The sequence below is a fragment of the Streptomyces sp. NPDC049040 genome, assembly GCF_043197715.1.
Taxonomy (GTDB): Bacteria; Actinomycetota; Actinomycetes; order Streptomycetales; family Streptomycetaceae; genus Actinacidiphila.
In genome coordinates this window covers 795,909-853,352 of sequence record NZ_JBICTO010000001.1, presented here as the reverse complement: position 1 = coordinate 853,352, position 57,444 = coordinate 795,909, and the positions used below count along the sequence as shown (strand labels likewise).

General features: G+C 73.2%; 45 protein-coding genes (2 of these 45 running past the window's edge). 26 read left to right on the top strand and 19 right to left on the bottom strand.

What is annotated here, in order from left to right:
• Positions 1-114 carry the final stretch of a TetR/AcrR family transcriptional regulator gene (locus tag ACGFMP_RS03880; protein WP_393670061.1) on the top strand. The gene continues 498 nt to the left of window position 1, outside the view, so only the last 114 of its 612 coding nucleotides appear in the window; the start codon falls outside the window, past its left edge; it ends in the stop codon at positions 112-114.
• Here ACGFMP_RS03880 and ACGFMP_RS03875 read toward each other — a convergent pair.
• Positions 83-1,201, bottom strand: coding sequence for an ABC transporter permease (locus ACGFMP_RS03875; protein WP_393670060.1), 1,119 nt, complete (start codon positions 1,199-1,201; stop codon positions 83-85). The two genes, ACGFMP_RS03880 and ACGFMP_RS03875, sit on opposite strands and share 32 nt — an antisense overlap.
• 237 nt (positions 1,202-1,438) lie before the next feature.
• On the opposite strand from ACGFMP_RS03875, the gene ACGFMP_RS03870 reads away from it, so the two are divergent.
• From ACGFMP_RS03870 to gap, 5 genes are all read left to right on the top strand, one after another.
• Positions 1,439-2,026 (top strand): DUF998 domain-containing protein, encoded by a 588-nt coding sequence (locus tag ACGFMP_RS03870; protein ID WP_393670059.1) that lies wholly within the window; start codon positions 1,439-1,441, stop codon positions 2,024-2,026.
• Positions 2,027-2,078: 52 nt separating this feature from the next.
• A complete protein-coding gene (locus tag ACGFMP_RS03865; protein ID WP_393670058.1) occupies positions 2,079-2,693 on the top strand; it encodes a glyoxalase in 615 nt (204 codons plus the stop codon).
• A 100-nt stretch (positions 2,694-2,793) separates the two neighbouring features.
• On the top strand, positions 2,794-3,390 hold the full coding sequence (locus ACGFMP_RS03860; RefSeq protein WP_393670057.1) for a hypothetical protein: 597 nt from the start codon (positions 2,794-2,796) through the stop codon (positions 3,388-3,390).
• A gap of 154 nt (positions 3,391-3,544) precedes the next feature.
• On the top strand, positions 3,545-4,501 hold the full coding sequence (locus tag ACGFMP_RS03855) for a GlxA family transcriptional regulator (protein ID WP_393670055.1): 957 nt from the start codon (positions 3,545-3,547) through the stop codon (positions 4,499-4,501).
• A gap of 129 nt (positions 4,502-4,630) precedes the next feature.
• The gene (gap, locus tag ACGFMP_RS03850; RefSeq protein WP_393670054.1) at positions 4,631-5,626 is read left to right on the top strand and encodes a type I glyceraldehyde-3-phosphate dehydrogenase; all 996 of its coding nucleotides are present in this window, start codon (positions 4,631-4,633) and stop codon (positions 5,624-5,626) included.
• Positions 5,627-5,692: 66 nt separating this feature from the next.
• Here the strand turns inward: gap and ACGFMP_RS03845 are convergent, their stop codons facing one another.
• The 4 genes from ACGFMP_RS03845 to ACGFMP_RS03830 form a co-directional block, all read right to left on the bottom strand.
• Positions 5,693-6,106, bottom strand: coding sequence for an Imm50 family immunity protein (locus ACGFMP_RS03845; protein ID WP_393670053.1), 414 nt, complete (start codon positions 6,104-6,106; stop codon positions 5,693-5,695).
• Positions 6,093-6,590 (bottom strand): Imm50 family immunity protein, encoded by a 498-nt coding sequence (locus ACGFMP_RS03840; protein WP_393670052.1) that lies wholly within the window; start codon positions 6,588-6,590, stop codon positions 6,093-6,095. The genes ACGFMP_RS03845 and ACGFMP_RS03840 overlap by 14 nt, the downstream gene beginning before the upstream one ends.
• A gap of 126 nt (positions 6,591-6,716) precedes the next feature.
• Positions 6,717-8,183 (bottom strand): hypothetical protein, encoded by a 1,467-nt coding sequence (locus ACGFMP_RS03835; protein ID WP_393670051.1) that lies wholly within the window; start codon positions 8,181-8,183, stop codon positions 6,717-6,719.
• A gap of 145 nt (positions 8,184-8,328) precedes the next feature.
• Positions 8,329-8,799: a carboxymuconolactone decarboxylase family protein gene (locus tag ACGFMP_RS03830; protein ID WP_393670049.1), complete on the bottom strand. Its 471-nt coding sequence runs from the start codon at positions 8,797-8,799 to the stop codon at positions 8,329-8,331.
• A 134-nt stretch (positions 8,800-8,933) separates the two neighbouring features.
• Between ACGFMP_RS03830 and ACGFMP_RS03825 the strand changes: the two genes are divergently transcribed.
• Positions 8,934-9,899, top strand: a complete 966-nt coding sequence (locus ACGFMP_RS03825) for a DUF1152 domain-containing protein (protein ID WP_393670048.1) — start codon at positions 8,934-8,936, stop codon at positions 9,897-9,899.
• A 331-nt stretch (positions 9,900-10,230) separates the two neighbouring features.
• Here the strand turns inward: ACGFMP_RS03825 and ACGFMP_RS03820 are convergent, their stop codons facing one another.
• Positions 10,231-11,310 carry a polysaccharide deacetylase family protein gene (locus ACGFMP_RS03820; RefSeq protein WP_393670047.1) on the bottom strand — a complete coding sequence of 360 codons (1,080 nt, stop codon included), beginning with the start codon at positions 11,308-11,310 and terminating at the stop codon, positions 10,231-10,233.
• Between the two features lie 331 nt (positions 11,311-11,641).
• On the bottom strand, positions 11,642-13,357 hold the full coding sequence (locus tag ACGFMP_RS03815) for a cellulose binding domain-containing protein (protein ID WP_393670045.1): 1,716 nt from the start codon (positions 13,355-13,357) through the stop codon (positions 11,642-11,644).
• Positions 13,358-13,782: 425 nt separating this feature from the next.
• Between ACGFMP_RS03815 and ACGFMP_RS03810 the strand changes: the two genes are divergently transcribed.
• Positions 13,783-14,301, top strand: coding sequence for a DUF4396 domain-containing protein (locus ACGFMP_RS03810; RefSeq protein WP_393670044.1), 519 nt, complete (start codon positions 13,783-13,785; stop codon positions 14,299-14,301).
• 15 nt (positions 14,302-14,316) lie between these two features.
• Here the strand turns inward: ACGFMP_RS03810 and ACGFMP_RS03805 are convergent, their stop codons facing one another.
• Positions 14,317-15,222 (bottom strand): DUF4232 domain-containing protein, encoded by a 906-nt coding sequence (locus ACGFMP_RS03805; RefSeq protein ID WP_393670043.1) that lies wholly within the window; start codon positions 15,220-15,222, stop codon positions 14,317-14,319.
• Between the two features lie 112 nt (positions 15,223-15,334).
• A complete protein-coding gene (locus ACGFMP_RS03800) occupies positions 15,335-18,478 on the bottom strand; it encodes a glycoside hydrolase family 2 TIM barrel-domain containing protein (protein ID WP_393670042.1) in 3,144 nt (1,047 codons plus the stop codon).
• Between the two features lie 337 nt (positions 18,479-18,815).
• Between ACGFMP_RS03800 and ACGFMP_RS03795 the strand changes: the two genes are divergently transcribed.
• The gene (locus ACGFMP_RS03795; RefSeq protein ID WP_393670041.1) at positions 18,816-20,927 is read left to right on the top strand and encodes a restriction endonuclease; all 2,112 of its coding nucleotides are present in this window, start codon (positions 18,816-18,818) and stop codon (positions 20,925-20,927) included.
• Positions 20,928-20,991: 64 nt separating this feature from the next.
• On the opposite strand, the gene ACGFMP_RS03790 is transcribed toward ACGFMP_RS03795, so the two are convergent.
• A complete protein-coding gene (locus ACGFMP_RS03790) occupies positions 20,992-22,368 on the bottom strand; it encodes an FAD-binding oxidoreductase (protein ID WP_393670039.1) in 1,377 nt (458 codons plus the stop codon).
• A gap of 119 nt (positions 22,369-22,487) precedes the next feature.
• On the opposite strand from ACGFMP_RS03790, the gene ACGFMP_RS03785 reads away from it, so the two are divergent.
• The 5 genes from ACGFMP_RS03785 (at position 22,488) to ACGFMP_RS03765 (ending at position 30,200) form a co-directional block, all read left to right on the top strand.
• On the top strand, positions 22,488-23,105 hold the full coding sequence (locus ACGFMP_RS03785; RefSeq protein WP_393670038.1) for a DUF1707 domain-containing protein: 618 nt from the start codon (positions 22,488-22,490) through the stop codon (positions 23,103-23,105).
• Between the two features lie 206 nt (positions 23,106-23,311).
• Positions 23,312-26,770 (top strand): phosphodiester glycosidase family protein, encoded by a 3,459-nt coding sequence (locus ACGFMP_RS03780; protein WP_393670037.1) that lies wholly within the window; start codon positions 23,312-23,314, stop codon positions 26,768-26,770.
• Positions 26,771-27,373: 603 nt separating this feature from the next.
• Complete coding sequence (locus ACGFMP_RS03775; RefSeq protein WP_393670036.1) at positions 27,374-28,120, top strand: ferric reductase-like transmembrane domain-containing protein; 747 nt, start codon at positions 27,374-27,376, stop codon at positions 28,118-28,120.
• Positions 28,117-29,916, top strand: a complete 1,800-nt coding sequence (locus ACGFMP_RS03770; protein WP_393670035.1) for an FAD-dependent oxidoreductase — start codon at positions 28,117-28,119, stop codon at positions 29,914-29,916. The genes ACGFMP_RS03775 and ACGFMP_RS03770 overlap by 4 nt, the downstream gene beginning before the upstream one ends.
• Entirely contained in the window at positions 29,913-30,200 is a 288-nt protein-coding gene (locus ACGFMP_RS03765; protein ID WP_393670034.1) for a hypothetical protein, read from the top strand. The genes ACGFMP_RS03770 and ACGFMP_RS03765 overlap by 4 nt, the downstream gene beginning before the upstream one ends.
• Positions 30,201-30,234: 34 nt before the next feature.
• Here the strand turns inward: ACGFMP_RS03765 and ACGFMP_RS03760 are convergent, their stop codons facing one another.
• From ACGFMP_RS03760 to ACGFMP_RS03750, 3 genes are all read right to left on the bottom strand, one after another.
• Positions 30,235-31,047, bottom strand: coding sequence for a maleylpyruvate isomerase family mycothiol-dependent enzyme (locus ACGFMP_RS03760; protein WP_393670032.1), 813 nt, complete (start codon positions 31,045-31,047; stop codon positions 30,235-30,237).
• Between the two features lie 144 nt (positions 31,048-31,191).
• A complete protein-coding gene (locus ACGFMP_RS03755) occupies positions 31,192-31,935 on the bottom strand; it encodes a phosphotransferase family protein (protein ID WP_393670031.1) in 744 nt (247 codons plus the stop codon).
• 136 nt (positions 31,936-32,071) lie between these two features.
• Positions 32,072-33,079: a zinc-dependent alcohol dehydrogenase family protein gene (locus ACGFMP_RS03750; RefSeq protein ID WP_393670030.1), complete on the bottom strand. Its 1,008-nt coding sequence runs from the start codon at positions 33,077-33,079 to the stop codon at positions 32,072-32,074.
• 91 nt (positions 33,080-33,170) lie between these two features.
• On the opposite strand from ACGFMP_RS03750, the gene ACGFMP_RS03745 reads away from it, so the two are divergent.
• On the top strand, positions 33,171-33,503 hold the full coding sequence (locus tag ACGFMP_RS03745) for an ArsR/SmtB family transcription factor (protein WP_393670029.1): 333 nt from the start codon (positions 33,171-33,173) through the stop codon (positions 33,501-33,503).
• Positions 33,504-33,535: 32 nt separating this feature from the next.
• Here the strand turns inward: ACGFMP_RS03745 and ACGFMP_RS03740 are convergent, their stop codons facing one another.
• The 3 genes from ACGFMP_RS03740 to ACGFMP_RS03730 form a co-directional block, all read right to left on the bottom strand.
• Positions 33,536-37,390 (bottom strand): hypothetical protein, encoded by a 3,855-nt coding sequence (locus ACGFMP_RS03740; RefSeq protein ID WP_393670028.1) that lies wholly within the window; start codon positions 37,388-37,390, stop codon positions 33,536-33,538.
• Between the two features lie 713 nt (positions 37,391-38,103).
• The gene (locus ACGFMP_RS03735; protein ID WP_393670027.1) at positions 38,104-39,180 is read right to left on the bottom strand and encodes a LacI family DNA-binding transcriptional regulator; all 1,077 of its coding nucleotides are present in this window, start codon (positions 39,178-39,180) and stop codon (positions 38,104-38,106) included.
• A 110-nt stretch (positions 39,181-39,290) separates the two neighbouring features.
• Entirely contained in the window at positions 39,291-40,262 is a 972-nt protein-coding gene (locus ACGFMP_RS03730; protein ID WP_393670025.1) for a PmoA family protein, read from the bottom strand.
• Between the two features lie 318 nt (positions 40,263-40,580).
• Here ACGFMP_RS03730 and ACGFMP_RS03725 point away from each other — a divergent pair, with 318 nt between their 5' ends.
• On the top strand, positions 40,581-41,306 hold the full coding sequence (locus ACGFMP_RS03725) for a cupin (RefSeq protein WP_393670024.1): 726 nt from the start codon (positions 40,581-40,583) through the stop codon (positions 41,304-41,306).
• An 84-nt stretch (positions 41,307-41,390) separates the two neighbouring features.
• Here the strand turns inward: ACGFMP_RS03725 and ACGFMP_RS03720 are convergent, their stop codons facing one another.
• Positions 41,391-42,839: an endo-1,4-beta-xylanase gene (locus ACGFMP_RS03720; RefSeq protein ID WP_393670326.1), complete on the bottom strand. Its 1,449-nt coding sequence runs from the start codon at positions 42,837-42,839 to the stop codon at positions 41,391-41,393.
• Between the two features lie 604 nt (positions 42,840-43,443).
• Between ACGFMP_RS03720 and ACGFMP_RS03715 the strand changes: the two genes are divergently transcribed.
• The 3 genes from ACGFMP_RS03715 to ACGFMP_RS03705 all read left to right on the top strand — a co-directional run bounded on the left by ACGFMP_RS03715 (position 43,444) and on the right by ACGFMP_RS03705 (position 46,513).
• Complete coding sequence (locus ACGFMP_RS03715) at positions 43,444-44,979, top strand: PHB depolymerase family esterase (protein WP_393670022.1); 1,536 nt, start codon at positions 43,444-43,446, stop codon at positions 44,977-44,979.
• Positions 44,980-45,028: 49 nt separating this feature from the next.
• Complete coding sequence (locus ACGFMP_RS03710) at positions 45,029-45,670, top strand: polysaccharide deacetylase family protein (RefSeq protein WP_393670020.1); 642 nt, start codon at positions 45,029-45,031, stop codon at positions 45,668-45,670.
• Positions 45,671-45,772: 102 nt separating this feature from the next.
• Positions 45,773-46,513, top strand: a complete 741-nt coding sequence (locus tag ACGFMP_RS03705) for an N-acetylmuramoyl-L-alanine amidase (protein WP_393670019.1) — start codon at positions 45,773-45,775, stop codon at positions 46,511-46,513.
• 18 nt (positions 46,514-46,531) lie between these two features.
• On the opposite strand, the gene ACGFMP_RS03700 is transcribed toward ACGFMP_RS03705, so the two are convergent.
• Positions 46,532-48,517 carry a transglycosylase domain-containing protein gene (locus ACGFMP_RS03700; protein ID WP_393670018.1) on the bottom strand — a complete coding sequence of 662 codons (1,986 nt, stop codon included), beginning with the start codon at positions 48,515-48,517 and terminating at the stop codon, positions 46,532-46,534.
• 183 nt (positions 48,518-48,700) lie between these two features.
• Here ACGFMP_RS03700 and ACGFMP_RS03695 point away from each other — a divergent pair, with 183 nt between their 5' ends.
• From ACGFMP_RS03695 to ACGFMP_RS03680, 4 genes are all read left to right on the top strand, one after another.
• Positions 48,701-50,017 carry a hypothetical protein gene (locus tag ACGFMP_RS03695; RefSeq protein WP_393670017.1) on the top strand — a complete coding sequence of 439 codons (1,317 nt, stop codon included), beginning with the start codon at positions 48,701-48,703 and terminating at the stop codon, positions 50,015-50,017.
• 71 nt (positions 50,018-50,088) lie between these two features.
• Positions 50,089-50,808 carry a response regulator gene (locus ACGFMP_RS03690; protein ID WP_393670016.1) on the top strand — a complete coding sequence of 240 codons (720 nt, stop codon included), beginning with the start codon at positions 50,089-50,091 and terminating at the stop codon, positions 50,806-50,808.
• A 32-nt stretch (positions 50,809-50,840) separates the two neighbouring features.
• Positions 50,841-52,271 (top strand): ATP-binding protein, encoded by a 1,431-nt coding sequence (locus tag ACGFMP_RS03685; protein WP_393670325.1) that lies wholly within the window; start codon positions 50,841-50,843, stop codon positions 52,269-52,271.
• Entirely contained in the window at positions 52,268-52,837 is a 570-nt protein-coding gene (locus tag ACGFMP_RS03680; RefSeq protein ID WP_393670015.1) for a hypothetical protein, read from the top strand. The genes ACGFMP_RS03685 and ACGFMP_RS03680 overlap by 4 nt, the downstream gene beginning before the upstream one ends.
• On the opposite strand, the gene ACGFMP_RS03675 is transcribed toward ACGFMP_RS03680, so the two are convergent.
• Positions 52,824-54,188 carry an NAD(P)/FAD-dependent oxidoreductase gene (locus tag ACGFMP_RS03675; RefSeq protein WP_393670014.1) on the bottom strand — a complete coding sequence of 455 codons (1,365 nt, stop codon included), beginning with the start codon at positions 54,186-54,188 and terminating at the stop codon, positions 52,824-52,826. The two genes, ACGFMP_RS03680 and ACGFMP_RS03675, sit on opposite strands and share 14 nt — an antisense overlap.
• A 252-nt stretch (positions 54,189-54,440) precedes the next feature.
• Here ACGFMP_RS03675 and ACGFMP_RS03670 point away from each other — a divergent pair, with 252 nt between their 5' ends.
• The 3 genes from ACGFMP_RS03670 to ACGFMP_RS03660 all read left to right on the top strand — a co-directional run.
• Positions 54,441-55,301 (top strand): oxidoreductase, encoded by an 861-nt coding sequence (locus ACGFMP_RS03670; protein WP_393670013.1) that lies wholly within the window; start codon positions 54,441-54,443, stop codon positions 55,299-55,301.
• 111 nt (positions 55,302-55,412) lie between these two features.
• Positions 55,413-56,222, top strand: a complete 810-nt coding sequence (locus ACGFMP_RS03665) for a polysaccharide deacetylase family protein (RefSeq protein WP_393670012.1) — start codon at positions 55,413-55,415, stop codon at positions 56,220-56,222.
• A gap of 194 nt (positions 56,223-56,416) precedes the next feature.
• Positions 56,417-57,444: the 5' portion of a protease pro-enzyme activation domain-containing protein gene (locus ACGFMP_RS03660; RefSeq protein WP_393670011.1), read on the top strand. It continues 1,006 nt past the right edge of the window; the window shows 1,028 of its 2,034 coding nt (coding positions 1-1,028); its start codon is at positions 56,417-56,419; the stop codon falls past the right edge of the window.

The following is a 57,444-nucleotide window of genomic DNA, read 5'->3' as shown; positions in this document are numbered from 1 at the left end:
CTGCTCCAGGGGTGGATCATCCAGTGGAACACCCTGGGCCTTGCCGCCCACCAGCAGGTCAAGGCCGGGCTCCGCGAACTGCTCACCCGGCAGCGAGTCCGGGGAGGCGGGTGACCTCGGGCGCCGGCTCCGCGCTCCCGGCGGGCGGCGCCCCGTGCGCGGCGCCGCGTCTGCGGCGCCCCGTGGCGACGGCCGCCAGCCCGAGCACGCTCCACAGCGCGAGGACGGTGACGGGGCCGCCGGAGCCGCTGCCGTCGAAGTAGGCCGTGCCGCGCAGCAGGTTCGCGCCGGCTCCCGGCGGGAGCCAGCGGCCGATGTCGCCCACCGCCGTGGGCAGCAGCTCCGGCGCCGAGGTGCTGCCGGACGAGGGGTTGCCCACGAAGACCATGAGCACCGCCCCCAGGCCGATGCCCGGGGGGCCGATGAGCGTGGCCAGGCCGGCCGCGGGCGCGGCGATGGCGAGCGTGGTGAGCGCCAGGGCCGCCCAGGTCGCCACGTGGTCGTGCGGCAGCGCGCCGAGGAAGCCCTGGGCGACCAGGTAGACGCCGAGACCGGCCACGGCGCTGGTGGTGACCAGGCCGAACACCCGGCGCCACCCGGGCAGCAGCAGGCCCGACAGGGTGATGACCACGGCGGTCAGGATGCCGCAGATGGTGAGCGGGAGCAGCGTCGAGCTGAAGACCGCTCCCCGGGGGTCGTCCGCGGAGATCGGGACGACGTCCACGGTCCGCTCGCCGGCCGCGGCCGCCGGCGTCCCGGTGGCCCCGCCGGCAGCGCGGGCGGACGCCGACGAGGCCGAGGCGGCCGGTGCGGAACCGGCCGCGTGCGCGGCGAGTTCCCGGCCTGCGGTGTCGAGCAGCTGGGCGACGGCCGGTCCCGCGGCGGTGGCCTCCAGCACGGTGACGCCGCCCGGGGCGACGACGAAGGCGCCGTAGACGTCGCGGTGCGCGATCGCGGACCGCGCGGCGGCCTCGTCGGCGTAGAGGTGGAGGTCCAGCCCCCCGGGCCCGCTGTGCTCGAGCCCCGCCACGACGCTCGAGCCGGCCGCGGTGCCCACCACTGCGACCGGCAGATCCCGCGGCCCGAGGCGGGCCGACGGCCAGGCGTAGGCCAGGACCGCGAGCGCGATCACCACAGGCAGGGCCACCATCGTGACGGCCGCCTGCCGCCACGACAGTGCGCCGGGCGAGGAGTTCTTCACGATCGCGCCTCTCGAAGCCGAATGATCATATCTTTTTCCCTCCCAGAGTCTGCGCCACGCAGTCCGAAATCGTCAAGAAGAACGTTCGTTTTCGGATTTCGGTCATCGCCCACACCCCCACCGAGGCCGCGGCAGGCATGGCTTCCACAGCGCTTCCACAGCGCTTCAGCCGCGCTTCAGCCGGTCCGCCCGCGTGTGCGCGAATGCCGAGCCGACTATCCGATTTACGGTGACCCGATGGGATATGTGACATGGTGGGCAGTCGTCTCGTCCGGTTGTGCTCCTGTCCTTCTGGTCGCCGGTTCGACGACCGCGACGGTGCTGGAGGGACCCACGTACAACCCCGTGCGGCAGACGATCAGCGTCCTGGCGGCGGGACGGCCCGCGGGGTACTGGACGCTGACCGTGATGCTGGTCGCGCTGGGCCTGTGCCACGTCGCGACCGCCTGCGGGCTGCGCGCCGCCGCACTCGCCGGACGGATCGCGCTGGGCGCCGGCGGGGTGTGCGCGATGGTGCTCGCGCTCTTCCCCGCCCCCAAGACGGGCGGCTCCTTCTCGCACGGCTCGGTGGTCGCGGTGGGCTTCACGCTGCTGGCGCTGTGGCCGATCCTGGCCGCCGACCGGCGGGCGGGCGCACCGTGGGGGCTGCGGCGGGTGCCGTCCTTCACGGTGTCGGGGCTGATGGTCCTCGGGGCCGGGTGGTTTCTCATCGAGTTGCAGGTCCACGGCGCGGCGGGTGTCGCCGAGCGCGTCCTGACCATCGTGCAGTCCCTGTGGCCGGTGGTGGTGGTCGTGTCCTGCCTGCGGCATCCGCGCCGGGTGTGAACGGTCAGGATTCGAGAAGCGCGCAATGCGGGCCCGCGCTTAGCTTCGGGGCATGGCTTCCATCGAATCAGTCACCCTCGAAGCGGCCGAGCCCGCCGCCGCGGAGAAGTTCTACGCCGACGCCTTCAATCTCGGCACGCGGCTGCGCGTGCGGGCCGCCGAGGCGCCGACGAGCGGCTTCCGCGGCTTCACGCTGTCGCTCACCGTTCCCCAGCCGGCCACCGTCCACAGCCTCTTCGAGTCCGCGGTCAAGGCGGGCGCCACGCCGGTGAAGCCGGTCAAGAAGTCCTTCTGGGGCTACGGCGGCGTCGTGCAGGCGCCCGACGGGACGCTCTGGAAGCTCGCGACCTCGGCGAAGAAGGACACCGGTCCGGACACCGGGCAGATCGACCAGGTGGTGCTGCTGCTCGGGGCCGAGGACGTCTCCGCCGGCAAGAAGTTCTATGTCGGGCGCGGCCTCACGGTGGGCAAGAGCTTCGCCGGCAAGTACGTCGAGTTCGAGATGGCGTCGAGCCCGGTCAAGCTGGCGCTGTACGGGCGCAGGGCCCTGGCCAAGGACGCGGGCGTCGCCCCCGAGGGCAGCGGTTCGCACCGGCTCGTGATCGGCGGCGACAGCGGCACCTTCACCGACCCGGACGGTTTCGTGTGGGAGGCGCCGGCGGCGTGAGCCCCGCCCGCAGGGGAGCGCGCCGGGCGGCGCCGGACGCCGTGGCCTATGGCCGAAAAGCGGTGGTACGGGCGGCCCGCGCGGGCGGAGGATGGTCCGCATGCGCTACGCCGGATCACCCAGTTGGCTGATGCGGATCCAGTCCCCTCAGGGGCTCCTGATCGGCTTGTTCGTCCGCGACGCGGCAGGCCTGCACCCGCCGACGGCTGTCGACCTGCCGCCGCTGGAACCCGCGGTCGAGATGCGCGCGGGCCTCGTCCCGCTGGCCGTCCCGGAGGCGTCGGAGCAGTGGGCCCGCTGGTGGGAAAGCGAGCTGGAGCGCCCCGAAGGGCAGCAGCGCGGCTTCTCCCGGCCGTCCGCCCGGTACGGCGACGGGCCGGAGCTCAACGCGCTCGTCCAGGCGTGCTTCGACGACGCCGTGCGCTGGAGTTCGGAGCGGGGCCGTGAGGATTCGGCAGCCGCGGACGAGGCACTGGCGCGGGCCGATCCCGGCCCCGAGGGCGATCTGGTGGCCCGCGTCGAGGCGGAACTCGGGCGCAAGGCCCGCCCGTTCGAGCTGGACGTGACGGTGGTGCCGGTCGCCGGTGCGGCGGGGTGGCGCGCTGCCGGGACCCATGTGGTGGTGAGCCGTGCGCTGCGGGCGGACAGGGCGGCCTACCGCGAGTGGCTGACCCCGGTGGTGCGCGAACTGGCCTGACCGGTCCGCCCTGTGACCGGCCGACCCCATGGAAGGCCCGCCCCGTGACGGCCCGCCCATGACCGGCCGCCCCCATGCCGGGGCGCCCGTTGAAGGGGCGCCGCGGGTCCTGGCGGCGCGGCGGGAGCCGTGGGGCCGTCATAACCTGTTCCCCGTGCCCGCCTCCCGCCTGCATCGCGTCGCCGTCCTCGTGCTCGAAGGGGCGAAGCCGCTCGACGTCGGGATCCCTGCGCAGGTGTTCACCACCCGGGCGAGCATGCCGTACGAGGTGCGGGTGTGCGGGGCGGCGCCGGGCCTGGTGACCGGCGGGGAAGGGCTGTCGTACCACGTGGCCGACGGCCTTGAGGCCCTCGGCTGGGCCGACATCGTCTTCATCCCCGGCTACCGCTTCCCCGACCGCGAGGACCCGCCGCCCGCCGTGCTCGACGCGCTGGTCGCCGCCCGCGACCGGGGCGCGCGGCTCGCCGCCATCTCGACCGGGGCCTTCGCGCTGGCCGCCACCGGTCTGCTCGACGGCAAGCGCGCCACCACGCACTGGCACTACACGCGGCGCCTCGCGGCCAGGCACCCGCTCGTCCGGGTCGACGAGAACGTGCTGTTCGTCGACGAGGGCAGTGTGCTGACGTCGGCGGGTGCCGCCTCGGGCATCGACCTGTGCCTGCACATCCTGCGCGGGGACCTCGGGGTGGCCGCCTCGAACCACGCGGCCCGGCGCCTGGTCGCGGCCCCCTACCGCAGCGGCGGCCAGGCGCAGTACGTGCCGCGCAGCGTGCCGGAACCGCTCGGCGAGCGGTTCGCGGCCACCCGGGAGTGGGCGCTGCACCGGATCGGCGACCCGCTCACCCTCGGAATGCTCGCCCGGCACGCAGCGGTCTCCCCCCGCACGTTCTCGCGGCGCTTCGCCGAGGACACCGGCTACACGCCGATGCAGTGGGTCATGCGGGCCCGTGTCGACGTCGCCCGTGAGCTGCTGGAACGCTCGGAGCGGAGCATCGAGCAGATCGCGGCGGACGTCGGACTCGGCACGGGCGCGAATCTGCGGCAGCACTTCCAGCACATCCTCGGCACCACGCCGAGTGAATACCGGCGCACCTTCGCCCAGGGCGAGTAGGGCGCACCTCCCCGGGCGGACGTCCGCCGCCGCGGACCTGGCGCGATCCTTTCGAACCGTGGCGCTCACGCCGCCGCCACGGGCGGGCGCCACGCGCGAGCCTGGTGGCGAACCGAAGGGACACCGCTCATGACTCGTATCGCCATCAACGGATTCGGCCGCATCGGCCGCAACGTGCTGCGCGCACTGCTGGAACGCGACAGCGACCTCGACGTCGTCGCGGTCAACGACCTCACCGAGCCGGCCGCCCTCGCGCGGCTGCTCGCCTACGACACGACGGCCGGCCGCCTCGGCCGTCCGGTGACCGTCGACGGGGACACCCTCGTCGTGGACGGCCGCCGCATCAAGGTGCTCGCCGAGCGCGACCCCGAGCGGCTGCCGTGGGCTGAGCTCGGCGTCGACATCGTTCTGGAGTCGACCGGCCGCTTCACCTCGGCCGCCGCCGCCCGCACCCACCTGGCAGCCGGTGCGAAGAAGGTGCTGGTCAGCGCGCCCTCGGACGGCGCGGACGCCACCATCGCCTTCGGGGTGAACAGCGACGTGTACGACCCGGCCGCGCACACCGTCGTCTCGAACGCCTCCTGCACGACCAACGCGCTCGCCCCGCTGGCCGCGGTGCTCGACGAACTGGCCGGCATCGAGCACGGCTTCATGACGACGGTGCACGCCTACACGCAGGAGCAGAACCTCCAGGACGGCCCGCACCGGGACGCCCGCCGCGCCCGCGCCGCCGCCGTCAACATCGTGCCGACCACGACGGGCGCCGCCAAGGCGATCGGCCTGGTGCTGCCGAACCTCGACGGCAAGCTGTCCGGCGACTCGATCCGGGTGCCGGTCCCGGTCGGCTCGATCGTGGAGCTCAACACGACCGTCGCCCGCGACGTGACGCGCGACGACGTGCTCGCGGCCTACCGCGCGGCAGCCGACGGCCCGCTCGCCGGCGTGCTGGAGTACTCGGAGGACCCGCTGGTGTCCGCCGACATCACCGGCAACCCGGCGTCGGCGATCTTCGACTCGGCGCTCACCCGCGTGGACGGCCGGCACGTCAAGGTGGTCGCCTGGTACGACAACGAGTGGGGCTTCTCGAACCGCGTCATCGACACCCTCCAGCTGCTCGCCGGCTGACCGGCCCTCAGGACCGGCACGGGGAACGGCCCCGCCACCCGGGACCCCGGGCGGTGGGGCCGCCCGCTATCTGGCGGCCGGCGAGGCCAGGAAGGCCGTCACCCTGGTGACCCTCGCCGTGGCGGCGGTCACCTCGACGTCATGGTGCGGGCCCGACACGGTGAAGCGGACCCCGGGGCCGCCACCCGCGGAGGTCAGCGCGATCCGGTCCGGCGGGGTGCCGTGCCAGCCGGCGATGCGCAGGCCGGTCACCGCGTCGAGCAGCAGGGCGAACGCGAAGGCGTTGAGCCGCTGCTCCCGCCACCGCGGCGGCGACAGGTCCGGCAGGCCGTAGCGCTCGAAGCAGGCGGTGACACCCGGGCCGCGCTCGTCCACGTGCAGGCTGATGAGCCGGAAGCCGGTCAGGTCCGGCACCTCGCGGAAGAGTGCGGTGACCGCGGACGGGTCGTCCAGCAGCAGGGGCCATTCAGACCCGGCCATGGAAGCTCCTGTCCCATGCCTCGGCCGCCCCGTCCCCGAGCCGGTGGCGGTCGACGGCCCCGGTGTAGGAGTGCCGCTCGACCGTCCCGTCCACGCGGTAGGCGCTCGGCCTCCCCGCCCTGAGCGCGTCGGAGGCGGTGAACCGCAGGTCCACGCCGTCCGCGGCGACCTCGGCGCGCACCCGGCGCCGCGGCTCCCGCGCCAGCCGCACATCGGCGACGGCGCCCGCTGCCCAGCCGCGCCAGTCGAGGTCGGCCACGCCGAAGAACTCCAGCCGGCACTCGAAGCGGTCGTATCCCGCACCCGCCCATGCGGGCGGCGGCCGGTCGGGAAAGACCGGCAGCGCGAACCGCAGGACCAGGCCCGGTCCCACCCGCTCCAGGTGGACCGAGCGCAGGGCGATGCCTTGGAGCGGCGGCAGCACCGTGTAGTAGGCCCCGACGACCTGCCGGTCGGTGAGCAGGTCCGCCCAGTGCGGGTCCACGGCCGTCGCACTCCCCTCCGCTGCGGATCCGGGTCCGCACCGCGGCGAACTGTAGCGGTGCGGACCCGGCCCGCGGAGTCCCGCGTCGGTGCCGCGGGCTGCCCGCAGCCTCCTGCGTCGGTGCCGTCAGCTGCCCGCGGACCACAGGGTCGCCGTCGGGGCCTGCGGGGTGAGGACCGCCGTGCCCGTCCAGTCGGCGAAGGAGGCGGCCGGGAGGTAGTCCTGCCCGAGGAAGAAGGCGCGGGTGACGCCCGTGACGGTCAGCGACGCGCCGGTCTCCACCACCGGGGTGCGCAGGGCGACGATCTCCGCGATGTCGGACTGCTCGGTGCCCGCGGGGAGTTCGACGGTGGTGGCCGCGGTGCCCTCGCGGGTGATGGACCAGCTGGGGTCGACGTGGTCGGACCGGTAGAGCGTCGGGTCGCCCTTGAGCCGTACGCCGACGGACAGGCCCACGCTCCCCGCGTCCGTCGCGGGCGCCGCGGTGTGGGCGACGGCGAGGTAGAGATAGGTGCGCTGGTCGCCGAGTCCGGGGGTGGCCGGGTCGGAGGGCGACTCGATCTTGCCCTCGCGGGTCATCTCCTGGGCCATGACCGGGTAGAGCCACGGATTGACGTCCATCATGTGCTCGCGCGGCTGGCCCGCGGGCAGTTCCTGGACGGGCGCGGGCGAGAAGCGCATCGGGTCGTCCACGATGTCGCACAGGTTGTTGTTGGAGGTGCAGGTCTCCAGCCGCGGCCGGTCGCCCTCGTACGCGCCGGCGAAGACCAGCGTCTGGTGGTCGGCCGCCTGGTAGACACCGGTGCCGGGCACCGGACGGCCCTGCGCGTCGACCTCGACGCGGTACGCCCACTCGATGTCGGTGGTGCGGCCCCAGCGGGCCATCAGCGCGGGGGAGTTGGTGCCGCCGTCCTCGTTGCTCCAGATGACGGTGTACTGGAGCACCTTGTGTCCTGGCGTCCGCGCCGGCAGGACCTCGTGGTACTCGTACAGCGGCGCGTCCGTCGTGCTGCTCTGGAACGGGGTGCCGAGGTCGGCGAGGTTGCGGCCGTAGAGCACCGGCGCGTTGCGCAGCACGAGCCCCATGTCGGTGTCCTCGCCGTACACCTGCACCGCGACCGCGCCGAGCCGCGCGCTGCGGGCGCCGGCCGGGGAGCGGTCGGCGGCGAAGCGGAATTCCAGCCGGTGCGGGCCCTTGGCGAGCCGGCCCAGCGAGAAGCTGCGCGAGATCGGCTGGTCCGAGGGGATCACGATGTCGGTGGCGTAGCGGCCGTCGACGTACGCCGACACCACCGCGGACTCGCTGCCCGCGGTCCCCCAGGAGATCCCGGGGGCCTGGGACTCCAGCGTCACCACGGCCTCGCCCGACCGGCGCGCCACGAAGGGCACCGTCCGCGCCGGGCCGCCGCGCCGCACGGTGACGGCGGGCGGCCGCCCGTGGGCCGCGGTGCCGGGCCCTGCGTGCGTCCCGGCGGCCGCGGCGGCCGGCGTGGCGGTCAGGCCGAGGGCGGGCCCGGCGAGCAGCACCACCGCGGCGCCGGCCGCCAGTCCCGCGGTGCCGGTTCGGGGTCGCGACCTGCGAATGTCCTTCATGTCGGAATTCCTCTCAGCCGGGGTGCCGTCATGAAGAAGGTGCAGCAGGCGGGCGACGGCGGGGCGGCGCCCACCGCAACCCCGGCTGAACTTCCGTGCCTGAAGGGGCAGTCGGTGCGAAACGCGACAGCCGGGGCCGCGGGTGTCAGCCGAACATGCCGGGCCGGTAGTCGCCCGCGGGCTGCCGGGTGATGACGTTCACGCGGTTGTAGACGTTGATGAGGGCGATGAGCGACACCAGGGCGGCGAGCTGGTCGTCGTCGTAGTGCTTGGCGGCGTTCGCCCACACCTCGTCCGACACGCCTGCCGTGTCGGCGAGCCGGGTGCCCTGCTCGGTCAGCTCCAGGGCGGCGCGCTCCGCGTCGGTGTAGACGGTGGCCTCGCGCCAGGCCGCGACCAGGTGCAGCCGCTGCGCGGTCTCCCCGGCCTCGGTCGCGTCCTTGACGTGCATGTCGAGGCAGAAGCCGCATCCGTTGATCTGGCTGGCGCGGATCTTCACCAGTTCCTGCGTCGCGGCGGGCAGCGCCGAGTCGCCGAGCGCCTTCCCCGCCGAGTTGATGTACTTGGTGAACTTCTGCGCGACCGGCGTGCCGTAGATGTTCAGGCGAGCGTCCATGACGGGTTCCTCCGCTGCTGCGATGCGATCGTTTCCACAGCTCTGACGAAGCGGCCGGTGGGGATGTGACCGGCCCGGGTGTGACGTGGGTCTCCCGCGGCCCGGCGGCGCGGACCGGCTGTTACCTTCGCCCGATGTACTCGATCACCGAGCCCGCACTGTTCACCCGGCTGCGTGACGCCCGGCGCGTACTGGTCGCGGGAGCCGGCGGCGGCTTCGACATCTACGCCGGGCTCCCGCTGGCCCTCGCGCTGCGGGAGCAGGGCAGGCAGGTGCACCTGGCCAACCTCTCCTTCGCCGACCTCCACGGCCTGGACCTGGACGTGTGGCTCGACCACGACGTGGCCGCCATCCGCCCCGACACCGTCGCCAGGGGCGACTACTTCCCCGAGCGCACCCTCGCCCGCTGGCTCGAACTCAACGGGCTGCCCTCGACGGTCCACGCCTTCGCCCGCACCGGCGTGCAGCCGCTGCGCGCCGCCTACCGGGCGCTGATCGGCCATCTCGGCGGCGTCGACGCCATCGTGCTGGTCGACGGCGGCACCGACATCCTCATGCGCGGTGACGAGAACGGCCTCGGCACTCCCGAGGAGGACATGGCCAGCCTCGCCGCTGTGAACGCGCTGGAGGAGGTCCCGCAGCGGCTCGTGGTCTGCCTCGGCTTCGGCGTGGACGCCTACCACGGGGTCAACCACTCCCTCGCGCTGGAGAACCTGGCCGCCCTGGAGCGCGACGGCGCCTACCTCGGCGCCTTCTCCGTCTCGCGCGAGAGCCGCGAGGGCGCCCTCTACCTCGACGCCGTCGCCCATGCCCAGGCGGCCACTCCCGACCACCCGAGCATCGTCAACGGCTCGATAGCCGCCGCGCTGCGGGGCGACTTCGGCGACGTCCGGTTCACCGAGCGCACCAGGAACAGCGAGCTGTTCGTCAACCCGCTGATGTCGCTGTACTTCTGCGTGGACGCCGCGGGGCTCGCCCGCCGCAACCTCTACCTGGACCTGCTGGAGCAGACCGTGCTCACCCGGCAGATCAGCTCGATCATCGAGGAGTTCCGCGACGGCCTGCCGCGCCAGCGCCCGCCGCGCACCTTCCCGCACTGACCCGGACCGGCACCCACGGCCGCGGGGGGGGGGGGGGGGGGGGGGGGGGGGGGGGGGGGGGGGGGGGGGGGGGGGGGGGGGGGGGGGGGGGGGGGGGCGGGGGGGCCGCCCCCGCCCGGGGGGGGGGGGGGGGGGCGGGGCGGCCCCCCGCCCCCCGCCCCCCGCCCCCCCCCCCCCCCGCCCCCCCCCCGCCCCCCCCCCCCCCCCCCCCCCCCCGCGGGGGGGGGGGGGGGGGGGGGGGCCCCCCCCCCCCGCGGCGTGGGGAGGGCAGGGGACGCGGGGAGGCGTCAGGCCTGTCCCGCAACGCCCGCTGGGAGTTGCGGGAGAGTCCTCAGCCCGCCTGGCAGGAGAAGGACGGCCAGGTCGTGGAGCCGTTCTTCTGGATGGTCAGGCCCCAGTTGTTGCCGGCGCCGTTGGGTTTGGCGACCAGCTGGTACTGGCTCGGGTAGCTGGCGCTGATGTTCCAGGTCGACAAGACCTTCTCGGGCGCGGGGACGTTCACCGTCACGGTCCAGTTGCTGGAGCCGGAGACCGAGACGTTGAGGTTGTACCGGTCGCTCCACTGCTGGCCCGCGGTCACGTTCGCGGTGCAACTGCCGCCCCCGCCACCGGTGGTGCCGCCGTTGGTGGTCCCGCCGTTCGTGGTCCCGCCGTTCGTCGTGCCGCCGTTCGTCGTGCCGCCGTTCGTGGTGCCGCCGCTGGTGCCGCCACCGCCGTCGGGGGCGACCGCGCGGCCGGTCTGCGGCGAGATCATGCCGTAGCACAGGCCGCGACTGGCCAGGCCCTGGGCGATGCGCGGGATGGCGGCCAGGGTGTTCGCCGGCCACTCGTGCATCAGGATGATCTGGCCGTTCTGGAGCCGGGCGTTGGCCGCGACGATCGCGTCGACACTGGCGCCGTTCCAGTCCTGCGAGTCGATGTCCCAGATGACCTGCGTCAGGCCGTACTTGGACTCGACCGACTGGAGCGTCGAATTGGTCTCGCCGTAGGGCGGCCTGAAGAGCTTCGGGGTGCCGCCGCCCGCGCTGGAGATGGCCTGCTGGGTCCTGGACACCTCCGAGTCGATCTGCGACTGGCTCTCCTGGATCAGGTGCGGGTGGGTGTAGCTGTGGTTGCCCACCCACATGCCGGCGTTGACCTCCGCCTGCACCTGGGACGGGTAGGAGGCCGCGAACTGGCCCTCGTTGAAGACCGTGGCCCGCAGCCCGTTCTGCTTGAGCGCGTTGAGCAGGGCGGGCGTGTGGTCGTTGGACGGGCCGTCGTCGAAGGTGAGCCCGACGTAGCCGTTGCAGGTGGCCGCGTTCGACTGGGGGGCGCCGACGGTGAAGGTCAGCGTGGTCGCGACGGCCATCGCGGCGACGGCGAGTCCCGTGATCAGGCTGCGTGCCGACAGTTTTCTTGGAGATCGCATGGGGGGTGGGTCCTCCTCGGAAGGCTGGGGGGAGCGAGGCGGCGTGACACGGCGCCAGTTTTGATCCGGCCCCAGCGACTGTCAACGCTTTCGGCAATATTCACGAAAGGTTCGCTGCGTTCAGGCCGACCGCGGGCGGGAGTTGACCAGGTCATGGCCTGGTTCCGGTCTCACCAAGCGCACTTCACGCTCGGAATGCCGCATTCCATGATCGACGCAAGGGGTTGGGACTACGAAACTTTCGTATTGCTTCCGGGAGTTCGTGGCATGCCGATTCCCGCCCGGCGGATGCCGCGCTGCCGGGGCGGGACGGGTGGGGGGCAGTGGGGCGTCAGCTACCGGTGCAGGTCAGGGCGCTCGGCGCCGTGGCGGAGGGGGCGTTGGCGACGAAGCCGAAGGTGGTGGAGCCGTTGGCCGCGACGGTGCCGTTGTAGGGGGTGTTGGCGACCGTGATCGCCCCGCTGGTCCCGGAGGCCACCCCGTTCCAGAGGTTGCTGACGGACTGGCCGGAGGGCAGCGTCAGCCCAACCTGCCAGCTGTGCAGCGCGGTGCCGGCGTGGACCGACACCTCGGCCTGGTAGCCGCCGCCCCAGCTGCTGACCATGCTGAGGGTGGCGGAGCAGGCCCCCGTACCGCCGGTGGGTCCTCCGGTGGGGCTGCCCGTGGTGCCGGTCGTGGTGCCGGTGGAGGTCCCGGTCGACGTACCGGTCGAGGTCCCCGTGGAAGTCCCGGTCGACGTACCGGTCGAGGTACCGGTGCTGGTGCCGGCCGACGTGCCGCCGCCGGTGGTCAGCGTCGGGGTAGTCCAGGTCCGCCAGGAGGCCAGGTCGCCGGCCTTCGACGACGCGACCCTGAACACCGCGGGCGCGCTTCCCGTGCCCAGCAGGAATTTCTGGATGCTCGCCTGGAGCGGCGCCTTCCACTCCGGCCGTACCGCGCAGTGCGTGCCGTCTGCGACGTCGGACCAGTAGGAGATGTTGCCGCCCGCACCGAGCGCCTTGTAGACCTCGGCGCCGCCCAGAGCCGCCAGGCTGCCGGACTTCGCGCCCAGCCAGTCGACGTGCGGGTTCTCCATGATGAACGCCCCGCGCGGCGCGATCATCCCGACGATCTCGTGGGTGTCGACCGGCAGCCCCGCCGGATTGCCGGTGTACGAGCCGAACGCGTCGCCCAGCCAGGGCTGTTCGCTGTACGCGCTGCTCAACGGCTGCGAACCGCTCTCGGTCGGGATGCTCCGAAAGACATCAGTGCCGCCGGAGCCCGACTCGATCGGCATGGTCAGGGCGATGCGCTGGTCGAACGCGCCGGCCACGAACGCACCCTTGCCGTAGCGCGAGCAGCCGGTGACACCTGTCGCGTCGGCTTTCAGGATGTTCCCGCCGGACTGCTGGATGACGTCGATGATCCGGCTGACGCCCCACGACCAGGCCATCTCCAGGCCGGTCGTGCTGTTGGCCCCGTAGATGGTGTAGAAGGCGCCCTGCTTGTTGTTGCGCGGGGTGCCCTCCCTGCCGACGGTGTTCGGGTCGAAGTTGATGGTCGCGGCGCCGGACGCCTTGATGGTCGCGGTGTCCGCGATGCCGCCGTAGACGATGACGACCGGGAAGGGCCCGGTACCGCTCGGCAGGCTGACACTTGCCGAGAAGCTGGTGCTCTTGCCCTGGTTGGAGACGTTGACGGTGATGTTGGTGCTGGACACCGTGCCGGTGACGCTCGCCGGCTTGGCCGGCTTGGCGCCGTAGACGGTCGCCTCCGACTGCCGCTTGATCTCCTCACGCCGGCAGGTCCAGTCCGCGGTGCTGGTGATCCGCGAGCCGTCCAACTTGGTGAAGGGGTCGGGGAGTTTGGCGTTGGACGCCGTCTGGCCGCTGGAGACGGCGCAGCCCGCGCCGTCGTCCTCGACCGTGGACGCGATGAGCTGCCGCGCCGCGGCGGTCCCGCCGCCCGCGGCGCCGGCCTGCGGGATGAGTGCCGTGGTGGTCAGGCTCGCCACGGCCACGAAGGCCGCGGCCGCCCATACCCGGGGCCGGTATCTGGGGAAGCGCATGGAGGAACCTCCAGGTAGGGGCGCGCGGGCGGCGGGGAGCACCGCCGCCGGGCGGCGTGGGGGGAGGGAGGAGGGGGTGGGAGCGCTCCCATGTTAGGTACGGCCCCCAGGTGTGGCAAGAACCGGAACGCGGGCGCCTCAGCTTGGCCGTTTTCCCACCCGTACTCGCGAGTAGACCGCCCTCTCACCCGGACGGGATGGCGGAAACAGGCCACGATCTCGCCTCTGACCTGCATTTTTGTCAGACAAGGATTTCCAGCCACTTTCCGACACCAAGCGGAAACTTTCGGAAAGCAGGGACGGGCGGAATGCCCGGTCCGACGCGCGGAATCGCCGGAGGGAGCAGGCCCGGAATACCCCAGGGGGGTATATGGTTGGCAACAGGCAGGGCAGGACCTTCCGACCGCTCACGAAGGGGACGGGCCATGGACCACTCAGGCCACGAGCACGGCGGCGGCCACAGCGGCCACCACACCGGCCACCACGGCAGCCGTGCCACCGGATGGCGCGCCACCGGTTGGCGCACCGCCGCGCAGGCGACCCTGCACTGCCTGACCGGCTGCGCCATCGGCGAGGTCCTCGGCATGGTCATCGGCACCGCAGCCGGGCTGCACAACGGGGCCACGGTCGCGATCTCCATCGCCCTGGCCTTCGTCTTCGGCTACGCGCTGACCATGCGCGGCGTCCTGCGCGCGCAGGTGGCCTTCCGGCGGGCCGTGAAGATCGCGCTGGCGGCCGACACCGTGTCCATCGCCGTGATGGAGCTCATCGACAACACCGTGATGGTGGGCGTGCCCGGTGCGCTGGACGCCGGTCTCGACGACGCACTCTTCTGGGGCTCGCTCGCCTTCTCGCTCGTCGCGGCCTTCCTGATCACCACACCGGTCAACCGCTGGATGATCGGCCGCGGCAAGGGCCACGCCGTCGTGCACGCCTACCACTGACCGCCCCCCGGGGGGCTACCGCGAGGCCTTGTCCTTCTTCCAGGGGGCGACGCCCAGCTTCCCCGTGGTGCCGAGGTCGAGTTCCGGCGTCACCGTCACCGGCTGCGCGCCGGGGGCAGCGGTCACCCGCACGTAGGGAACATCGACCGGATCGCCGTTGGTGACGGTGTTGCGCCACATCAGGCCGGAGGTCGCGCGTTCGCCGGGTGCGAGGGTCATCGCGCGGACCGGGTCGTCGAAGTCGGTGCCGGTGGTGATGCCGCCGCTGCCGTGCAGGACGGCGACGCCGGTGATGGCCTCGTGCTTCTCGTCCGAGAGCTGGATCCGCGGGAAGCCGTCGAGCCGGTAGGGGCGGGTCGAGCAGTTCTCCAGGTGCAGGCCCACCACCCGCAGTCCCATGGCGGCGTCGCCCTGGTCGGCCGTGACCCGGATGCCGGAGGGCGGGCACGGCCCGGACGGGACGGGGGCCTCGTCCGACGGGACGCTCCTGACCTGGTGGATGCGCACGCTCGCGGGTGCCTGGCGCCCCGCCACCGCGTCGGTGATGCCCGTGGAGGCCTTCACGGTCTGCCCGGGAGCGACGTGCCGCACCGTCGCCACCGGGAAGCCCAGCCCTTCCCCCGAGGCGGTCCTGACCTCGAACGTGATGGTGTAAGTCATCGGCTGGGAGCCGCGGTTGGTGGCCTGGAAGCCGATCCTGGGCTTGCCCGGCGTCTGCGGGCCGCAGTCGAGCGACCCCTGCTCGGGAGAGGTGATCTCGACCCCGTCCTGCGCCAGCTGCTCGGGATCCGCGGGCGGGGTACAGAGCCCGGTGCCGTCCGCGACGGGGCGGGTGTCGGCTCCGGTGCCCACCTCCGTCCCGCATGCCGTCAGGAGCAGGGCGCCGGCCAGCACGGCGGGGAGGACGAGAGAGGTGCGCATCGGACCACCCCACCAGAGCGGGTGCCGATTCCCCTGTGACGGGGGTCACTTCTCCCGTCACAGGGGCGTCACAGACGGCACGTCCGGGATCGTGCGTCCCGGCCGGGAGGTCCTATGCCGGACCCACCGTCAGGGTGGTGATGCGCTGGGCGCCGTCGGCGGTGTCGGGGCGGGCGCTGGTGAGGTCGAGGCGGATACGGGCGGTGTGCAGCGGGGCGAAGGTGATCACGGTGGGCGCGTCGGACCCGGCCGCCCAGCTGACGGCCTGGTTCCCGGCGGGCACGTAGCGGTCGCCGTCCCAGTAGGAGACGGTGACCGACGACGGGAGCGAGTGGGCGGCGTCCACGGTGAAGGAGACCGAGACGGAGTCGATGCTCCGGGGCGCCGCCCAGGCGACCGACACCCAGTCGGCCGGGCGGGCGCCGCCGAAGGCGGGGAGCAGCGCGGTGGCGCTCTTGCGGAAGGAGTTGGACCAGCCGGTCGCCGGGTCGCCGTCGAGCATGGCGGCCGGCAGCGTGGTGGGAGCGCCCGAGTAACTGGCGTCGGCCAGCGGGTAGTCGGGGGCGGCGGGCGCCGGGCCGGGGGCGAACCGCGCGGGCGGGGTGGTCGCGGGGTCGGACGCGTGGACCGTACGCACCCGCACGTCGGCCGGGTGCAGGCCGGCCGCGGTGGCGGTGACGGTGAGCCGGCCCGGTGCGGTGCCGGAGCGGACGATGGCGAGCGCCTTGCCGTGGAAGGCGGTGCGGTCGGCGGCCTGGTAGCGCTCGGCGCTCTCCTGGCGGCCGTTGTCGAGGCCGGCCAGCGAGCCGCCGCTGACCTTGAAGCCGATCAGGTGCTCGGCGCCGGGCACGACGGTGCCGCGTGCGTCGATGACCTCGGCGGTGACGTAGACCAGTGAGCGCCCGTCGGCGGGCACCGTGTCGCGGTCGGGCAGCAGCCGCACGGTGTGCGGGGCGCCCGCGGTGCGCAGCACATCGGTGGCGACGGTGCGCCCGCCGCGCCGGGCGACGGCCTTGAGCTCTCCCGGCGCGAAGGGCACCTGCCAGGTGAGGTGGAGCTTGCCCGCGCTGCCGTTGGGGCTGGTGTAACTGCCCGGGTAGGGGCCGCCGGTGACCGTGCGGTCGTCGCCGGTGGCCTCGGTGGTCTCCAGGTAGGTGCGCCCGTCGGTGGTCTTCTTGGTGTCGAAGCGGCGCACGCCCAGGGAGCGGCCGTTCAGGTACAGCTCCACGGTGTCGACGTTGGAGTACGCCCAGACCTCCACGGTCTCCCCGGCCCTGTGGTCGGTCCAGTCCATGGGCACGAGGTGGACCATGGGCTCGGTCGTCCACTGGCTGCGGAAGAGGTGGTACATGTCCTTGGGGAAGCCGGCCGTGTCGACCGCGCCGAAGAAGGACGCCTTGACCGGGAAGACGCCGTAGGGCGTCGGCTCGCCTATGTAGTCCATGCCCGACCACAGGAACTGCCCGGCGAAGAAGCGCCGGTCGCGGTCCTTCTTCAGGCCGTACTCGCCGCTGATCGTCCACGAGGCGAGGTTGTTGTCGTAGCTGGAGGTCGCACGCTTGCCGGGGGTGTGGTTCTCGCCGGTGTTGAGGTGCTGCGGCTCCTGGTAGGCGCCGCGGGTCGAGGTCTCCGAGGAGGACTCGGACTCGAAGAGGAAGAGGTGCGGGTAGCGGGCGTGCAGCGCGTCCACCGAGGCCGCGGTGTTGTAGTTCAGGCCCAGGCCGTCGAGTTTGGCCAGCATCAGGTCGGCCGCGGAGCCGGCCGCGGGCAGGCCGCGGTATTTGTCGGAACCGATGACGACCGGGCGGCTCGCGTCGCGGGAGCGGACGGTGTCGATGAGGCTCTGCGCCATGGCGAGCCCGGCGGTGCTGGTGGAGTCGGGGATCTCGTTGCCGATCGACCACATGATGACCGCGGGCGAGTTGCGGGCCGCGTCGACCATCTCCGCGATGTCGGCGGCGCTTTCCGCGTCGAAGAAGCGGTGGTAGTCGTAGGTGGTCTTGCCGGTGCGCCAGCAGTCGAAGGCCTCGACCATCATCACGATGCCCAGCTGCTCGCAGACCCTGATCATCTCGGGGGAGGGCGGGTTGTGCGAGGTCCTGAAGGCGTTGACGCCCATGGACTTCATGATGCGCATCTGCCGCAGCAGCGCGTCGGCGCTGATCGCGGAGCCGAGCGCCCCTTGGTCGTGGTGCAGGTCGACGCCCTGGAGTTTGGCGTACTCGCCGTTGACCGTCAGGCCGAGTTCCGGGTCGACGGACACGTGGCGGATGCCGAAGGTGGTGGGCAGGCTGTCCACGGTCCTGCCGTCGACCTGCACTTCGGCGTCGAGCCGGTAGAGGTGGGGCGAGTCGAGTGACCACAGCAGGGGCCGGGTCACGGTCATCTCCAGCGTCGCCGTCCCCTGCCCGGCGGCGGCGAGGTCGAGCGGGGCGGTGGCCCTGGCCACCTGGTGGCCGTCCGGGTCGCGGACGGTGGCGACGACGGTGGCCCTGCGGGCCGCGTCCGTCTCGTTGACCGCGCTGATCTCCGCGCGGACGGTGGCGTGCCCGGCGCCCACGGTGTCGGCGAGGCCGGGGGTCGTCACATAGGTGCCCCACCGGGCCAGGTGCACCGGGTCGGTGATGACCAGCCGGGCGTTCCGGTAGATCCCGCTGCCCGAATACCAGCGGCTGCTCGGCAGTTGGTTGCGCACCTGGACGGCGATCACATTGCGGGTGCGGCCGTCGGTGTGCAGCAGGTCGGTGAGGTCGAGGGCGAAGCCGGTGTAGCCGTAAGGGTGGTTGCCGACCAGCGTGCCGTTGCAGTAGACGTACGAGTCCATGTAGACGCCGTCGAACTCGACCGAGATCCGGCGGCCGGCCGTGGCCGGCGGCAGCGTGAAGGACTTGCGGTACCAGCCGAGGCCGCCGGGCAGGAAGCCGGTGCCTCCCGAGGTGCCCGAGTCGGTGGTGGGCGTGAGCTCGATGCTCCAGTCGTGCGGGATCGCCACGGTCCGCCAGCGGGAGTCGTCGTAGCCGGGCGCCGCGGCGTCGGCGTAGGCACCGGTCGGGTCGTCGATCCCGGCCGGGTTGACGAGGGCGAAGCGCCATCCGTCGGCGAGGTCGACGGTCCTGGCGGGTGCGGGGCCGTGTGCGGGATCGGGGACACCGCCGTGGGCGGGTGCGGCGGCAGCGGTGGAGACGAGCCCGGGAAGAGCCGGGGCTGCGGCCCCCACGGCTCCGGTGACCAGGAAGGACCTGCGGTTGACCGGCACTGCGACCACTCCTCGATGAGGGTATACGCGATGAGGCGATGGTGGTGTTTACGCTAACAATGAATCAGCAACGAACAGAATCCACCAACGCCAGACGGATTCTTGCAGTGCGGCACCCGCCGGGGTCAAGAGCCGTGCCCCACCTTCCGCCCGGATCCCGCGAACGGGCCGTCCGGTTCGGCACCCCGCGCGGAACCCCTGGACCCTCCCGCACCTGTGCGGCGGGTGGATGGGCGGAGCTGCGAATCCGCCGTAGAGTCGGACACGTGTACTGCCGGCCGGGGGCCCGGCGCGCGGGTCGGGGACGGCGTGTCCCCCGGGGGAGGGCAAAAGCCGCATGAGTCGTCGCTCCAACAGCGGTCCGATCGGTGTCTGGGCCGAGATGCAGCGCCAGCAGCAGCGGCAGCAGGAGGCCCAGCAGCGGGCCAGGACGCAGCAGCAGCGCGAACGGGAGCGGCAGCAGCGGGCGTACGAGCGGGACATGGCCCGGCAGAGCCGCGAGCAGCAGGCCGCATACCGGCAGCAGCAGGAGGCCGACGCCCTGCGCCGCACCGAGGAGTTGGACGCCCGCGTCGAGGCGCTCGGCAGTCTGCTGGCCACCGGATGCCGCGCCCCTGCCTTCCGCACGGCCGTGCTCGTGCGTTCCGAGCGGCTCGAACCCTTCGCACCGGGACCGCTCGCCCACCCCGTCCCGATGCCGGACCCGCAGCGCTACCAGGCCCAGGCGCAAGGCGGTTGGGGCCGGACGAACCGGCGGGCGCAGGAGGACGCGCGGGCGCACTACGCCCGCGACCTGGCCGCCGCCCAGGCCGCCGAGGCGCAGCGGCAGCAGCAACTCGCCTCCTACCGGCAGCAGTACGACCGGTGGGCCGCCGACCGGCTCGCCGAGATCCGGCGGCACAACACCGGGGTCGAGCAGCTGGCGGCCGCCCTGCGCGCCGGCGACCGGAACGCGGTCGCGCAGTACTTCTCCGCCGCCCTCTACTCCTCCACCGCGTGGCCGCAGGAGATGCCGCGCCAGGTGGACGCCGCGTACGACCCGGGCGCGCGGCGGCTGGTGCTGAACTGGGAGCTGCCCGGCCACGACATCGTCCCCGAGGTGAAGTCGGTGCGGTACATGCCGACCGCCGACCGGTTCAAGGACACCGCCCGCCCGGTGACCCAGCGCAGGGCGCTCTACCGCGACGTGCTCGCCCAGTGCGTGCTGCTGGCATTGCGCGACGTCTTCGCGGCGGACGAATTCGGCGCGCTGGACTCGGTCGCCCTGAACGGCTACGTGGACGACCACGACCCCGCGACCGGCCGGGAGGCGCGCATATTCCTGGCCGCCGTGACGGCCTCCCGTACCGCCTTCGAGGCGCTGGACCTCGCCCGGCTGAGCGCGGTGGACTGCCTGGTCGACGGCTTCCACGGCCGGCTCTCCGCCCGCCCCGACCAGTGCGCCGCGGTACGCCCGGGGCAGCTGCCCGAGGACGTGGGCGCCGGGGCCGCCGCGGCACCCGAGCCCGCCGCACCCGAGCCCGCCTCCGGCCAGGACGACGACGAGCCCAACCTCTACGCGATGGATCCGCTGGACTTCGAGCTCCTGGTCGCCGACCTCTTCCGCGCCATGGGCATGGAGGCGGTGACCACCCAGCGCTCGGGCGACGGCGGCGTCGACGTGGACGCGGTCGACCCGACCCCGATCCGCGGCGGCACGATCGTCGTGCAGGTCAAGCGCTACCGCCACACCGTGCAGCCCACAGCGGTCCGCGACCTCTACGGCACCGTCCAGCACACCGGCGCCAACAAGGGCGTCCTGGTCACCACCTCCCGCTTCGGCCCCGGATCGCAGGCCTTCGCCCGCGGCAAGCCGCTGGAGCTGGTCTCGGGCGAGCAGCTGGTCGAGCTGCTGCACCAGCACGGGCTACGCGGCCGCCTCGGGCCCGCCGCCCGCCCGCCGGTGCCCGCGGCCCCGCCCACCCCCGAGCACAACGTCTTGGGCGTGTCCTGGTCAGGCACGGTCGCCCTCGACGTCTGCGCCCTGGTCTGCCGGGGCACCACTGTGCTGAGCGACGACCACTTCGTCTTCTACAACAACCCCCGCACCCCCGACGGCACCGTCACCGCGGTCCCCCCGGCCGCGCCCGACAAGGCCGCCCTGCGGGTCGCGTTCGACGCGCTGCCCGCCGAGGCCGACCGCCTGGTGCTGGCCACCGCCGTCGACCCGACCGTCAACCCCGACGCCGACCTGTCCGGCTTCACCCGGGCCGGCATCCGCCTGCTGGACTCCTCCGGGGCCGAACTCGGCCGTCTCGAGGTCTCCGACGGGCGCGCCGGCGAAACGGCCCTGGTCCTCGGCTCCTTCCGCCGCCGCGCGGGCGGCGACTGGGACTTCGTCATGGGCGGCAAGGGCTACACGGGCGGCCTCGAGGCGCTGATCCGCGACCACGGCATCGACGTCACCTGAGGGCGCGCCACCGCGCCCGCACCCCGCGGGCGCTGGCCGGTCGCCCGACGGACGGGAAGGCGGGTCAGGCCGGCGCGATGTTCTGGTTCGCGTGGAAGAAGTTGTCCGGGTCGTAGGTGCGCTTGACCTGCGCGAGCCGGTCGTAGTGGTCGCGGTAGGTGCCCCTGACCCGGTCCTGGCTCTCGCCGGTGCCCATGAAGTTCACGTACCCGCCGCCCATCGACTGCGGGTGCAGCGCCTCCCAGTACTCCACACACCAGCGCTTGATGGCTTCGGCGTTGGCGGGGTCGGGGTCGATGCCGGCGATGACACCCGACCACGTCGCGTCCCGGTACGCCCACGCCGTGTCCTGCGGGGCCACCCGGTGGGCCGCCCCGTCCACCGGATACATGTGCATGGTCGACAGCGCGGTCGGCATCGCCTGCGCGAACGCGGCGTGCACGTCGATCGCCTCGTCGGTGATGCGGTCGAAGAAGTCCCCGCGCCAATACCACTGCAGCCCGGCCGGCAGCAGGTCGTCGAACATCGACTGCACCGCCGGATACGGCATCGGCGCGGTGAAGTGGAAGTCCGGCGGACCGGGCGCGTCCACCACGGAGAGCACCTTCTCCGCCTCGCCCTCCTCGCCCGTCCAGCACCACACGACGCCGCACATCTTCCGCCCGTGGACGGATTCGGGGAACGGCGGGGCCGGCGGGACGGTGAGCTCGGCGAAGAAGCCGTTGAGGTCGTCGGGCGCCTGCGGCAGGAATTCCCGGTACCACTGGAGCACGTCGCGGATCCGGTCCAGCGGCCACAGGGTGATCCCGAGGACGACGGTGTCCACGGGGTGCAGGCCGAAGGTGAAGGAGGTGACGACGCCGAAGTTCCCGCCGCCGCCGCGCAGCGCCCAGAACAGGTCCTGGTGCTCCCGCTCGTCGGCGGTGACGAAGCCGCCGTCCGCCGTCACGACGTCGGCGGACAGCAGGCTGTCGGCGGTCAGGCCGTACTTGCGGGTGAGGTGGCCGTGGCCACCGCCCAGGGTGAGGCCGGAGACGCCGGTCGTGGAGACGATCCCGGCGGGGACACCGAGGCCGAAGGCGTGCGCGGCCCGGTCGAGTTCGCCGAGCAGGGTGCCGCCCGCGACCTGCGCGGTCCTCGCGCCCGGGTCGACCGTGACGCCGGTCATCGGCGACAGGTCGACGGTGACCCCGCCGTCCACGAAGGACAGCCCGGCGCCGCTGTGCGCGCCCCCTCTGACCGCGATCTCCAGGCCGCGGTCGCGGATCAGGCCGACGGCCTCCCGCACGTCGGCGGCGTCCCTGCACCGCACGACGGCGGCGGGCCGCCGGTCGATCATCGCGTTGTGTGCCGTGCGGGCCTCGTCGTATTCCGGATCCTGCGGGGCGATGACCGGTCCGCGCAGCGCGGCCCGCATCGCCTCCAGCGCCGTGCCGTCCATGGCCATCTCCCTGTGGAGCCTCTCCTACAAGCCTCTCGCCACCCGGCCCGGCCCGCATCCCCGCAGGCGGGGGCGGGTATACGTTGCGAATCCCCGTGCCGGTCGACGAGACTGCGGCCATGACGGGTGAACCGATGCGGGCCGACGACTCCTCCGGGCACCTGGCGGCGCCCGCCATGCGGGCTTCCGACCGGGACCGTGACCAGGTCGTGGAGATCCTCCAGGTCGCCGCGGGCGACGGCAGGATCACCGCGGAGGAACTCGACGAGCGCCTGGACGCGGCACTGACCGCCCGCACCATGGGCGAGCTGGCGGGACTGACCGCCGACCTGCCCTCGGAAGGCATGCCTCCGCAGGCCAAGGACCTGATCCGGATCGACCAGCGCTTCGGCGACGTCACCCGCAACGGCCGCTGGCTCGTCCCGCGCCGCATGGAGATTCGGCTGACCTTCTGCGACGCGAAGCTCGACTTCACCGAAGCGGTGATCACCCACGCCGCCCTCGACATCGAGGTCGACCTGCGCATCGGCGGCAACCTGACGCTGGTGACCCGGCCGGGCGTCGTCGTCGACACCGACGGGCTGGAGCGCAGCAGCGGCGAGATCAAGATCCGCCCCGGCCACGACCCGGACGCCCCCACCATCCTTCGGGTCCACCTGTCCGGCGAGTCCCGCGGCGGCGACATCACCGCCCGCCCCCCGCGCCGCCCCTTCCCCGCCCGCCTGCGCCGCGGCTGAACCGCCCGGCGACCGCCGCGGACCGAAACCGCGGGCAGCCGGGCCCACCCGGGACCTGGCCGGCCCGCAGCCGGCCCCGGCGCCCGGCGCGGCGCCCTCACCTGGGCCTCCGCGGATCCGGGCCACGCCAGGAAAAGGCGGGCGCCGGAATCTGTTCACCCGCAGGTCCTCCCCGGCGACGGGCGGAAGGCCTAGCGTCGTGCGGCATGGACAAGGAGTACAACGGCACTGCCGAGATAACGCGTCGTGGCCTCATCGTGGGCGCCGTCGCGGCCGCGGGGATCGCCGCGACCGGAGGGACCGCGACCGCGGCCGCCGCGCAGCCCGACGGCCATGGCGGCGGGGGCGCCCCCGGGCACGGCGGGGGGCCGGCGGCATTCAAGCCGCCGGTGTACGAACTGACCGTCGCAGGTGAGTCGGTGGTGAGCAGCCGGGTGGACCGCCCCGTGGCGCCCGGCATCGCGCTGACCTCGTTCGACGTCTTCGGGCGCACCGGGTGGCTGCGCGCCCACGTGCTCAACGCCGACCTGGGGGACGCCTCGGTCTCCGTGGACCTGGTCGCCGACAAGGTCAGCGACGCACGGGCGCTGAAGGGCGCCACGGACGCGCAGCACGCGGTCGCCGCGGTCAACGGCGACTACTTCGACATCACCGAGACCTTCGCCGCCGAGGGGCCCGAGATCCAGGACGGACGGCTGCGCAAGGGGACGAACCAGGCCTCGACGGTCATGGCGTTCGGCGCCGACCGGGTCGCGCGGCTCGCCGACCTGATGATCGCCGGGACCGTCACGGTGGCCGGGACCGGGCGGCCGCTGGCCGCGCTCAACTCCGCCTCGGTGCCCGCCGACGGCATCGCCGTCTTCACCCCGCTGTGGGGCGCCGCGGACCGCACCCTGCTGGCGGACCCGGGCCCGTACACCGAGCTGGTCGTCTCCGGCGGCCGGGTCACCGCGGTCGGCGGGCAGATCACCGCCACCCCCGTGCCGGCCGACGGCCTGGTCGTGCTGGGCCGGGGCGCCGCGGCGGCCCAGCTGGCCGGAGCGCGCGCGGGCGACGCCGTCAGCGTGGACTTCGCGCCGCAGAGCGACGCGCCCACCGCCCTGCGGATGGCGCTGGGCAGCGGCGCGGTGCTGGTCAGGGGCGGTACCGCGGTGGACTTCCCGCCGAGCACCGGCAATGACGCGCCCAAGCCGCGTACCGCGGTGGGCTGGCCGGCCGGCGGCCACCGGCTGCTGCTGGTCGCGGTCGACGGGTCGGCCAACTTCTCCGCGGGCCTGAGCTTCGACGACATGGCCACCTTGATGGTGCGGCTGGGCGCGTACGAGGCCTTCATGCTCGACGGCGGCGGTTCCACCGAGATCGTGGCCCGGCGGCCGGGCGACACCGGCGTCGGCGTCGTCAACACGCCGTCGGACGGCGGCGAGCGCCCGGTCCCCAACGGTGTGGGCCTCTTCGGCAGGCCCGGCTCCGGCCGGTTGCACGGGCTCGACGTCCGCCCGCAGGCCGACCGGGTGGTGCCCGGCCTCACCCTCGATGTCGCCGTCGCCGGTTACGACGAGGCCTGGGGGCCGGCCCCGACCGGCGGGCAGCACGTCGGCTGGACGGCTGAGCCCGGCTCGCTCGGCAAGGTGAGCGACGGCGTCTTCCGCGCCAGACGGCCCGGCGCCGGGGTGCTGCGCGCGCACGCCGGTTCCGCGGACGGCGAGCACGGGCTGCGGGTGCTCGGCGACCTGCACCGGCTCGCCTTCACCGAACGGGCGGTCACCATCGAGCCCGGCGCGACGGCGGCGGTCGGCCTCACCGGCTACGACGCCGACGGCTTCGACGCGCCCGTGGCGCCGCGGGACGTGGCGCTCGACTACGACAGGGCCGTGATCACCGTGGCGCCCGGCGCGGACGGCACCCTTGCGGTCACCGGCGCCGCGGGCGCGGGCGGCAAGGCGGCGACGCTCACCGCGACGGTCCAGGGCGTGGTGGCGAAGCTGCCGGTGACGGTGGGTCTGGTCGATGTGCCGCTGGCCGAGTTCGAGCCGGGCGAGACCTGGACGGCGCTGGCCGCCCGCGGCACCGCGTCGGTGTCGGTGGTCGCCGCCCCCGACCGGCCCGGCGCCGGCGCGGACAACCACGCGCTGCGGCTCACGTACGACTTCACCGGCCAGACCAGCACCTCGGCGGCCTATGCCGTCGCGGGAGCCGGGCCGCTCACGCTGCCCCCCGGCACCAAGAAGCTCGCGCTGTGGGTCAACGGCGACGGCGGGAACCACTGGCTGCGGGCCATGCTGTCCTCGCAGGGCACCACCAATGTGCCCTTCACCTTCGCCACCGTCGTCGACTGGACGGGCTGGCGCCGGGTCGTCGGCGACCTCCCGGCCGGCTTCTCCGACCCGGTCACCCTGACCCGCGTCTACATCGCGGAGACCTCGCAGACCAACAAGAACGCGGGCCGGCTGGACTTCGACGGCCTCGCCGCCCAGGTCGGCCAGCAGCCCGACCTCGCGGAGCCGCCGCGGCCCGACCCCTACGTGGTCGAGCAGGGCGGCCTGCCGGACCGCCGCTGGACCTTCGCCGTGCTGTCCGACCTGCACATCAGCGCCGCGGCGGGCCTGGACTCCTTCTCCGGGCGGCAGGCGGTGGCCGCGCTCGGCCAGGTGGTCGCGAGCAAGCCGGACTTCATCCTCGTCAACGGCGACTTCGTCGACAACAACACCCCCGCGGACTTCGAGCTCGCCGACGGGCTCCTGCGCGACCACGTACCGGCGGACCTGCCGGTCCACTGGACGCCCGGCAACCACGAGGCGGGCCTGTCCGCGACCGGCGGGCTGGACACCTTCCTCTCGGTGACCGGGCGGCCGAACCGGCAGATCGTCGACCACAAGGGCACCCGCTTCATCCTGCTCGACTCGCACACCGGTGACATGCGCACCTCGGACTGGTCCCAGGTGCCGCTGCTCCAGGCCGAGTTGGCGAAGGCGGCGGACGACAGGTCGGTGACCGGCGTCGTCGTGTCCTTCCACCACCCCCTCCAGGACCCGTCGGGGGCCGGCGCCTCCCAGCTGTCCGACCAGCTGGAGGCCGGGCTGCTCCAGCGGTGGCTGGCCGACTTCCGCGAGCGGTCGGGCAAGCCGGTGGCACTCTTCACCGGCCATGCGCACACCGCGTCGGTCACCAGGACCGACGGGGTGCTCGACGTGACCACACCGGCGGTGGGCAAGACCCCCTACAGCTCCCCCGACCAGGGCGGCTTCTTCGGCTGGATGCATGTCTCGGTCGACCCGCGCCCGGCCAGGATCAGGGCCGGGCAGCCGAGCCCGGAGACCAGGGAGTGGCTGCGGGCGGAGAGCCGGCCGCTGATCGACGGGATCGATCTGACGGCGCCGGGGCAGCTCGCGGTGGGGGCGTCGGGCACGGTCGCCGCGACCGGTGTGACCAGCGAGTTCGGGCTGCGCTTCCCGCTGCGCTTCCCGGCCAGCGTGACCTGGTCGGGCGGGCACGGGCTGGTGGTGGCGGCGTCGCCTTCCGACGCCAGGGCGGCCTCGCGCCGCCCGGGCACGCTGGCCGTGCTCGACCTGACCGCCGGCACGCTGACCGCGGTACGCCGCGGCCGGGTGACCCTCACCGTGGCCGCCGGCGGTCTGACCGCCTCTGCCGAGGTCGCCCTCGGCTGAGCCGGTACGCCGTCCCGGCCGGGGTCTCCCCGACCGGTTTTCCCGGCCGGGACGGCGGTCCGCCTCGTTACGCACCCCCGGAAAGCGCTCTCACGGAATCGCGCCACCGGCAGGCGGCACTGAAAAGCCGCCCGAAAACAGCGGGCGACTTGTTTCGTGGCCGCCTGAATTGTCAGGACATTCGAAAGCCCCCGCCACGCGTGCACTGACGATCATTCGCGAAAGTTTTCTGTCGATCAGGTCGCATACGGCAGGTGACGGGTGATGAGCGGCCGGTGATTCGGGGCGACCACACTACGGGCAGGGGGAATTCACAGGTTCGGCGCAAGGCCTGCCGGTGGTCGGCAAATCGGCCGGGACAACCGTGATGTATGGGTTTTTCAGGGCCTGAGATCGCGCAGGAAAGAGCCGCGCGGGCCGATCCCTTGGTGTAGCGTCTGCCCCCAGGCGGAGCGCCGGCACGGGAATCACCGGGTGCGACAATCCGCTTTCGGGGGCGTTTGCGTCATTCCCGCGGGAATGCACATTCGGGCCCGGCGGAGGTCGAATACGGCCGTCCCGTCGTGCCCTTCCACGGACGCGTCTCAGCAGGGAGCGGACAGGATGCCTCATGTGGCGGTGCGCAGGTGTGGACCCCGGGTCGCCCCGGTTCTCGCGACGGCCGTGGCGCTGCTGCTCGCGGCCGTCCTGTGCTCGCTCCTGCTGGCACCCGGCGCCTTCGCCGCCGCACCGCCGATACCCGGCTCCCCGCTCGACGCCTACGACAAGAACGTGCCCTACGACGTGGGGGCGCACAAGCTCGCCCGGCTGGCCGCGCTGATCGCGTACGCGCTGATGGTCGCCACCGTCGTGCTCGGGGTGGTGCTGCGGCTGCGGTTCATGCAGCGGGCGGTCAACAGGGCCACCTTCTACGGGGCGCACATGACGCTGGCGCTCTCCGCGATGATCTTCGGCGGCATCCACGGGCTCACCTTCATCTACCAGCCCGTCTGGCAGATCGGCTGGACCCGGCTCACCGTGCCCTTCACCGGCGGTGTGCAGCGGATCCCGGTGGGCTTCGGCATCCTGGGGACCGAACTGGCCATCGCGGTCGGCTGCTCGGTCTGGTTGCAGCGCAGGCTCGGCTACCACCGCTGGCTGCGCGTGCACCAGCTGGCGTATGTGTCCTTCGGGCTGATCTGGCTGCACATCTTCCTGGTCCACCCGGAGCCGCGGCACCTCAACCTGGTGTCGGTGGGCATCGCCGCGGGCGCCGGAACGATCCTGCTCGCCTTCCTGATCCGCGCCCTCCCCTCCCGCTCGCGGCTGCGCAGACGGGGCTTCCCCGGCGGGGCGGGGGCGGTCGAATGACCCACCCCCCGCAGGGCCGCCCGGTGGCGCACCCGCACACCATGCCCGCCGTCCCCCACCCGCAGCCGTACGCGCAGCACCAGCAGTACCCGCCCGCGCCGCCGCAGCCCCACGCCCCCGTCCACCCGCAGCCGCAGGTGTACACACCGGCGCCGCCCCAGGCGTACACCCCGCCGCAGCTCCACCCGCGGCCGCCGCACACGGTCGAACTCCAGTCCACCGTCGAGACGATCCCGGCCGACTCCTTCGACCTGCCGCGCCCCGCGCTGGTGCCGGAGGACGAGCCGGTGCGGATCAGCGTCGACAACAACCGCTGCCACATCTACGGCATCTGCCAGCAGGAGGCGCCGGAGGTCTTCCGGATCTCGGAGGGCGGCTCGCTGCACTACACCCGGGCGGTGCCTGCCGAGTTCGCGGCCAAGGCGCGGCAGGCCGTGCGCTGCTGCCCCATGCAGGCCGTCACGATCCGCGGCGGCAGCCCAGGCGCCGGGGCGGCGCCAGGCGACCGGCGTCCCGCCCGCCCGCTGCGCAGCGGGACCGCCGCCAGGGCCGGCCGCCGCCGCATCGTGGTGGCCGGTGCGGGACTCGCCGGGCTGAGCGCGGCGACCCGGCTGCGGGAGCGCGGCTTCGACGGGGAGCTGGTGCTCGTCGGCGAGGAGCCGCAGCGCCCCTACAGCCGGCCTCCGCTGTCCAAGCAGTACCTGTCGGGCGCGCTGAGCGAGGACCAGCTCACCTTCGGGGCCGACGAGGGGCTCGACGCGCACTGGCTGCTCGACACCCGCATCACCGGGCTCGACCTCCAGGGTTCCGCGCTCGAACTCCGGGGCGGCGAGCGGCTGCCCTTCGACGGCCTCGTCGTGGCGACCGGCGTGGACGCCAGACGGCTGCCGGAGGCACCGCTTTTCAGCGACCGGATCCGCACCATACGCACCCTGCGGGACGCCGCCGCGGTGCAGCGGGCCATGCACGCGGCGCAGGCCCACCACGTGGTGATCCTCGGCGGCGGCTTCATCGGCTGCGAACTCGCCTGCACCGCACGCGAACACGGCATGGACGTCACCCTCGTGGTGCACAGCGCCCCGCTGCTGCGCAGGGTGCTGGGTGAGAAGGTCGGCGCGGTCGTGGGCGGCATCCAGCGCAGGGCCGGTGTCGACGTGCGGCTCGGCACCCGGATCAGCGACTGGCAGGACCGCGGCGACCTGCTGCGGCTGCGGCTGGACGACGGGGCGCTGCTGGACTGCGACTTCGTCGTCCTCGGCCTCGGCAGCGAGCCGCGCACCGACTGGCTGCGCGGCAGCGGACTCGACGTCTCCGACGGGGTGTTGTGCGCGCCGACCTGCCATGCCGTGGACGAGTGGGGCCGCACCATGCCGCACATCGTCGCCGCAGGCGACGTGGCCCGCTGGCCCAACCCGCGCTTCGACGCGCGGCCGCGAAGGGTCGAACACCTCATCCACGCCGTCGAGATGGGCCAGCACGCCGCCGACTCGCTGCTGCGCGGGCCCGCCCGCGCGGCCCGGTTCGCGCCGGTGCCGCGCTTCTGGTCGGAGCAGCACGGCACCCGCATCCAGGCGGCGGGCATCCCGGCGCTGGGCACCGAGGTCGAGGTGGTCGAAGGGTCGCTGCGCTCCGAGCGCTTCCTGGCCCGCTACTCCCGGCAGACCCCCTACGGCCCGCAGATCGTGGCCGCCGTCGCCTTCGACATGCCGCTGGAACTCCTCGACTACCGCGACCAGATCGGCCGTTCCCGGCCGCGCACCCGCACCCGCACCACGACCAAGAGGAAGAGACGATGAGCCGAGGCGCCGGTCCCCGCGGCCGCCGGGCCGTCCGCCCACCGTCGGGCGGACTGCTGCCCTGGGCGCTCAGCCTGCCGGCCCGGCTGCACATGCGCTGGCTGGTGATCCTGGTCGTGACGGCGGCGGTGATGGGCGCCTACGGGCACGTCCTGCTCACGGCCGCGCCCATGCCGCCCGGCAAGGCGCCGGCCGCGGGCACCGCGCACGGCTCCCGGCCGACCGCGAGCCCGGCGCCGCCGACCGCGCCGCCGACGGCCACCCGCGCCCCCGAGGTCGGTTGAGCGGCGGGCCAGGGAACCTCGCGGACGCCCGCTTTCACGGGGCCCTGAACAGGCCGGGGAAGCGGGGCGCGAGCCAGGGCCTGCGGCCCCAGGCGAGGATCTTGCCGCGGGACAGCGCGGCGACCGGTCCGCGCCTGCCGAGGGCGATCAGCAGGAAGGTGACCGGCTCGGCCACGATCGTGCAGTCCGGCCGCGCCGGGCGCCCGGCACTGACCACGGCGGCGCCGCCGGTGAAGGTCACGGTGAAGCCGGTGCCGCCGCGCAGCCGCAGGTCGTAGCAGGCGCTGTGTCCTGCGGCGGCCCGTGCGTCCACCACCCTGGGCATCGCCAGCGTCACGAAGGGCAGGGTCAGCGCGACGTTCGCCGCGTCGATCATGTGCGGGCGGCGCAGCGCGACCGCGATGTCGTAGCCGTGCCCGAGTATGTGGGTGAGCAGGTACGCGCCCAGGGTGCCGAGGTCCATCGGTCCCATGGGGGTGACGACGGGGTCGTCGGCCCTGCGGGAGGCGGCCGCCGCGGTGAAGGCCCTGGCGTGCGCCACGATGCCGTCCGCCAGGGGGGCACCGCCCCTTTCCGTGAAGCGGGCCAGCGCGGCGGCGTTGGCCGCGGCGAGGCTGCCGGGCGTGCCGTCGCCGTATCGGCGCTCCTCACCGCGCGCCAGGTCGGCCATCAGCTCGTTGGCCAGTAGGAGGTGGGCGGCGGCCTCGCCGACCGTCCACTCGGCCCCGGGTATCCGCACGGCGGTGTCCGCGGCCGTACGCACCAGGTCCGCCGTCCGCTCGGCGGCCTCGACGATGGCCGCGGCCAGTGCGGTGGGGCCGGCTCCCGGGTGATTCGATCCGTCCATGCGGCAGAACCCTGCCCCGCACGGGTGCTTCTGTCCACCCTCGCCCGGCGCCGGGCCCGTCCGGGGACGGAAGGACGAGCGGCCCGGCAGGACGGCCTGCCCGACACCCCGGCACCCGCTCGCGGCGGTCGGGCCCGCACGGCCTCACATCCGGGATCTCAGCACGTCGACCTCACAGCCCGGCGCCGTGGGGTCGAAGCCGTGCTCGGTCAGCCAGCGGATGACCAGCAGGCTGCGCAACGACCACCACGCGCGGATCACGTCGAGGTCGACGTCTGCGCCGTAGCCGGCGATGACGTCGCCGAGGCGCTCCTCGTGTCCGAGCGTCAGGATGGCGAGGTCGAAAAGGGCGTCCCCCTCGCCCGCCTCGGACCAGTCGATGATGCCCGTGACCTCGTCGGCGTCGACGAACACATGGGTGATCTGCAGGTCGCCGTGCGCGAACACCGCCGTCCACGGCCGGAGCGCGGCCTCGGCGACCTGGCGGTTGCGCGCGACCAGGTCGGCCGGCAGGACGCCGTTCGTCACGAGCCACGCGCATTCGCGGTCGAGGTCCGCCGCCAACTCGCCGGGGCTCTTTCCCCTGGCGGGCCAGGGCGGCAGCGGCGCCTCGTGCAACCTGCGGATGGCGGCGCCCGCCGCGGCCCATGCCGCGGGGGACGCGGTCGACGGCTCGCCGAGGCGGCCGAGCGCCGTCCCCGGGACCGCGGCTATCGCGAGCACGTGCGGCTTGCGCCACAGGACCTCCGGGGTCGGGACCGGCACCAGGGCCATCGCCTCGACCTCGACGTCGAGGCGCGCCTGATCGGCGTCCACCTTCAAGAACACGTCGCCGACGCGTAGGGTCGCGCGCTCGGAATGGGCGACGACGACTTCGACCTCATCCATGGGCGACCACTATCCCGAGGATGGCCGTCGGCGTCGCCGGGTTTTCCGCCCGCGAGCGCTCGGCCGGCCACGTCCCGCCGCCCGGTGGCCTCGTGCGCCGCACCGGCCGCCGGGCGGGTCGGGTCCACCGCTCGCGTCAGGAGTCCTGCGGGCCGACCGTCAGGACGACCTTGCCGATCTGGGCGTTCGACTCCAGGTAGCGGTGGGCGTCCGCGACGGAGGCGAGGGGGAAGGTGCGGGACACGACCGGGCGGAAGGCCCCCGCGCGCAGGCCCGAGGTGACGAAGGCGGCGGCGCGGCGCAGCCGCTCGGGGCGGGTGGTCGTCTCGAAGACCAGGAAGGTCCGCATGGACAGCGCGGGCATGCCGAGGTCGATCGCCGGGTAAGGGGTGGGCTCGCCGCTGAGCGCGCCGTAGACCAGCAGGGTGCCCTCGGGGGCGGTGACGGCGGCGAGGTCCCGCACACCGGGGCCCGCGACCGCGTCGAAGACGATGTCGGCGCCCCGGCCGCCGGTCGCCGCCCGTACACCCTCGGCGATGTCCTCCGTGCCGGTGACGACGACGGCAGCGGCACCCTCCTTGAGCAGCGCGTCCCTCTTGGCGGCCGTACGGGTCAGCGCGATCGGGACGGCCCCGACGCGTTCGGCGACATGGATCGCTGCCAGCCCGACGCTGCTGGACGCCGCGTTGACGACCACCGTGTCCCCCGCCTGCATCCCGCACACCTGGACCAGCGCCCCGTACGCCGTCAGGTAGGGCATCCACACCGCCGCGCCCTCGACCGCACCGAGCCCCTCGGGCCGGTGCAGCAGGGCGGCGGCCGGCACGATGGCCTGCTCCGCGTAGACCCCGAAGTCGTTCTGCGAGAACGCGGGCACCGTGCTGACCGGCTCGCCCGGCGCGAAGCCGGTGACACCGGGGCCGACCGCCTCGACCACTCCCGCGGCCTCCGTGCCGAGCCTGGCGGGGAAGCTCCTGACCTGCTCGATGTAGTGGCCGCTGCGGAAGAGCGCCTCGGCCCGGTTGACGCCGATCGCCTCGACCCTGATCCGCACCTCGCCAGGACCCGGTTCGCCGACCTCGACGTCTTCGAGCCGCAGCACCTCGGGGCCGCCGAGTTCGTGGAAGAGCACCGTCCTGGCCATGTGCGTGGTCCCTTCGTCCGGGGTCGGGTGATCCACTGAACCCGAAAGTTCGATGACGGTCAAGCTTTGATGGTTGTCGTACTATGACGCCATGAGCGCCACGGACACCGACCGCATCCCGCCGCACCCCGATGTCACGGCGATCACCCTCCAGCAGCTGCTGGACGCGCTCGTCGACCCGGTGCGGCGCAGCATCGTCACGCAACTGGCCGACGCCGCGGCCGACATCAGGTGCGGCGACTTCGACCTGCCGGTGAGCAAGTCCACGGCCACGCACCATTTCCGGGTCCTGCGCGAGGCCGGCCTGATCCGGCAGGCCTACGCGGGCACCTCCCGGATGAACACCCTGCGGCGGGCCGAGGTCGACGCGGTCTTCCCCGGCCTGCTCGACGCCCTCGTCAGCGCCGACCGCGCCGGGACCTGATCCGCGGGACCGTCACACGGACGCCGCCGCGTTCACTGCCGGCACCCGGGGCCGACCGGGCCGGCGGGAAGGTAGCCGCGGCGCTCCTCGGGGGTGAGGTCACGGGCGAGGGCGGTGCAGACGGCGGTGGCCGCGGCGGGCGCGCCGGTGAGGCGGAGGTGGAAGAGGAGGGCGGTGCCGTCGACGGAGGTGGTGGCCAGGGTCCGGCCGTCGGGGGCGAAGGCCACCGAGGTGGTGGCGGTGAAGCCGGGGATCAGGGTGTTGCGGGTCTGGTGGGTCATCACATCGATCAGCCGCACCGAGCCGTCGGCGCTGCCGGTGGCGACCGTGCTCCCGTCGGGGCTGAAGGCGACCGAACTCACCGGGGTCGTACCGCCCGGCAGGTCCGCGAGCAGCCGGCCGGAGGCGGCGTCCCACAGGAAGACGGTGCCGTTGCCCGCGGCGCTGGCCAGCGTGCGGCCGTCAGGGGCGAAGGCGACCAGCGTGCCGTCGGGCTGCTTCCTGGGCGGCAGACGCGTCCCGCCCGACGTGAAGCTGCGCAGCGTCGCACCCTTGGCGGCGTCCAGCAGCGTCGTACCTCCCGACGCGTCATTGACGGCCAACCGCTTGCCGTCGGGGCTGAAGACGATCGTGACGGGCGCCGCGGTCAGGCCGGTGTGCAGCACGACGGGCGTGGCGGGCCCGCCGGGCGCGGTGCCCCAGCGTTCCAGGGTGCCGCCTGGGCCCTGCGAGGTGATCACGGTGCCGCCGTCGGGGCTGAGCGCGGCGGCGGTGGCATGGTCGCCGACGATCCGCGCGCTCGCGGCCCCGCCGCGCCACACCCTCAGCGTCCCGTCGTACGCCAGCAGCGCGACCGTGCCGCCGTCGCGGTCCTGAAGCAGCCGCTGGGCCGGCGGGGAGGCGCCGGGCAGGCCGTCGGGGACGGGCGGTGCGCTCCGGGTGGAGGTCCACTCCCCTGACGGTACGGCCCACCGGTCGACGGAGCCGTCGGCCGTCCCGGTCAGCAGCTCCGTGCCGCGCGCGGCGAAGGCGACCCCGGTGGTCGGGTGCGCTCGGGCGCCGGTCGTGGTGAGCCCGGCCGGGAAGAGGCTGCCGCCGGCCGCCGGCCGCGGGCCTGGCCGGGTGAGCCGGCGCGGCAGCAGCGCGCCCGTCGTGTCGTAGAGCGAGACCGCGCCGTCCGACATGCCGAGCGCCAGCTCCCGCCCGTCGGGACTGAGCACCATCGCCGTGACCGCGGCGCCCAGCCCGTCGAGTGAGACGGTGCCGCGGCCCTCGGCGATGTCGAAGACCCGCACCGCCGCGTCGTCGAAGCCGACGACCAGGGTCGTGCCGTCGGAGCCGAAGACGAAGGCGCCGATCCTCTCGTTCGTGTCGGCGGTGACCTTGAGCCGCCACGGGCGCGCCGCGGCCAGGTCCCACACCGTGATCCCGGGCGCCGCGTCGACGGCGAGCCTGCGCCCGTCCCGGCTGAACACCGCGGTGCCGCAGGCGCACACGCCGGGCAGCACCGCGCGGCGGGCGCCGGTGACGGGGTCCCAGACGCTGAGTTCCTTGCCGTCGCGGGCCGCGAGCAGCCGGCCGTCGCCGCTCAGGCCGAGGAAGACGTACGGCGGCGGCAGCAGCTCGCGGACCCTGCCCGAGGCGGTGTCGCGCACCGTCACCCCGCCGCCCGGCGCCGTCGCGGCCACCAGGCCGCCGCCCGCGTCGAGCGCGGGGCCGCCCGGGTCGCGGACCGGCGCGGCGGGCATCGAGCGCGGGGCCGCGGGCCCCCGGGTGGCGGGGGCCGCGGTGCTGCCGGCCGGGGCGGTCGCGTCGGTGGTCCTGACGGCGCCGCTCGGATAGCCGCTGACCACGCTGCGGTCCCCTGGTGCGAAGGCCAGCGTCACCACCGCCTGCGAGCCGGGAGCGGAAAGCGGGGCCGTGTGCCCGCTCGCCACATCGGTGCGCAGCACGCTGCCGTCGCCGACACCCCACGCCAGGCTGCGCCCGTCGTGGCTGAAGGCGAGCGCGCCGACGGGTCCCGCGGCGGCGCCGCCCGGGGGTACGAGCCGGCGGTCCAGCGGGACCGCCGCGGCCCGCAGGACACTGGCGTACGCCTCGGGGGTCCCACTGGTGCGGTAGGCGCGCACCGCGAGCAGCATGCTCAACTCGGTGTCCGCGCCGTCCAGATGGTCGGCCTCGGCGGCGAGCCTGCGGGACAGCGACTCGCGCTGCGCGGCGGCCGCCCTGCCGTTGGCCTGGCGCTCCGCGCGGCTCTGCTGCCAGCTGATGCCGCCGGCGACGGACGCCAGCGCGAGCAGCAGGGCAAGCGCCGTGGTCAGCACCCGTATCCGCCGGTCGGTGCGGGTCCTGGCCAGCTCCTCGTGGTCGCGGGCGCGGATGCTGGCATCGAGGAAGGACGCCTCGAGGCCGATGAGCGACGCCCGCCGCGCGGCCGTCGCGAAGGTGGCCTCCGAGGCGTTCAGCCGGTTCCCGCGGAAGAGCGCTCCCGGGTCCCGGTCCAGTTCGCGCCACAGACGGGCGGCCACGGCCAGCTGGCGGTGCACGTAAAGGCGCTCGCGGTCCTCCTCGATCCAGCCGCGGTAGCGCGGCCAGGCGTCGAACAGCGCCTCGTGCGCCAGCCGCAGGATGTCGCCGTCCGCGGTCAGCAGCCGGGCGGCGACCAGCTGCTCCAGCACCTCCCCCGTCCCGCCGCCGACCGCGTCGAGCTCCGCCAGCTCCGCGCGCCCGACGGGGCGCATCGTGTCGGGGACGCCCCTGCCGGGCGTGACCATGCGCAGCAGGATGCGCCGCGCGGTGTGCGCCTGGGTCGCCGTCAGGCGGGCGTGGACGCTCTCCGCGGTCGCCGCGATGGCGCCGTGCAGGCCCCCGGCCGCCTCGTACATCTCCTCGGTCAGCACCCGGCCGCGGCGGCGGCGCCAGGTCTCCAGCAGCACGTGCGACATCAGCGGCAGGCCGCCCGGCTGCTCGCCCGTCTCGCGGACGATCCGCTCGGTCAGCGAGCGCTCCACGATCAGCCCGGCGGCCGCGGCCGGCCCGACGACGGCCTCCCGCAGTGCGGCCGGGTCCATCGGCGCGACCAGGACGGTGGCGTCCCGCACCGCGTCCGCCAGGCCCCGGTGCTCGGCGACCCGGCCGAAGAAGTCGGCCCGCACGCCGATCACCACGCGGAGCCTGCGCTCCGCATCCGCCGCGGTCAGGATCCGGTCGACGAAGGCCGAGCGCTCGGCGGCGTCCGCGCCGAGCGTGTACAGCTCCTCGAACTGGTCGACGACCACGACCGTGTCGCCGCCCGAACCGCCGTCGTCGGGCGCCGCCTCGAACAGAGCACCGTGCGTGGTGGCCGGTTCAGGACCCGGGGTGAGCACGCGGATCGCCGCGGGGCGCAGTCCCGGTCGGTTTTCGTCCCGCAACGCGGGTATCAGCCCAGCGCGCAGCAGCGAGGACTTCCCGCTGCCGGACGCGCCGACGACCACGACCAGGCGGTGCGAGCGGACCCGCTCGGTGAGCTGGGCGACCAGCGCGTCACGCCCGAAGTACAGCTCGCGGTCGTCGAGTTCGTAGCGCGCCAGGCCGCGGTAGGGCGGTTCCCCCTGCCCGTCGTGCCCCTCGTCGGGCTCCGGCTGACCGGCCGCCTCGTACCAGCGCCGCTCCCAGTCCTCGATGTCGCCGCCGCACGCGCCGACGTACGCGCGGAGCGTCGGCAGGCTGGGGAAGCGCTCGCCCGCGGCCGCCTGCGACAGGGTGCTCGCGCCGCAACCGGAGCGGCGGGCCATCTCGCGGTAGGTGGGACTGCCCGCCTCCACCCGCAGCTTGCGCAGTTCGTACGCCAGCCGCCGCAGTGCGCCGCCGGCCGGATCCAGCGGACGCTCAGGACGTCCTGCCATGCCCCACCCCTTGCTCGCCCCCGGCCGTATCCGGGGCCCCCACGGATGACGCTACGCATCTGCGGCAGGCAGGGGCAAGCATGTTCGTCTCCCGCCTCTGGAGTCCCACCCGGCTCGGGGTGACCACCAGCCGCATTGATCCGGCCTGGAAGGCGGGCTGCCAAACAATGGCGGATCTGGTGAAGTCGTACTTGCCAGGCCCGAACCCGGGGGGGCGTACCGGCACCAATCCGGTATGCGGACCTGGCCGGCCCGCCGCGGCCCCGTATCCGCGGCGGGCCCAACCCCCACCCGACACACAGGGACGGCCCCCTCCCCGACACGGCACCCGTCCTCCCGACGGGCACCCACCAGGGGCGCGGGGAACTGCGCGAGCAACCACCCACGGACCGAAAGTGGGAACGGCACCCCCTCCCCCCGACGGCACCCACCAGGGGCGCGGGGAACTGCGCGAGCAACCACCCACCGACCGAAAGTGGGAACGGCACCCCCTCCCCCCGACGGCACCCACCAGGGGCGCGGGGAACTGCGCGAGCAACCACCCACGGACCGAAGGTCCGGAAATAACCGCACCCCCCGTGCGAGCGGTGCAGCCCGCACCCCCGCAGAGGTCACCGGGTCCGGACCCCCGGACGAGCCGCCGCCGCACCGCACCCGCACCCCCGCCGCAAGCGCAGGCGCAGACGCAGGCGCAGAAGAGGCGGCCGGGGGCGCTAAGCCCCCAGCCGCGCGGTGCTGGCCCGCACCACCAGACTCGTCGCCAGCTCGACCCGCCTCATCGTCGGCTGGACGTTGCGGCCCAGGTCGAGGACGAGCCGGGCGGCGGCTTCCGCCATGTCGACCAGGGGCTGGCGGATCGTGGTCAGCGGCGGGCCCATCCAGCCGGAGATCGGCAGGTCGTCGAAGCCGACGACACTGAGGTCTTCCGGGATGCGCAGCCCGAGTTCGCGGGCGGCCTGGTAGACGCCCATGGCCTGGACGTCGTTGCCGGCGAAGAGCGCGGTGGGGCGGTCGGGCATCGCCAGCAGTTCCAGGGCGATGCGGTGCCCGGCCTCGGTCTGGAAGGTGCCGTGCCGGACCAGGGCGTCGTCGCAGTCGACGCCTCCCGTCTCCAGCGCGGCCCGGTAGCCGTCGATGCGGGCCCGGCTGCACAGCACGTCGGCCGGTCCGCAGATGACCCCGATGCGGCGGTGACCGAGTTCCAGCAGGTGCCGCGTCGCGGTGTAGCCGCCTTGCCAGTTGGTGGTGCCGATGGACGGCACGTCGTCCGCGGGGTAGCCGGCCGGGTCCATGACGACGAAGGGCACGTCCCGGCTGGCCAGCGACTCCCGCTGCTCCGTGGTGAGGTCGGACATGATGAGGATGACCCCCGCCGGGTCCCTGGTCAGCACGCCGTCGACCCAGGACTGGCCCATCTCCTCGCGGCCCGCCGACTCGGACAGCACGAGGGTGAGCCCTTCCCGCCGCGCGACATTTTCCGCGCCCCGGATAATCTCCGTGGCCCACAGACTGATCAGCTCGTGAAAGACGAGTTCCAGCAATCCTGAAGGCCGGGTCCTGGTCGCGCCGCGCTTACGCCGGTAACCGTGGTCGCGCAGCAGCAGCTCGACCTTTTCCCTGGTGGCGGGCGCCACGTGGGCCCGCCCGTTGAGCACTTTGGAAACGGTCGGCGCGGATACTCCGGCCTGCCGGGCGATTTCCGCGAGAGTGGCGGTGCCGGTGGACGTCAACTCGCTCCGTACGCTTCCGGTTTGCGGCTTCCTCGATTTCGGCACGGTCACGTTCCCCATGCTACCGGTCGGCCCCCGCGCATGATTCGGGACGAAATCAGGGCGGCGTTCCCGCACCGGAGAATGCGGGACTTCCGATGGTTGTAGCACGCCGGGATTGCGCCCGTGTTTCAGTACGCGGCGAGCAGCCCGGCTCCTGTGGCGGCCAGTCGCGCGGTGCCCTCGCTGCCGCGGTCGCCGTCGGCGATGACGATGGCGTAGCGCCGGATGAGGGTGTCGCCGTCCTCCACGACGACCTCGCGGTCGAAGAAGGGCGCGGGGCACACGCAGGCGAAGGGCGTGGAGCGGACGAACCACTTGACGTGGTCGCCGCCCGGCTCGTTGCCCGCGCCGTCCACGAAGGCCAGGGTCGAGGACCGCCCGTGGTCGTCGTGCTGCCCGGTGAAGCCGAGCCAGGGCGCGCGAACGCCCATCAACTCGTCGGTGCCGGTGGCGTCGGGGGTGTGGACGGTGCCGCCGGTGAAGGATCGCGGCCCGCGCCAGAACAGCCCGCCGTAACCGGCGTTGTCCCGGCCTTCGGTGGTGGGGCTGCCGAAGATCGTGCGCGTGCCGCGGATGTTGGTGATCGCGGTCTCGAAGAGCAGCACCCACGCGTCCTCGTCCGGCAGCACCTCGACGCCGAAGCGCCGCGCCTCGGTGAACCAGGGCTCGCCGCCCTGGGTGTGCCAGCGGAGCCGCTCGGCGACCCGCAGCCGCCCGCCGGTCAGTGCCAGTTCATCGAAGTCCTCGTGGTCCATCGAGCCGTTGTTGTCGTACTGCGCGTAGCCGATGCCGCGCCGGTAGGTCACGCCGCCCCAGAAGTTCTCGCTGCCGACGTTGGGCAGCGACAGGGCCAGGCCCTTGTGCCAGATGTGGTCGTGCGGGCGGTAGATGCTGACCAGGTCGCCGCCGAGGGTGCGCATCGGGTGGAAGTACGGTCGCGGCGATTCCAGCGGGGCGTCCCACGGCCGGTGGACGTAGCGGGTCAGCGGCCGGCCCCGGTGGCCGATCAGCAGCGAGGTGCCGACCTCGTGGTCCACGGTGAGGCCCGCGGGCTCGGGTTCGGTGCTGGGCGGATACGGCTGCTGGCGGCGGTCGTTCACCGGGAGGTCTCCTCGGGTCGGTCGGCGGAGGCGCGGGGTCCGGCCCATTCGAGCGTGCCACGGGCCCGCGCCGTCGTCACCGGCGGGGCGGCAACCGCTTCCTGTGGGCCGGGCCGTTCCCGGCCGGCGTAGACGGCGGCCATACGGTGGGTTCTGCCCGGCACCCGTGCCTCCTGCGGATCCGAAAGGATCGGATCCCGATCGGCGACATCAAACGTCGACGACGGTACGTTCGACCGCGGACGGGGTCAATATCCGCAGGCCGGCATGGACCCGGGGACTTTCAGAAATATTTCCACACCTTCCGGAGGTGTCCGCATGACCGACGGCGTACCGCTGCTGCCCGGCGGGATCGGGCTGTCCCGGCTGCGGGTCTACCCCTGGCCGACCGAGGACGGCCTGCACGGCGGCTCCCCGCACATGCACCTGACCTGCACCGAGTGCTACTGCGTGCTGGGCGGCACCGGCGAACTGCACACCCTCACCGCGGACGGCCTGCGGCGCACCCCGCTGGCCGCGGGCGATGCCGTCTGGTTCACCCCCGGCACCATCCACCGGGCGGTCGACACCGGCGGCCTGGACGTCATGGTGCTCATGCAGAACGACGGCCTGCCCGAGGCCGGCGACGCCGTGATGACCTTCCCGCCCGAGCACCTGGCGGACCCCACCGCCTACCGCGCCGCCGCGTCGCTGGGCGAGGGCACCCCCGAGGAGCGCGCGGCCCGCGCCCGCGAGCGCAGGGACCTGGCCATCACCGGCTTCCGGCACCTGGTGGAGCAGGTCGAGTCGGGGCACGGGGAGGCGCTGGACGCCTTCCACGCCGCCGCGGCGGCACTGGTCGCCCCGCGCCTCGACGCCTGGGAGGCGGCCTGGCGGGAGCGGGCCGCGGCCGCGGCCGAGCGCACGGGCCGGCAGATCGCCGCTCTGCGGCGGGGCGACGCACGGCACCTGGGCGGGGCCGAGGTGGCACGCCTCGCGGCCCCGCCGCAGGACACCCTCGGCATGTGCGGCCACCTGGCGCCCTACCGCAGGGACGCGCTCTGACGGCGGCCGGACAGCATGAGGGCGGCGCGGCAGTCAGGGAGGGCTGCCGCGCCGCCGGTCTTTCGTCGTCCCCCTACCGCCCGGTCATCCGGCCTGGCAGCTCATGGTGAGACTGGGCGCCGCACCGCCGCTGACGGTGTAGCCGAAGGTCGTGGTGGCGCCCGCGCCCAACTGGCCGTTGTACGCGGCGTTCGACGCCGTGGTCAGCGAACCGGAACTGCCCTTCACGGCATTCCACAGGCTGGTGATCGTGTCGCCTGAAGGCTGCGTCCACGACGCCGTCCAACCGGAGATCGACGAGGAGCCGGTGTTCTTCACCGTCACCTCACCCTGGTAGCCGCCCGGCCACGCGTTCACCGAACGGAAGGTCGCCGAGCACCCCGAACCCGGCGTACCGCCGGTCGAACCCGTCGAAGTACCCGTCGATGTACCGGTGGAGGTGCCGGTGCTCGTGCCGGTCGACGTACCGGTCGACGTCCCCGTGCTCGTACCGGTCGACGTGCCGGTGCTGGTGCCCGTGCTCGTACCCGTCGAGGTACCGCTCGACGTGCCCGTCGACGTGCCGCTGCTGGTGCCGCCCGACGTACCGCCTCCGTCACCGAGGGCGGCGAGCACGGCGTTGTAGGAGGCCTTCTTCTGGTAGTTGCCGTCCAGGAGCAGCGGGGTGTCGCTGCTGCGCCAGCTGTACTTGTCGGTGACGCCCCACACGGTGATGCCGGTGCAGCGGGTCACCGCGAGGCAGCCCTTGACGATGGTGCTGTAGTTGTTGGCCTGCGCGGTGCCGGAGCCCGCGACGTCGACCTCCGTCATCTGCACGTCCACGCCGAGGTCGGCGAAGCGCTGGAGGTTGGCCTGGTAGTCCGAGGGGACCGGGGACTGCGAGTTGAAGTGGCCCTGGAAGCCCACGCAGTCGATCGGGACGCCGCGGGCCTTGAAGTCCTTGACCATGTTGTAGACGGCGGTGCTCTTCGCGTTGACGCCGTCGGTGTTGTAGTCGTTGTAGCAGAGCTTGGCGTTCGGGTCGGCGGCCCGCGCGGTGCGGAACGCCTCCTCGATGAAGCCGCTGCCCAGCTTGTCCTGGAAGGGCGAGCTGCGCCGGGCGCCGGAACCGCCGTCCTGGAAGGCCTCGTTGACGACGTCCCAGGCGTAGATCTTGCCCTTGTAGTGGGTCATCACCTGGGTGATGTGGTTGTTCATCGCCGATTCGAGAGCCGAGGCGCTCAGGTTCGACACCCAGCCGGGCAGCTGGGAGTGCCAGACCAGCGTGTGCCCGCGGATCTTCATGTTCTGGGCCTGGGCGTGGGCGACGATCTGGTCACCGGGACCGAAGTTGAACGAGTTCTGGCTCGACTCGATCGTGTCCCATTTCATCTCGTTCTCGGGCGTGACCGCACCGAACTCCGCATCAAGCGCCGCGGAGTAGGCCGACTCGCCCAGGTGTGCCGTGCTGACCGCGGTGCCGAAGTAACGGCCCTGCGCCGCGGCCGCGTTGCCCAGAGTGCCGACCGCGTGGGCTGTGCCCGCCGTGGCCATCAGGCCGATGGCGGCCACCGCACCTGCCGTACCTGCCGCGATGGCGATCCGGATGCCGGAGCGCCGGCGTCTGCCGGCCTCGCTGCGGTCTCGGGGGGAGTGACTGAACACTTCCAACCTCTTCTTCCTCTTCTGCTGGCAGTCCGGATCAGCGCCTGTCGCACCGGCCCGAACGGGTGGGGGTCCATTCGCGAGGGTGTTGTCAGCCACGGGAGTTGTGCCGCTGGCGCGGCGTGGCCGGGAGGAGGGTGGATCGTTGGCCAGTGTGGACCCTGGGCTTCGAAACGTCAACGAGTCCTTTCCGAAACAACCGGACCTCTGGGAAGGTCGTCTGACGGACCGTCCGACCTCGGTGTGACGCCTGCGTGCGGGCGGTTTTCCGCTGCGGCACCACGGGTATCGGTTCGACCGTTCCGAACGGGCGCACCCCACCGGACGTCGCCGGACGTATTGACTACGTCACATATCGGCCCTATGGTGCCCGAAACATTCGCGGTAGGGTCGAAATCTTTCGCAAAGTCATCCGGGTGTTCGCCGCCCGTACACCGTCCAGGACGGAGAGGGAGCCTCCACCAGGACGGCAAGCCACGAAAGGAACACCGCCATGCCCCCCACACGAGCGCCGAGCGGTACCGGTGCAGGCGCCGGCAGCCGTATCCGCGGCGGGAAGAAGCGTCTCGCCACGCTGCTGACCGCCCTGCTCGCCGCGGTCGCCTCGATCCTGGCCGCGATCACCCTGTCCGCCCCGAACGCCGCCGCCGCCTCGCTCACCGAGGTCACCAACTTCGGCAGCAACCCGGGCAATCTGCGGATGTACGAGTATGTGCCGAACTCCGTGAAGGCCAACCCGGCGATCCTGGTCGCCGTCCACTACTGCACCGGCACCGGCCCCGGCTTCTACTCGGGCACCGACTACGCCTCGCTCGCCGACCAGTACGGCTTCATCGTCATCTACCCGGACGCCAACGTCAGCGGCCAGTGCTTCGACGTCTCCAGCCCGCAGGCCCTCACCCACAACGGCGGCAGCGACCCGACCAGCATCGCCAACATGGTGGCCTACGTCGAGCAGCACAACTCGGCCGACGCGAGCCGGGTCTACGTCTCCGGCGCCTCGTCCGGCGCGATGATGACGGATGTGCTGCTGGGCGACTACCCGGACGTCTTCAAGGCCGGGTCGGCGTTCATGGGCGTGCCCTTCGGCTGCTTCGCCACCACCGACGGGTCGGGGTGGAACAGCGCCTGCGCCAACGGCCAGATCAGCAAGACCGCGCAGGCCTGGGGCGACCTGGCCCGCGCCGCCTACCCCGGCTACAGCGGAGCCCGCCCCCGGGTGCAGCTCTGGCACGGCACCGCCGACACCACGCTGAACTACAACAACTTCGGCGAAGAGATCAAGCAGTGGACCAACGTGCTGGGCGTGAGCCAGACGCCGGTCCTCACCGACAGCCCGCAGTCCGGCTGGACCAGGACCAGGTACGGCGCCAACGTGACGCAGGCCCCGGTCGAGGCGATCAGCGTCCAGGGCGTCGGCCACTCCCTGCCGACCAGCGGCATGGTGGCCCGCGCCATCGCCTTCTTCGGCCTCGACGGCTCCTCCGGCGGCACATCGGCGGGCACGTCGACCGGCACGTCGACCGGCACCAGCACCGGCACCTCCACGGGCACGAGCACGGGGACGTCCACGGGCACCTCTACCGGCACGTCGACCGGCACCAGCACCGGCACGTCCACCGGCACGTCCACCGGCACCTCCACCGGCACCTCCACCGGCACCTCCACCGGCACCTCCACCGGCACCTCCACCGGTACGTCGACGGGTTCGACCGGCGGTACGCCGGGTTCGGGGTGCTCGGCGACCTTCCGTTCGGTGAACGCGTGGCCGGGCGGCTACCAGGGTGAGGTGACGGTGAAGAACACCGGCTCCTCGTCGATCTCGGGTTGGACGGCGTCGTGGACGCAGCCTTCAGGCGACACGATCACCAGCCTGTGGAATGCCGTGAAGGGCACCTCCGGCTCGCTGACCACGGCGAAGAACGCCGCGTACAACGGCCAGTTGGGCGCGGGCGCCACCACGACCTTCGGCTACACCGTCAGCGGCGGTGCGGCGCCCAGTCTCACCATGAGCTGCCAGGCCGGATGACCGGGCAGCACCGCTACGACAGGTAACGACGTACGACAGGAGCACCGCCGTGACCACGACAGCGCAGGGACCGGCCGGCCGACTCGGCCGGACCGCGCCCGTCGTCGAAGCAACCCGCCAGGTCGGTTCACACCTGGCGCTGACCTTCGACGACGGGCCGCACCCGGTCCACACCCCCCACCTGCTGTCCGTGCTGCGCGAGCACAAGGTCACGGCGGTCTTCTGCCTCTGGGGCGCCCACGCCCTGGCCCATCCGGAGATCGTCCGCGAGATCGTCGCGGACGGTCACCAGCTGGGCAACCACGGGATGCACCACGACGACATGGCCGACTGGCCGGCCGAACGGGTCAGGGCCGACCTGGAGAGCACGACCGCGGCCATCAGGGCCGCGGTGCCCGGGGTGCCCGTGCCCTACTTCCGCGCGCCCTTCGGCAGCTGGGGCCGCACCCCCGAGGTCGCGAGGGAGCTGGACATGGTCCCGCTCGGGTGGCGGGTGGCCGCCGAGGACTGGGAGCTCCCCGGCACCGAGGTGCTGGTCCGGCGGGTCGAGACCCGGCTGAGCCCCGGCGCGGTCGTGCTGCTCCACGACGGCGGCGGCGACCGCTCGCAGACGGTCGAGGCCGTCGCCCGCCTGCTCCCCCGCCTCACCGCTCGCGGCTGGCGCTTCACCGACCCCGCGCGCCGGGCCTGACCCCAGCACCGCACAACGAATCCGCAGGTCAGCGCGGCGCCATTCACCCGGATGGCCCTCGGTGGCTGTCCGTGCGGTCGGAACGGGCCGACGCTGGGAGGCATGCGACCTCACAGGGTCAAGCTGGTGTCGTCGCTTCTGGCGCTGGCCTTCCTGGGGGCCTGCTCGGCCCCGGAACACCCCGTGCAGAGGCCACGGCACACCCGCGCCGTCCTGCACCCCGCGGTGCTGCGGCCGGTCGTCGTCGGGCGGACCGGCTGGCACGCCGACCAGAAGTCCGTGCGCAAGGGGCTCGTCTACGACCACTCGGTGAGGGCGGTCTTCATCCACCACACCGACAACCCCAACGACTACGACTGCAAGAAGGACGTCCCGGCGATGCTGCTCTCCCTCGAGCAGCAGCACATCGCGCGAGGCTGGGACGACCTCGGCTACAACTTCGTCGTCGACCGCTGCGGCGGCATCTACGAGGGCCGCACCGGCAGCACCGACCGCGATGTGCGCGGTGCGCACACCGAGGGCTTCAACACCGACACGATCGGCATAGCAGCGCTGGGCAACTTCGGCGCCGGCCGGAAGGTGCCGCGCGCGATGCTCCTGGCCATCGCCACGATCGCCGCCTGGAAGCTCGACCCCGCGGTCGACCCGCTCGGCAAGGTCCGCCTGGTGTCGAGCAACGACGGCAGCCGCTACCCGGAGGGCACCCCCGTGACCCTCAACGCCATCTCGGGGCACCGCGACGTCTACGAGACGACCTGCCCGGGCCAGGCCCTCTACGACGCACTGCCCTGGATACGCAGGACCGCCGCGGCGCTCCGCCAGAAGGCGACCTGGGCGGGCTGACCGGCCCGCCCGCCCGGGTCAGGGCGCCGCGGTGGTGTAGTGCCGCCAGATCGACTCGGGATAGGTGCTGCCGGTGGTCTCGTGGGGGGCGCGGCCCGTGGTGCCGGTCAGCGGCTCCAGTTGCTGGGTCTTCGGGTCCACGCGGAAGAGGGCGACGGCCGTCGACACCTTGCCGGTGTAACCGACGTACCAGGCGGAGGTGTTGCCCGTGGAGGTGCCCGCGGTGCCGGCCCGGCCCGGTGCGGTGCTGAGCGCGTCGTCCACCTGGCCTGCGACGGTGGGTGTGAACGGGTGGGTGACGGTGGGGGTTTGCAGGGGGAGGCGCTCGCCGTCGCGGGTGATGCGCAGCACGGAGTAGGGGGCGGTGTGGGTGCCGCCGGCCGCGAAGGTGGCGTAGGCGCCGGCCATCCTGATCGGGCTGGGGGTCGCGGTGCCGAGCGAGAAGTCCGGGGTCTGCGCGCCGAATCCGCTGTCGGGGAGCAGGCCTGCGTCGATCGAGGCCTGCCGCACCCGGTCGAGGCCGACGTCCATGCCGAGCTGCACGATCGGGGTGTTGACCGAGGAGGCCACCGCCTGGCGCAGGGTGATCTGCCCCCAGGAGCGGTCGCCGTCGTTGGCCACCCGCACGATCTTGCCGTCCCTGCTCCAGTAGGGGCCCTCGGGTGTGCGGACGGGCACCTTGTCGTCGCCGTCGTAGAGGGTGTCGGGGGTGACCGGGGTACGGGGGGCGTCGCGGGCCAGCAGCACACCGTCGCGCAGGCCCGCCGCGTAGACGAACGGCGCGTAGGCGGTGCCCACCGGCACGATCGCGATGTTGGCGTCGTCGAAACCCTGGGTGACGTAGTCGGGCCCGCCGTAGAGGGCCAGGATGCGGCCGTCGGTGCCCACGGAGGCGGCGCCGACCCGCACGTCGCGGTCGGCCGGCAGGTCCGCCGGCCGCAGGCCGTGCAGCTGCTGCTTGACGGCGGTGTCGAGGGCGTCGACCCGGGGCCGTTCGAAGGTGGTGTAGATCTGGTAGCCGCCGCGGTCGAACTCGGCGTCGGAGATGCCGCTGTGGGAGGAGACGTAGGCCCTCGCGGTGTCCACGAGGTAGCCGGTCTCCCCGCTGAGTCCGGCCGGCCGCGGGGGTGCCTTCGGCTCGGGGAAGACGGTGTAGCTGGCCCGTTGCGCGGCCGACAGCCTGCCGATCTTCACCATCCGGTCCAGCACCCACTTCCAGCGCGCCACCGCCCGCCGGTGGTTGGCGGGGCCGACGGCCGGGTCGTAGAGTCCCGCGCCCTTGAGCAGGGTGGCCAGGAAGGCCCCCTCGCTCGCGTTGAGCTGGGAGACGTCCTTGCCGTAGTACGCCTTGGCCGCGCGCTGCACCCCGTAGGCGCCGCGGCCGAACCAGCTGGTGTTGAGGTAGCCGTCGAGGATCTGCTGCTTGCTCATCTTCCGGTCCAGCTTGACCGCGATGAACATCTCGGTGACCTTGCGCGACAGCGTCTGGCTCTGGCTGAGGTAGACGTTCTTCACGTACTGCTGGGTGATGGTGGAACCGCCCTGGGTGTCGCCGCCGGTCGCCATGTCGGTCACGGCGCGGGCGATGCCTTTGACGGAGATGCCGGAGTCGGAGTAGAAGGACGCGTTCTCTGCCGCGAGCACCGCCCACTGCACGGACGCCGGGATGCGGTCGAGCGGCATCGACTGGCGGTCGACCGGCCCGACCCTGGCCATCTCGGTGCCGTCGGCCCAGTAGTAGACGTTGTCCTGCTGCGTCGCGAAGGCGTTGAGGTCGGACGGTATCCGGGTGCGCTGGTATCCGTAGCCGATCAGCCCGACGAGGAGCAGCAGCACCCAGCAGACGGCCAGCACCGTCTGCCGCGGTGACGGCAGCCAGCGGCGCGGCCCGCTTCTTCCGGGCCGCGGGTAGCGGGGGCGCAGCCGGCGCAGGTTCCGCAGGGCCGCGCCCCGGTACGGCGCCGCCTTGTGCAGCAGTGCCCTCATGGTCGGCAGCGGCCGCATGTTCACCCCTCGGCGGTCTGGAACGGGCTCCGGGCCCCGGCCGCCGCCACCGTAGGAGCCGGAATGCGGCGGGATCGGGATGGGACTGCGACAGATCTGTAACAGCCGTGCAAGCAGGGGCAGTTGCTGTCCTGTGACAATTCGGTCCAGGGGCGGTCACGTACGGATTCCAGGGTCGGACCCATGAGCGCTGCCCGGATACGACGCCTCCTGCCCGCTCCTGGCGGCGACGGCCGCCGCCGCAGGATCGCCCTGCTGTGCGGTGTGCTGTGCACCGGCCTGGTCGGCACCGCCGCGGCCGTCGCCCTCGGAAGCGGCGGGGGAGGCGGTACGGACGGGGGCGCGGCGCCCGCGCGGCACCGGGCCGCGCTGCCGGCCCCGGCGAAGAAGCCGCAAGGGGACGCGCGCACGCCCGCATGGGACGGCAAGGTGAAGGTGATCGGCGACGGCTCGACGTCCGACACCGGGCCGCAGCCGCACCAGCCCGTCCCGCACAAGCTCAAGCCGGGGGAGAAGCCGCCGCAGTTCGTGGTCTTCTCCTGGGACGGCGCCCTGGAGAACGACGACCACCTCTTCTCCCGTTTCCGCGAGGTGGCCGAGCGCAACGACGCCCATATGACCTTTTTCCTCAGCGGCATCTACCTGCTGCCGAACGGGAAGCGCAGCCTGTACAAGCCGCCCCGGCACTCCCCCGGCGCGTCCGCCATCGACTTCCCCACCGGCCAGCACATCAGATGGACCCTGTCGGAGCTGCGGAAGGCCTGGGAGGACGGCGACGAGATCGGCACCCACTTCAACGGCCATTTCTGCGCGCCCGACCCCGGCGGCGGCGGGAACTGGAGCACGGCGGACTGGGAGAGCGAGATGTCCCAGGCCTATTCCTTCGTGGAGAACTGGAAGACCAACACCGGTTTCACCGACATCCCGCCGCTGCCCTTCGACTACTCCCGGGAACTCGCCGGCGGTCGCGCCCCCTGCCTGGAGGGGCAGAAGAACCTGCTGCCCGCGGAGAAGGCGGACGGCTGGCGGTACGACGCCAGCTCGCCCGGCGATTTCCAGATCTGGCCGGCGAAGCAGGACGGGGTCTGGAATTTCCCGCTCCAGCTGATGCCCTACCCGGGCAAGGACTTCCAGGTGCTGTCGATGGACTTCAACTTCCTCTACAACCAGTCCGGCGGCGACGTCACGGAAGGCGACCCGGCGAAATACCCCGCCTGGGAGAAGCAGGCGCGTGACGGATATCTCAACGGCTTCGAGCGGGTCTACAACGGCAGCCGGGCGCCGCTCTTCATCGGCAACCACTTCGAGACCTGGAACGGCGGCATCTACATGCAGGCCGTCGAGGACGTCGTCAAGGACGTCTGCCACCGCAAGGGAGTTCGCTGCGTGTCCTTCAAGGAGCTCAGCGACTGGCTCGACGTCCAGGATCCCGCCGTACTGGCCAAGCTGCGGACCCTCGATCCTGCCGAGTCGCCGGACTGGTCCACCTTTGTGAAATGAGACACCCGGGACTATGTGATCGTCCCGTAACGATTTTCCGAGCTACCGCCCAGGTTACGGATACTGAGGTCATGCCCAGACTGCTGCTCATCGAGGACGACCGCGCGGTCCGCGAGGGTGTCGAACTGGCGCTGCGCCGACAGGGCCACGACGTCGCCGCCGTGGCCACAGGCGAGGACGGAATGGCCCGGCTGCGGTCCTTCAGGCCCGACGTGGTCGTGCTCGACCTGATGCTCCCGGGGATGACGGGGCTCGAGGTGTGCCGCCGCATCCGGGTCGACAACCAGGTGCCGATCATCATGGCGACCGCGCGGGGCGACGACGTCGACATCGTCGTCGGCCTGGAGGCGGGCGCCGACGACTACGTCGTCAAGCCGGTGCAGGCCCGGGTGCTCGACGCCCGGATTCGGGCGGTGCTGCGCCGGGTGGGCGGCGGCCCCGACGGCGCGGAGGGGGTGCCGCAGCCCGAGACGCACGGCGACCTCACCATCGACCGGGCCGGACTCACCGTGGCCCGGCAGGGCGTGCCGGTCCCGCTCGCACCGTCGGAGCTGCGGCTGCTGCTGCTCCTGTCCGCCTCGCCCGGCCGGGTCTTCAGCCGGCAGCAGCTTCTCGAAGCGGTCTGGGAGCACAGCTACCACGGCGACTCCCGGCTGGTGGACGCCTGCGTCAAGCGGCTGCGCACCAAGCTCGGCGAGCCGCCGGGGCAGCCGCGCTTCATCCGGACGGTGCGGGGCTTCGGCTACCAGTTCAGCAGGATCTCCGACCCCGCGCGGCCGGCGCCGCAGTGAGACGGGCACAGCTGCCGCGCGGGGGGCTGCGGATGCGGCTGGTGGTGGCCTTCGCGGTGGTCGCCGTCGTCGCCACCGTGACCACCGGCGCGCTGACCTTCCGCGCCGCCCGCACCGATCTGCTCCAGCAGGGCCAGGACACCGTGATCACCCAGTTCAGGGACGGCGTCGACAGCGTGGCGCCCGGCGTCGCCTTCCCGCCGAGCCGCAGCGAGCTGCAGGCCTTCGCGACCGAGGTGTCCCGCACCGAGCGCACCGCCAACTGGCGGGTCATGGCCACCTACGGCGACCTGAGCGAGACCTCGCGGCCGGGCGACACCTTCGCGGAGCTGACCCCCGCGATGCGCGCGTCCGTGAGCACCCGGGCGGCGACCGTCTTCCAGCGGGTGTCGACCGACCACGGCCCCGCCCTGGTCGTCGGCATACCGGTCCGCTTCGGCACCGACCCCTTCGACGGATCTCCCCGCACCTCGGGCCTCGCGGTCTTCCTCACCGTGTCGCAGGACAGCGAGCAGGGGTACGTCGACGCGCTGGTCGCCGCGGTCGAGCGGGCGACCGTGCCGGCGCTGGTGGTCGCGGTGCTGCTGGCGCTGCTTGCGGCCCGCGGTGTGCTGCGGCCGGTGCGGGCGCTGCGCGGGGCCACCCGGCGGATAGCCGAAGGACATCTGGAGACCCGGCTCGCCGTGCACGGCTCCGACGAGCTGGCCGACCTGTCGTACACCTTCAACGACACCGCGGCCGCGCTGGAGGAGTCGGTCGCGGAGCTGCGCCGGATGGAGGCCAGGGCCCGGCGCTTCGCCGCCGACGTCTCGCACGAGCTGCGCACCCCGCTGGCCGCGATGGCCGCCGTCACCGACGTGCTGGACGAGGACGCGGCCCGGCTCGACCCCGACACCGCCACCGCGGTCCGGCTGATCAGCCAGGAGACCGTGAAGCTCGCCCGCCTCGTGGACGACCTGATGGAGATGTCCCGCTTCGACGCGGGCGCCGCCGACCTGCACCTGGACGAGGTCGACCTCGCCGAGTCGGTCCGCCGGTCGCTGGCCTTCCGCGGCTGGCAGGAGACCGTCGCCACCCGGCTGCCGGCGCCCGACACCGCCCGCGGCCGGGTCGACCCGCGGCGGCTGGACGTGATCGTGGCCAACCTGGTGGGCAACGCCCTGCGGCACGGCGGCCTGCCGGTGCAGATCGCGATGTCGGTCCAGGAGCCGCCGGGGGCGCCCCCGCTGGCCGTCATCGAGGTCATGGACAGCGGCCCCGGCATCCCCGACGACGTCCTTCCGCAGGTCTTCGACCGCTTCTACAAGTCGGACACCTCCCGCACCAGGACCGAGGGCAGCGGCCTTGGCCTGTCCATCACCGCGGAGAACGTCCACCTGCACGGCGGCACCATCACCGCGGGCAACCGACCGGAAGGCGGCGCCGTCTTCACCGTCGCCCTCCCGCTGCGGCGGGACGCGTGAAGGCCCGCGCCGCCCTGCTGGCGGCGGCTGGGCTGCTGCTCGCGGGCTGCGGCATCCCCACCACGGGCGTGGTGGAGGCCGGCGAGCCGGCGGTGGGGGTGCACCAGGACGTGACCCTCTACTTCGTCCGCTCCGAGGACGGCGAGCTGGCGACAGTGCAGCGCAGGATCGAGCAGACCGTCGACGCGGACCTGGCCGTACGCATGCTGCTCGGGGGCGTGGCCGCGGTGGAGCAGAAGGTGATGGGCCTGACCACGCAGCTGCCGCCGATGGCGGACGTGCCCGGCATCCGCACCGACGACGGCGAGGTGACCGTCGACCTGCGGGTCCCGGCCGAGCGGCTGAGCAGGACCGCCGTCGAGCAGGTCGTCTGCACGGTCCTGACGAACACGGTCGGCCTCGACGCGGATCCGGCGTCGGTCACCGTGACGGCCGACGGCACCCCGATGCCGGGCCCGACGGGCTCCGACCGCTGCGTCGAGCGCGCCCCCTTCTACAAGGCCGACAAGGGCGAGCCGGGCAAGCGGCCGACCGCGACGCCGTCCGCCCCGGTCAGGGGCGGGTGAAAAGCGAGATCATCAGCGCCCGCTCCTCCTCGGTGAAGGGCGGGTCCTCGGGCAGGTCGGGGTGCATCGGGTTGAGGACGGCGGCCACGATGTCGGGGCGCAGCAGCGCGGGCCGGCCCGCCGACAGGCTCAGCACGTCGAGCAGGGCGCGGGCGGCACCGCGGCGGTGGGTGGCGGCGCGCATGAGGAGGTCGGTGTAACCGGTGAGCAGGGTGCCGGCCGGGCCGGGGCGGGGGCCCTCGGCTCCGGGGTAGCGCAGATCCTGGGTGCCGGCCAGTGACCAGGCCGCCTCCGTGGCGCGGGCGGCAGCCCGCTGCACCCGCCTGGCCAGCCCCGGCCCCGGGTGCTTCGCCAGCTGCTCGCGCAGGACCAGCGCGTGCTGGGCGGCGACCGACATGCCGTGCCCGTACAGCGGGTTGTAGGTGGCCGCGGCGTCGCCGAGCACGACGAGTCCGTCCGGCCACACCCGCATCCGCTCGTAGCGGCGTCGCCGGTTGGCGGTGCTGTGCGAGACCGTCACGCCGGTCAGCGGGGTGGCCCGGGAGATCAGGTCGCCGATCACCGGGTGCCGCAGGCTCCGCGCGAAGGTCTCGAAGTCCTCGGGGTCCCCGGTGGGCTGGCCGCCGCGGGTGCCCGACAGCGTGACCAGCCAGCGGTCGTCCTCGACGGGCAGGATCGTGCCGTTGAGCCCGGGTACGGGCTGCCGCGGGTCGGCCTGCACGTTGACGGCGGGGAAGTCGGCGGTGCCGGGCGGCGCCTGGAAGAGCCGGCTGGCGTAGCCGAGTCCCGAGTCCACGACGTCGGTGCCCACGGTGCTGAGCCCGAGCCGGTCGAGCCAGCGCGGCATCGACGAGGAGCGCCCGCTCGCGTCGACCACCAGGTCGGCCTCGATCGTCTGCTCGCGCCTGCCGTCGTGCACCAGCACCCCGGTGACCTGCGTCGTGGTGCCGCGCAGGCCCAGCGCGGAGCGCCCCGGCAGGGTGCGGACGCCTGCCTTGCGGACGACCCGCTCGCGTATCACCCAGTCGAGCAGGTCCCGGGTGCAGGACAGGAAGTGCTGCTGCTCGGGGAAGCGGGTGATCCAGCCGCCGGAGGTCAGCACGACCAGGTCGGAGGGTACGGCGATGTGCCGGGCGCCTGCCGCGAGCAGCCGCTCTGTGGTCCCCGGCACCAGGTCCTCGACCGCGCGTGCGCCGCCCGACCACAGCAGGTGGGCGTGCCGTGCCTGCGGGACGCCCTGCCGCGGCAGCGGCCCCTGCGGCAGCTCGTGCCGCTCGACGACCGTCACCTCCGCCATCGTCTCCGACAGCGCGGCGGCCGCCAGCATGCCGGTGAGGCCGCCGCCGATCACCAACGCCCGCCCTCGGCGAGGCCGTCGGCCCCGGTCCGCCGGCATGCGACCTCCCATGTCTCACTCCCCGAGCCGCGCGCGGGGTACCCGATCGCGGCCCACGTTCGCATCCCGCGGCGTGCAGCGGCAAGTCCGGTCCGCAGCCAGGTACCGCCGGTCCCAGGATCGACGGGGTACTGCCCCGCCTCCGCGCGGCGGGGCAGGGTGGACGGTGTCCCCTGGAGACCCAGCGGACACGAGAAAGGCGAACGAATGACCGGCACCCTCTCCGGCGGGACTTTCACACCCGCCCCCGGCCTGACCCTCAGCCGTATGGGATACGGCGCCATGCAGCTGGCGGGCCCGCACGTCTTCGGGCCGCCCAAGGACCGCGCCGAGGCGGTCGCGGTGCTGCGTACCGCCGTGGACCTCGGTGTGACGCACATCGACACCAGCGACTTCTACGGCCCTGCCGTCGTCAACGAGCTGATCAGGGAAGCGCTGTACCCGTACCCCGAGGACCTGCACATAGTGACCAAGGTCGGCGCGCGCCGCGGCGCCGACGCCTCGTGGATCCCCTCGCTGGAGCCCGAGGCGCTCAGGCAGCAGGTCAAGGACAACCTCCAGCGGCTCGACCTGGACGCGCTCGACGTGGTCAACCTGCGCATCGGCGGCCTCGAAGGCCCGCAGGACGGGGCGCTCGCCGAGGAGTTCGGCGTGCTCGCCGAGCTGCGCGAGCAGGGGCTGATCCGGCATCTGGGGCTGAGCAACGTCACATCGGCGCAGCTGACCGAGGCGCAGGCGATAGCCCCCGTGGTGACCGTGCAGAACCTGTACAACATCGCCAACCGGGCGGACGACGCGCTGCTCGACCGGTGCGCGGCGGAGAACATCGCCTATGCCGCGTTCTTCCCGCTGGGCGGCTTCACCCCGCTCCAGTCGGCGGCGCTGGAGGCGGTCGCCGCCCGGATCGGCGCGTCCCCGCAGCAGACGGCGCTGGCCTGGCTGCTGCAGCGTTCCCCGGCGACCGTGCTGATCCCCGGCACCTCCTCGGTGGCGCATCTGCGGGAGAACCTCGCCGCCGCCGACCTGGTGCTGCCGGCCGACGCGGTCGCCGAGCTGAACGCGGTCTGACGCTCCGTCCGCATGCGGGAGGCCCCTGCCGGACCGTGACTATACGCGATATGTATAGTTTCTCGCGGTCCGCCCGAGCGGGCGATCCACCACGAGGAGGGGAACTCCCGCATGCGGAGCACCACCACCGCGCGCCGCGTACGCACGCTGGCCGCGCTGCTGACCACGGGGGCCGTCGCCTTCGGCCTGACCGGCTGCAACGGCTACGACGCGACATCCCCCGCCAAGGCCCGCGACCGCTCCACCGCGAGCGGCACCGCCGCCTTCGCCCCCACTCCCGGCGGCGGCACCGTCGACTGCCGCAAGCTCAAGTGCGTGGCCCTGACCTTCGACGCGGGACCGAGTGTCCGCACCCCGCAGATACTGGACATCCTGAACAAATACCACATACACGCGACCTTCTTCACGCTCGGCAAGAACCACGTGATGAAGCACCCCGAGATGGTCAAGGCGATGGCCGCGCAGGGTGACGAGGTCGAGACGCTGACCTGGTCGCACCAGATCCTCACCAAGATCAGCAAGGCCGAGGTGCGCAAGGAGATCACCGAGGGCCGGGACGCCGTGGAGAAGGTGATCGGCGTACGGCCGACGCTGCTGCGCCCGCCGCAGGGCCGCACCAGCAGCACGGTCACCGCGATAGTCAAGGACCTCGGCATGTCGGAGGTCGTGTGGAGCGCGGACGGCGCCGACTACCGCACCACCGACTCCCGGCTGATAGCCCGCCGGATACTCGACCACACCAAGAGGGACGGCATCATCCTGCTGCACGACCTGGTCGACCCCACGGGCAAGGGCTACAACGGCACGGTCGCGGCGGTGCCCGGGATCATCTCCACGCTCCAGGCGCGCGGTTACACCTTCGTCACCGTCAAGCAGCTGCTGGCCCCCGGCACCCCGCAGCCGGGCGTGGTCTACAAGTAACGGTATATGGCAGCAGATTTCACTGCCCGGTGGTTAAAGGTCCAGCTAAGGACCGCCTTCCACGGTTCCCTACTCCTTCGTGTGGCGTGCACACTACAGCCCGGCGACCGCCCCAGGCGGTTACCGACTGGTCAAGTCCCGCTACCGAGCAACACGTTGGAGTAGTCATCACCGACATACACAAGCCCCGTGCAGTGCGGGCCGCCGTGGTCGCGGCGGCCTCGCTCGCGCTGGCGGGCGGCTCACTGCTGATCGCCGTCCCGTCGCAGGCCGCCGGCGCCGCCGCCGCGCCCACCGCGAAGACCATCACCGGCACCCACCCCTCGTGGGCGACCCCCGCGGGCGACGCCGGATCCATCCCGGCCGGGACCGAGATCACCGGCACCGTCTACCTGGCAGGCCAGGACCCCGCCGGCCTGACCGCCTACGCCACCGCGGTCTCCGACCCGGCGAGCGCGAGCTACGGGCAGTTCCTCAGCCCGGCGCAGTACCAGGCGCGGTTCGGCGCCACCTCCGCGCAGATCCACGCGGTCACCAAGTGGGCGGCGGACGCCGGCCTGAAGGTGCTGGACAGCAGCTCGCACGCGGTCACCGTCAAGGGCACGGACGCGGCCATCGCCAAGGCCTTCGGCACCGGCATCCACCAGTACCGGGTGGGCGGCCGGCTGCGGCACGCGCCGGCGCGCGACGTCACCGTCCCGGCGTCGGTGTCCTCCGCGATCCTCGGCGTCAACGGCCTCAGCTCGTCCGGCACCAACGTGGCCAAGCCGGACTCGATCCGGGTGGACAACGGGTCCGACGTGGTCGCCAAGGGCCAGAAGGGCGTCCAGTCCCAGCACAAGGGCACGCTGCCCACCACGGCGACCTGCTCCGACTACTGGGGCCAGAAGACCACCACGGCGGGACCCGCGGGCTACTCCAAGGGCGCGACCCCGTTCGACCAGTGCTCGTTCTACCCCTCGCAGCTGCGCAAGGCCTACGGCATCACCGCCTCGGGGCTGACCGGCAAGGGCGCGACGATCGCGATCGTGGACGCGTACGGCAGCTCCACGATGCTCGCGGACGCGAACCAGTACGCGGTCAACCACGGTGACAAGGCCTTCAAGAGCGGCCAGTACACCGAGTACGTCGACCCGGCGCAGTGGCAGGACCAGGAGCTGTGCGGCGGCCCTGAGGGCTGGGCGCCCGAGGAGGCGCTCGACGTCGAGATGGCACACGGTCT

Excerpts from the sequence above, each read along its gene's own strand:
- gap (WP_393670054.1), top strand. The coding sequence starts at position 4,631 with ATGACTCGTATCGCCATCAACGGATTCGGCCGCATCGGCCGCAACGTG.
- ACGFMP_RS03755 (WP_393670031.1), bottom strand. The coding sequence starts at position 31,935 with ATGGATGAGGTCGAAGTCGTCGTCGCCCATTCCGAGCGCGCGACCCTA.
- ACGFMP_RS03835 (WP_393670051.1), bottom strand. The coding sequence starts at position 8,183 with ATGAAGGACATTCGCAGGTCGCGACCCCGAACCGGCACCGCGGGACTG.
- ACGFMP_RS03845 (WP_393670053.1), bottom strand. The coding sequence starts at position 6,106 with ATGGCCGGGTCTGAATGGCCCCTGCTGCTGGACGACCCGTCCGCGGTC.
- ACGFMP_RS03870 (WP_393670059.1), top strand. The coding sequence starts at position 1,439 with ATGGGATATGTGACATGGTGGGCAGTCGTCTCGTCCGGTTGTGCTCCT.
- ACGFMP_RS03790 (WP_393670039.1), bottom strand. The coding sequence starts at position 22,368 with ATGGACGGCACGGCGCTGGAGGCGATGCGGGCCGCGCTGCGCGGACCG.
- ACGFMP_RS03695 (WP_393670017.1), top strand. The coding sequence starts at position 48,701 with ATGAGCGCTGCCCGGATACGACGCCTCCTGCCCGCTCCTGGCGGCGAC.
- ACGFMP_RS03865 (WP_393670058.1), top strand. The coding sequence starts at position 2,079 with ATGGCTTCCATCGAATCAGTCACCCTCGAAGCGGCCGAGCCCGCCGCC.
- ACGFMP_RS03770 (WP_393670035.1), top strand. The coding sequence starts at position 28,117 with ATGACCCACCCCCCGCAGGGCCGCCCGGTGGCGCACCCGCACACCATG.
- ACGFMP_RS03720 (WP_393670326.1), bottom strand. The coding sequence starts at position 42,839 with ATGGCCACGGCGGGCACAGCCCACGCGGTCGGCACTCTGGGCAACGCG.
- ACGFMP_RS03670 (WP_393670013.1), top strand. The coding sequence starts at position 54,441 with ATGACCGGCACCCTCTCCGGCGGGACTTTCACACCCGCCCCCGGCCTG.
- ACGFMP_RS03685 (WP_393670325.1), top strand. The coding sequence starts at position 50,841 with ATGCGGCTGGTGGTGGCCTTCGCGGTGGTCGCCGTCGTCGCCACCGTG.
- ACGFMP_RS03860 (WP_393670057.1), top strand. The coding sequence starts at position 2,794 with ATGCGCTACGCCGGATCACCCAGTTGGCTGATGCGGATCCAGTCCCCT.
- ACGFMP_RS03805 (WP_393670043.1), bottom strand. The coding sequence starts at position 15,222 with ATGCGCACCTCTCTCGTCCTCCCCGCCGTGCTGGCCGGCGCCCTGCTC.
- ACGFMP_RS03745 (WP_393670029.1), top strand. The coding sequence starts at position 33,171 with ATGAGCGCCACGGACACCGACCGCATCCCGCCGCACCCCGATGTCACG.
- ACGFMP_RS03760 (WP_393670032.1), bottom strand. The coding sequence starts at position 31,047 with ATGGACGGATCGAATCACCCGGGAGCCGGCCCCACCGCACTGGCCGCG.
- ACGFMP_RS03715 (WP_393670022.1), top strand. The coding sequence starts at position 43,444 with ATGCCCCCCACACGAGCGCCGAGCGGTACCGGTGCAGGCGCCGGCAGC.
- ACGFMP_RS03775 (WP_393670036.1), top strand. The coding sequence starts at position 27,374 with ATGCCTCATGTGGCGGTGCGCAGGTGTGGACCCCGGGTCGCCCCGGTT.
- ACGFMP_RS03825 (WP_393670048.1), top strand. The coding sequence starts at position 8,934 with ATGTACTCGATCACCGAGCCCGCACTGTTCACCCGGCTGCGTGACGCC.
- ACGFMP_RS03735 (WP_393670027.1), bottom strand. The coding sequence starts at position 39,180 with ATGGGGAACGTGACCGTGCCGAAATCGAGGAAGCCGCAAACCGGAAGC.
- ACGFMP_RS03780 (WP_393670037.1), top strand. The coding sequence starts at position 23,312 with ATGGACAAGGAGTACAACGGCACTGCCGAGATAACGCGTCGTGGCCTC.
- ACGFMP_RS03700 (WP_393670018.1), bottom strand. The coding sequence starts at position 48,517 with ATGCGGCCGCTGCCGACCATGAGGGCACTGCTGCACAAGGCGGCGCCG.
- ACGFMP_RS03820 (WP_393670047.1), bottom strand. The coding sequence starts at position 11,310 with ATGCGATCTCCAAGAAAACTGTCGGCACGCAGCCTGATCACGGGACTC.
- ACGFMP_RS03810 (WP_393670044.1), top strand. The coding sequence starts at position 13,783 with ATGGACCACTCAGGCCACGAGCACGGCGGCGGCCACAGCGGCCACCAC.
- ACGFMP_RS03725 (WP_393670024.1), top strand. The coding sequence starts at position 40,581 with ATGACCGACGGCGTACCGCTGCTGCCCGGCGGGATCGGGCTGTCCCGG.
- ACGFMP_RS03815 (WP_393670045.1), bottom strand. The coding sequence starts at position 13,357 with ATGCGCTTCCCCAGATACCGGCCCCGGGTATGGGCGGCCGCGGCCTTC.
- ACGFMP_RS03665 (WP_393670012.1), top strand. The coding sequence starts at position 55,413 with ATGCGGAGCACCACCACCGCGCGCCGCGTACGCACGCTGGCCGCGCTG.
- ACGFMP_RS03830 (WP_393670049.1), bottom strand. The coding sequence starts at position 8,799 with ATGGACGCTCGCCTGAACATCTACGGCACGCCGGTCGCGCAGAAGTTC.
- ACGFMP_RS03750 (WP_393670030.1), bottom strand. The coding sequence starts at position 33,079 with ATGGCCAGGACGGTGCTCTTCCACGAACTCGGCGGCCCCGAGGTGCTG.
- ACGFMP_RS03795 (WP_393670041.1), top strand. The coding sequence starts at position 18,816 with ATGAGTCGTCGCTCCAACAGCGGTCCGATCGGTGTCTGGGCCGAGATG.
- ACGFMP_RS03765 (WP_393670034.1), top strand. The coding sequence starts at position 29,913 with ATGAGCCGAGGCGCCGGTCCCCGCGGCCGCCGGGCCGTCCGCCCACCG.
- ACGFMP_RS03740 (WP_393670028.1), bottom strand. The coding sequence starts at position 37,390 with ATGGCAGGACGTCCTGAGCGTCCGCTGGATCCGGCCGGCGGCGCACTG.
- ACGFMP_RS03705 (WP_393670019.1), top strand. The coding sequence starts at position 45,773 with ATGCGACCTCACAGGGTCAAGCTGGTGTCGTCGCTTCTGGCGCTGGCC.
- ACGFMP_RS03690 (WP_393670016.1), top strand. The coding sequence starts at position 50,089 with ATGCCCAGACTGCTGCTCATCGAGGACGACCGCGCGGTCCGCGAGGGT.
- ACGFMP_RS03785 (WP_393670038.1), top strand. The coding sequence starts at position 22,488 with ATGACGGGTGAACCGATGCGGGCCGACGACTCCTCCGGGCACCTGGCG.